We start from the raw sequence: 56,021 nt of genomic DNA on the forward strand, positions 1-56,021 counted from the left end.
GCAGAACCCCAGGAAATCTGCTTTGGCTGGAAGTACCTGGTAATCGTTGTCGGAATCGCGCTCGCTGCAGGATTAAATGAGAACAGGGTTCCTGGTCAGCGCCACGCTGACAATGTAGGCGTAGGTCAGCAGGGCCAAGCCGAAATAGCGCTGGCGCATCGCCAGGGTCCGGCCGCGTTTCAGGGCCATCATGCCGAGCAGGATGTAGGCGAGCAGGCCAAACAGCTTGGCGGTCAGCCAGCCATTGACGAACGGATACTGGCCGCTCAGCCAGGCCATGGTCAGCGCGCTGCCCAACAACAGCGTATCGACGATGTGCGGCATGACCCGGGTCATGCGATGCTGGCGCATCGGCGATTCGGTCAGCATCCACCAGCCGCGCAGGCAGAAACCCAGACCGCTGAGCACGACGCAGGTGATGTGGAGGTGCTTGAGGGCGAGATAGCTCACTTCTTGGCGGCCAGTTTTCGGGTGATATCGATTTCTGCCTGACGATAGCGACGGATCGCACTGATCAGATTCCACCACAGCCAGCCGTTGGCCAGGACAAAGGCAAGACCGGCGACCCGGGCCAGCCAGCCGGCGAACGGCACGGCCCCCAGCAACAAGATCAGGGTCGTCGCGTAGGCCAGCATCTGCCGGCGCGTATCGATATCGGGCAGCAACTTGTTCATGGCCGGCGCCGGCACTTTGGCTTTTCCGCACGTCTGCAGATGCAGCCAGGCCAGGAAGGGCACGATCTTGTACAGCATGCCGATGATGAAAGGCAGGAAGCCGCCGGCCACCAGCAGCACACCAAAGAACAGCGTCCAGCCTTCGATCTCGGCCGCACTCGGCCACAAGGCGGCGCTTGCCAGCATCAGCAGGGCAACAATGCTGGCCGAAAGTCCAAGCTGCCAGTAGCGATAGGTGGCATCGGCCCGTGCCCGGCGCCGCTTGGCCTGCAGGCGCAGGGTCAGCCCGGCGAAGGCCATGCCGGCGACGGCGGCAACAAACTGGCTGACGCGAACCAGCCAGGGCCAGTCAGCCAGCACAGCCACGCTCCACAGCAGCAGCAGGCCGAGCATGGCCACCGGAAACCACCAGCTTGGCCGCGCCGGATAGCCCGGGGTCAGCTGGAACATCGGCACCACGACATAGGCCATCGCGGCGAGCAGTACACCGGCCCAGCCACCCAGCCCCCAACCGGCATGCAGATCGGCCAGCGCCGGCAAGGGCAGCGCCCAGCTATACGCCAGGGCCAGCGCCAGCAGCACGCCAAGACCGACCACACCAGCCAGACCGAACAGCGCCAGCTTGAGGCCACGTATGGTCGGGCTGGTCGATGGCACGCCGCTCAAGGCCAGCACGGTCACCGCCAGAAAGATCAGCACGGTCAGACCCAACACCAGCGCAGCGCCGCTCAGTAGCCCGGGAATACCGAAATAGAATCCGCCAGCCAGCATCAAGGCACCGGCCGAAAGGCCGACATGAACAACCCGGGCCACCGCCAGCGGCCGTTTCAGATTGGCGCCGGTCACCACCGGCAGAATCTGGATCAGCGCGCCGAACATGACCTGCAGCATGAAACCGACGGTAATCAGGTGGGTCGCCGCCAGCGCACCCGGCATCCAGCGCGAGGCGAAGAGATCGGGACCTTCGAAGGCGATCAGCAAGCCGGCCAGCACGGCAAACAGCGGCGCCGTCAGGAAGAAACGCAGCGGCGCCGCAAAAGGCGGTGCGTTTTCGAAAGCCATCACCGCTTGCATGATTGGAGCGGCTTTATCGTGAAATCAGGATTTCAAAGGTACCGTCGGCCACCTGCTCGACTTCGTAGTCGTGCCCGTTCTGGCGCAGCACCTTGTAGAGCGGATGCGGCTCACGGAAGAGCAGGAGCAGCATCTTTTCGCCTTCCTTCAGGGTGTCGAGCATATCCATGGTGGCAACGAAGGGTTCGGGCGGCTCCATGTAGCGCGCGTCGACCACATGCGGGGTTTTCGGGTGAGTCATTCTTCGTGCAGTTCCGTTTCCAGCCGTTCGAGAATGGCTGGCAGTTCGGCGGTCAGATGCTGGTCGCACATCGGATAGAGCATGTTCTCTTCTTTCATGTTGTGCTGTTGCATCATGATCAGCAGGGTATCGGCAAGCCCGAGGTAATCCTCGGTATTGCCTGCTTTGAGGGCATCGGCGGACTCTTCCATCAAGGCGCGCATTTGCACATGTTCCATGCGCATGACCTGGGTTGGCCCCATGGTCATGCCGGTCTTGGCTTCGAAAGTCGGGAACAGCGTTTTCTCTTCGGTATTGAAGTGAGCCAGCACCGCCGAGCGGAAGTGGCCGAAGGTTGCCTGGGCAAGATCGAGATTGCCCTTGCCGACGGCCTGCTCGGCTTCGGCGAACAGGTCATCGCAATGGCGATGGTCATCGGTCATGTAACTGCGAATGGTGGTCATGGTTTGCTCTGTTGCGGACGATGCCTCATTCTCGGGGCATGCCCAGCACACGCACCTTGACCGCCGTCAAATCCCGAAACAATCAGGCGCTGACGATGCCCACCTGCAATTCGTCGAACCAGTTGATGAAACGCTGCACATCGGCGCCCTGGTAAATCGCCCCGTGCTGCGGGCAGAGCATGTCGATGTCCATCTGGGCGACGCGTTCGCACCAGCGGCGTTTGGCTTCGTTGGAGCCCATCCAGCGTTTGTGGAAACCTTCGGCATGGCGAATGTGCGCATCGAAGTTCTCGACGAACAACCCATCCTCTCCCGGTGGCAACAAGGCGGCGCCGACGTCGCCGGAGAACAGCACCTTGGCCACCTTGTCGTACAGGTTGAAATTGCCGGAAGAATGCAGGTAATGCGCCGGCACGGCCCGCAGGATCAGGCCGGCCAGAGAAATATCGGTGCCTTCGTCGGGCATCGTGATGAAGGTATCGGCCGTACCGCCGAAATGGGGAATGAAACTGGCCCACAGCCAGCTCACGTAGCAGCGCATCTTGGGGTTGAATTCCAGCCACAAGGCCAGCGACGAGCAAATATCCGGATCCTGGTGCGACGCAAAGATGGCCGCCAGCGCCGATGGATCGAACTCCGACGAAAGGGCCGAGAAGACTGCCGGGAAAACCTCGGCACCGCCCGGATCAACCAGGATGCCCTGGCCGCCGTGGGTGACCAGATATTCGTTGGTATCGATCAGGTAATTCGGCTTTTCCGGATCGCGCACAATGGCGACCCACTTGTGATTGCCGTCCGAAAAAATTGTTTTTGTCGTTTTCACTGACTCGCTCCCCTACTCTCTATTTCCGGTAAAAAAGGCCGAACGGCGCAACGACTCCAGCGAGGTCCGGATTTCTTCGACGATGCCGTCAAATTCCCCGGAAACCTGGGACAGCGGCAGGGCAAAGGATTGACCGTAAGCCGCTTCGATTTTTGCCGATTTGGCCAGCACACCGCCCAACTCGACCATCTGGAAAGCATCTTCAAGCGCCCGCTTGAGCTGCTTGCGCAAACTGCTCAGGCGTTGCGTGTGCCGCTCATTTTCCAGTTCCCGCTCCGCCAGAACATCGACCATCCGGGTCAGCGGCGACAGTGCCACCGCCTCGCGCAGCAAACGGGTATGCCGGATATCCTGCAAAACAAGCGAAACCTCGGTGACACAGCCGTGAATCAGGCCGTTCAGCGAAGCCATGCAGTCACGCAGATCCTGCGAGAAGACGCGCAGTTCATTCGACAGCACACCAAAGCCCCGCGCCGCCGTCCCTGCCCGCTTGGCCAGGAAAATCGCGTTCAGGGCCATGATGTTGATCTTGAAGGCGACAGCGACGACCGACTTGATTTCCTCGTTGATGCGGACGATACGCAGCAGATCCACACCGGCCTGCGATGCTTTCGTGTTGGTTGTCGCCAGTGCAGTCGTCATATTCGCCCCATCGATGGTCTTCTTGTCAGCCGGCAATGTACCAATTCGTACTGAAAACGACTAGCCCATGACAATTCTGGCATTTATTTATTCTTCCAGCACATAGGTGCCCGGTGCATTGCACAAGGCCGGGAACTTGCGATTGGCGGCCGGATGGGCATCGACCAGATCGCCGGTGCGCTCGCCGAGCCAACTGGTCCAGTCTTCCCACCAGGTGCCCGGCTTCTTCTCGGCCCGGTCGAACCAGTGTTCCCAGTGCTCGTTGCGGACCGGCTCGCCGATCCAGTAGGCACGCTTGGGCGGATTGACCGGCGGATTGACGATGCCCAGGATGTGCCCCGAGGTCGACAGCACGAAGCGCACCGGTGCATTGACGTTGATCTGTTTGCGGATGCGGTAGCACTGCTTCCACGGTGCAATATGGTCATCTTCGGCGGTCACGGCATAGAGCGGTTGCTCGATGAGGTCGAGGTCGATCGCCTCACCGGCGATGTTCAGCTTGTCACGCTTGATCAGGTTGTTCTCAAGGTACAACTCACGCAGGTAATACGAATGCATGGCCTGCGGCATGCGCGTGGTGTCCATGTTCCAGAACAGCACGTCGAACGGCGGCAGCGGCTCGCCGCGCAGGTAACTGTGCTCCCAGTAATGCCAGATCAGCGGGTTAGAGCGCAGCATGCGGAAGGAGGAAGCCATTTCGCTGCCATCGAGATAGCCCTTCTTGGCCATCGACTCTTCCAGTGCACCGATGCAGGCCTCGTCGATGAAGACATCGATATCGCCGGGGTGCGCGAAATCGGTCAGGGTCGTGAACAGCGTCCAGTGCGCCACCGGCACCTTGTCCTGGCCGAAACGCTTGTTGGCCCAGGCCATGTAGGTACTGACCAGCGTGCCGCCGATGCAGTAGCCGACCAGATGCACCTTGGGCACCTTGCAGAACTCGCTGGCCACGCGCACCACCTCGTTGACGCCTTCGAGCAGGTAGTCGTCGAAACGGATGTCGGCGAGATCCTCGCCCGGATTCTTCCAGCTGGTGATGAAGACCGAGAAGCCCTGGTCGGTCAAATACTTGACCATGCTCTTCTTGGCCGTCAGGTCGAGAATGTAGAACTTGTTGATCCACGGCGTGATGATCACGATGGGCATGGCCCGCACCTTGGCGGTCGTCGGCGCATAGTGGATCAGCTCGACCAGGCGATTGCGGAAGACCACCTTGCCCGGCGTCGTCGCCAGATCCTCGCCGACCTTGAAGGCATCCGGTTCGACCATCAGGATATTCTTGGCCTTGGCGTCCCGCTGGAAGTTTTCCCAGCCCTGCCTCAGGCTTTCGCCGTTGGTTTCGACAAAGCGCCGCATGGCCACCGGGTTGAGCAGGAAGAAATTGGTCGGCGCCACCATGTTCAACCAGTTACGCAGCCAGAAGGCCGAGCGGCGACGCTCCTTGTCGGACAAGCCCGGCGTCTCGAAATACATGTCCTCCAGGCGGTGGGTGAAGGCGATATACCATTCCTTGACGATGTCCCAGGTCGCCGACTCGGTCCATACCGGATCGGCAAAACGGGCGTCGTCGGCATTTGGCCGGATGACATCAGTCGAGGGAATGCCCATTGCCCGGCGCATGACGTGCGATTGCAGCTCGAAAAGATCGCCGGACAGGTTGCTCATCGCCCGCGTCAGCTCCTGCGGGTGCATCAGCCAGGCCATCTGCGCGGCCAGCATCGAGGTCGTCACGCCATAGGGGTCAACGGCATTGCCAAGCGCCTTGCCGAGCGTTTCCGCCGGGCTCAGGCTATGGATATTCACACCGTTGTGCTTCTCAGTCGAATTACCGGACATCAGGTTCACCTTGGTTCTTTGGGACTTCATTGATCTTATAGCGTGAAAAATTCACCGGGCGACGGCAGATGCACATCGTTCCAGCCGAGTTGCTCGCCGATCGCCTGGGCGAAGTTGGCTGAAGCGCCGGCCTCGCCATGGACGACGAAGGTTCGCCCCGGCGGCTGATGGAAACCGCCCAGCCACTTGAGCAAGGCCGCCTGATCGGCATGGGCGGACAAACCGCCGACCGTGTAAATGCGCGCCCTGACCGGCACCGGCTGGCCGAAGATATGGACCAGCCGCGCCCCGTCAACCAGGCGCCGGCCCAGCGTCCCCGCCGCCTGGAAGCCGGCGATCAGGACGCTGCACTCGCTGCGCGGCAGGTTCTCGCGCAGGTGATACTTGATCCGGCCGGCCTCGCACATGCCGCTGGCCGACAGAATGACCGCACCGCTGCGAATCTCGTTCAAGGCCTTGGAGCGCTCGACATCGGCGACCGCCTCGACATACATCTTGTCCGGATGCGCCTGCTGCCAGGCAATCAATTCACGGGTTTCGGGGTCGATCAGCTTCGGATGGGCCAGGGTGATGCGCGTTGCCGAGTTGGCCATCGGCGAATCGACATAGACCTTGAGCGGCGAGAGGCGTTTGCGCCGGACGAGGCTGGCCAGCATGTAAAGGATTTCCTGCGTCCGCCCGACGGCAAACGACGGAATGATCAGATTACCCTTGGCTGCCTTGGTCCGCTCGAAGGCAGCGACGATTTCATCCTCGGTTTCGGCCAGCGAACGGTGCAGACGATCACCGTAGGTCGATTCGATCAGCACCACATCGGCATCGGCCGGGGGCGGTTCCGGGTCGTACAGCACCGGCCGCTCCGACATACCGAGATCGCCGGAGAAGACCAGCCGGCGCTGCTTTCCCTCACCAGTAACAGTGACCTCCAGCCAGGCCGAGCCGAGAATATGCCCGGCATCGTGGAAGCGCACGCTGACCGTCTCAACCGGCGCCAGGTTTTCGCCATAGTTGACCGGCTGCAACAGCTTGAGCGACGCCATGGCCTGTTCCACGGAATACAAGGGCGGCGTGATGCCATGCTCACCCTTGCCGCGCCGATGACGGTTGCGCAGCTGCCATTCGGATTCCTTTTCCTGGATGTGCGCGCTGTCCGGCAACAATATTTCGAGCAGGTCGATGGTGGCCGGCGTGGCATAGATCGGCCCGCGATAACCGAGCATCGAAAGACGGGGCAGCAGGCCGGAATGATCGATGTGGGCGTGGGTCAGCAAGACGAAGTCGATGGCGCGGACATCGAAGCCGAAATTGAGCGCCCGGTGATTCTTCGCCCGAGCCTCCGGACCGCCCTGAAACATGCCGCAATCGACCAGAAAACGGACATCTCCTGTTTCGACCAACGTACAGGAACCGGTCACTTCACCGGCCGCACCAAGAAATCCGAGACGCATGTTTAAATTCCTCCCGACTTGGCGTAGCATGAACCTCAATACGGCGGAATGCAACGCCAGCAGACCATCTCAGGAGGTTACGCATGTTCAAGCACATCTTCGTCCCGACCGACGGTTCCGAACTTTCCCGTGCCACGGCAGAGCGCGCCGTGTCGTTCGCCAAGGAAGCCGGGGCCCGCGTCACCGTATTTTTTGCCAAGCCGGAATACCCGATCGCCTATTTTGGCGAAGGCGCCCTGATCGACCCGACCACGCCGGAAAAATTCGCCGAACTGGCCGAGCAACAAGCCACCGAATATCTGGGTGAAGTGCAGAAGATGTGCGCCGAAGCCGGCGTCGAATGCAGCACGACTTCAGCCACCAGCGATGTGCCCTACGAAGCGATTATCGAGGCCGCCGAAAAGTCCGGCTGCGACCTGATCTTCATGGCCTCGCACGGCCGCCGCGGCATCAGCGGTTTCCTGCTCGGCAGCGAAACCAACAAGGTACTGACCCACTCCAAGGTGCCGGTACTGGTTTATCGCTAAGTAGCTGCCGATTTATTCGGAAAGCTCATTCCCGCGCCCCGCAGGAAGTACCCTTGGGGTGCGTGGGCGGGAATCCGACAAGCTGGCGGTGCTCACAAGACACCGCCGGGTGCCTGCCTGAAAGGCGCTCAGGCCCCAATTCTGTTCAGTTAAGAGGAAAACCCTTCGAATTAGTCGTTCCCGCGCAGGCGGGAACCCAGGGATTTCAAAGTACTGGATTCCCGCCTGCGCGGGAATGACAATTAACTGAACGGCATTCGCGCTCAGGCCCGGTCTTTTCGGCCGGTACGCCGAAGGGCGAGGAGCAGCCCGCCGGCGAGCAGCGACCAGGCCATGCTCGGCTCCGGCACGGAGGAGACCAGGGTGAGGTTGCCACCACCGCTCACCACGATTTGACCACCGCCGTTCGCCACAATCAGATCGATATCGCCTCGCTGCGCAATAACGCCATTTCCTTGGCTCAGCGTAATCCGGCCCGGCTGTCCTAGCGAAATATCACCGCCAGCGTTGATTGTTACTTCACCCCTTTCCAGGCGTGCCAGGCCCGGTTGCGCAAAAGTCAAACGGGGAGATGCACTGAGATCGAAGTTGGCCCAGTCGCGCGCATAGATCGATGTGCCACTGGCAATGGTGATTGCGCCGCTAAGCGTTTTCAGCCCGACGCTGGGTGCGCTGAGTCTCAGGTCATCAAGAAACAAGGAGCCGCCTGCGCTGATCGTGATTCCGGTATCCGAATCGATGCTGCCGCCGATCAGCGAGAAATCGCCATCACAGGACAACAGGGCGCCGTTGATCAGGTCGAATGACCGGCTGCCGGAGCAACTGATGGTGGTGATGTTGGCGTTTGAGGCGGCCTGGGCGAAGGCGGAAAAAAGCAGGGCAGATACGAGCAGCGAAAGGTGGCGCATTGTCGCCTCCGGCAGAATGGCAATCGCGCTAGTTTGAGCTGTCGGTATGACGCAAGAATGACAGGCGACGCATGAGCCGGACTATGCGCCGCCTGTGCCTTTACTTGGCGATGTCGAGCAACTCGACCTCGAAAACCAGCGTCGAATTGGGCGGAATACCCGGCAGGCTGCGGCTGCCGTACGCCAGGTTGGGCGGGCAAACCAGTTTGGCCTTGCCACCGACCTTGATCTTCTGCACGCCTTCGGTCCAGCACGGAATCACGCGGTTGAGCGGGAAGGCGGCCGGTTCATTGCGACGGTAGGAGCTGTCGAATTCCTGACCCGTGGTCAGCGTGCCACGGTAGTGCACCTTGACCGTGTCGCTGGCCTTCGGACTGGTGCCGCTGCCTTCCTTGAGCATCGTGATGCCGATGCCGGAGGCGGTCATTTCTTCCTTCGGCTCGGAGGCAGCCGCCTGGAAAGAGAGGGCGAGGAGGAGCGCGGCGCTGGCGATGAAGCGTTTCTGCATGTTGAGAGCCTTCGTTGCGGTTGAAAAAAGATGGAGGGCGCACGTTAACGGGAAGTGATAACGATGGCAATCGGGGGGCATCGGCCTTGGCCTGACAAATGGACGCCCCCTTCAGGCACAGCCCACGCCAGGCTAGCGTGCTGGTTTACAACCAAGCGACAATTCTCAAGGCGTCGACCGCAGCCGGCGCCTTGGCCGGAGTCAACGAGCCGAGCAGCGCCCCTGCCCCGGCTGGATGCGGCAAAGCACTTCGCCGCTGGTCGTATCGACAAAGTCGATTTCCTGCAGCTTGCCGACGAGGTAACGTTTTTTCAGCGTGAAATCGGTCGGTTTGCCATAGGTGGCTTTCCAGAACGTCGTGCTTTCGCTGATCACCGGCTCGACCAGAACAGCCTTGGCCCGCAGGCCGACATGCCCGGTAACGGCAGCCGGCAGGCTGGCCGAGAATCCTGCATCGTCATCGACCTGGCGCGGGTAGAAATCGTAGAGATTCTCGAAGGCCAGGAAATAGTCGTAGCGCCAGCTCACCTTCATTTGCTGCGGCGTGCCGATCTTGTCCTCGTGCTGATATTCGCCGCGCTCTTCCGTCACCGACTGCAGCGGCAGGAACTTGAAGCGGTAATAGTCATCGACGGCGGGGTCGGCCAGCGGCTGCCAGCTCCAGCCTTCGGCCAGCTGGTTGAAGGACATGCGGTAGAGGACATCCAGCCGTTCGCCAGATTCGTTGATTTCAAGGCTGCCGGGTACCGACAAATCGACATCGACTTCGACGACCTGCCCGACCCTGGTTTTGATGCTGTCAGCCGGCAGTTTGGCGATGGCGACATACTGCCGCTCGGCGGTATCAGCGGCCTGGGCAGCACCAAAAAAGGCGGCGACCGAAGCCGCCGTTAAGATATATCTGAGGAAAAACATGTCGACTTGGAACGCTTTCCATGAAACTTCAAGTCGTTCAAATGATCCGCTCCGGCGAGCACTTCGCCCATGATTTGTATCAACAATTCCTGATACAGCTCAGAGCTGCGTCTGGGTCACCGCCTTGCGGAAGCGGATCAGCGCAATGAAGAAAAAGGCTGCGCCGACACCGGTCATCATCAGCAAATCGGACCAGACCTCGACCAGCCCGGCACCGCGATAAAGGATGCCCTGGGCCAGGCGGACGAAATAGGTGGTCGGCGTTGCCGCCATGATGTGACGGATCGTCTCCGGCATGCTCTCCTGGGGCGTCACGCCGCCGGACAGCAGTTGCAGCGGCACGATGGTGGTGATGATCAGGAGGCCAAGCTGCGGCATCGAGCGGGCAATGGTGCCGAGGAAGATGCCGATGGAGGCCGCCGAGAACAGGTAACAGGCCGCCGCCGCGAGGAAGAGCGGCACCGATCCGGCAATCGGCACCTGTAGCACCCGTTGCACCATGACCAGCAAGGCAAAGGCGACGCCGAGCAGGACGGCCAGACCATTGGCCCAGATTTTGGCCATCATGATCTCCAACGGCGTCAGCGGCATGACCAGCAAGTGCTCGATGGTGCCGTGCTCGCGCTCGCGGATGAAGGCGGCGCCGACCAGGATGATGGTCAGCATGGTGACGTTATTGATCGCTTCCATGACCCCGCCGAACCACAGGCCGGTCAGGTTGGGGTTGAAACGGGCCCGGGTGGTCAGGCGAATGGGCGACGACGCCGAATCGCGCCGCCCGGTCAGGAATTCGCTGACCTCGCCGCTGACGATCTGGCTGATGTAGCTGGCGCCGATGAAGGCCTGGCTGACCAGCGTGGCATCGATGTTGAGCTGGATTTCCGGCTGCCGGCCGGCGGCCAGGTCGCGCTGGAAGTTTTGTGGAATGACCAGCACGAAGGCGTATTTGTTGCTGTTCATCGCCGCATCCACCTGATCGAGGCGAATCAATTCCGGTGGTTTGAAATATGGCGGATAGAGCGCCCCGGCGATGCGCACAGAGAGCGGCGAAGCATCTTCGTTGACGATGGCCACCGGCGCGTTGTGCAATTCCTGCGAAACGCCGGTCGCCGCTTCGTAGATGGCGCCCGAGAAGGCCCAGACGATCAGGCCGAGCAGCACCTTGTCGGCGGCCAGGCTGCGCAGTTCCTTGAGGCCGAGGCGGAAGATGTTGGTCCAGGAGAAGCGTTCCACCTTATTTCTCCTGCTTCTTCAACAAGCTGACACTGGCCAGCGTCAGCACCGGGATGAAGGCCGCCAGCGCCAGCAGCGAGGGCCACAGTTCGGCGAAGCCCAGGCCCTTGGTGAAGGCGCCGCGGCAGATCAGGATGAAATAGGTCGCCGGGTAGAACTGGCCGACCCAGTAGCCCGCCCCCTGCAGCGACTCGACCGGCGTGGTCAGGCCAGAGAATTGCACGGTCGGCAGCATGGTGACGATGGCGGTGCCGAACAGCGCGGCAATCTGCGTTTTGGTGAAGATGGACATCAGCAGGCCGAGGCCGGTCGTCGCCGTCACATAGAGCAAGGCCCCCAGCGTCATGGCCAGGAAGCTGCCCTTGACCGGCACGCCGAAGAGCAGCACGGCTTCCAGCATCATCAGCAGGTAGCTCGCCATGCAGACGGCGATGTAGGGCAGCTGCTTGCCGATCAGGAATTCGAGGCGGGTGACCGGCGTCACATACAGGTTGGTGATCGAGCCGAGCTCTTTCTCGCGCACAACGCCAAGCGCCATCAGGATGGCAGGAATGAGTAGCATGAGCAGCGGGATGACCGCCGGCACCATGGCGTAGACGCTCTTGAAATCCTGGTTGTAGCGATAGCGCGACTCGATGCTGAAGGGCTGCGCCGCCGCCTGCCCGGCCTGCTCGCGCAACAGGCGCTGCACATAGTCGCGATGCATGCCCTCGATGTAGCCGCGCATCGTTTCGCCGCGGTAGGGCATGGCACCGTCGACCAGCACGCCGATTTCGGGCGCCCGGCCGCGTCGCAGATCGCGCCCGTAGTCGGCGGGAATCTCGATGGCCAGCGACACCTCGCCGCTCTTCATGCGCCGGTCGAGGTCGGCTTCGTCGAGCAGATTCGGCCGTTGCACGAAGTAGCGCGAACCGGCCACGTTGGCAATGTAGTCGCGGCTCTCCGGGCTCTGGTCGCGGTCGAGCACGGCGAAGCGCAGATTTTCGACATCGAAGGACATGCCGTAGCCGAGCACGAACATCATGATCACCGAACCAAGCAGCGCGAAACCGAGGCGGATCATGTCGCGGCGCAGTTCGAGCGCTTCGCGGTAGGCGTAGCCGAGCAGGCGGCGCAGGCTGAAGCCGGCCCTCTCCCTCCCCTTCAAGGGGAGGGCTGGGGAGGGGATGGGTTGAGTCTGAGCAGATGCCTCCGACCCATCCCCCTCCGTGCCTCCCCCTTGCCCCAAGGGATACCGTTCCTGCGGAACATAAAGAGGTAGGAGTTGGGCGGTTTCACCTTTTGTCACCCCGCTCGCCTCTTCCAAATAGGCGATAAAGGCCGCTTCCAGTGTCTTTTCACCGCGCGCCGCACACAAGGCTGCCGGCGTATCGCTGGCCAGCACCTTGCCGGCATGCATCAGCGAAATCCGGTCGCAGCGCTCGGCCTCGTTCATGAAATGGGTCGAGATGAAGATGGTGACGCCGTGCTGGCGCGACAGTTCGACCAGCAGCGCCCAGAACTCGTCGCGCGCCACCGGATCGACGCCGGAAGTCGGCTCGTCGAGGATCAGCAGCTTGGGCTCATGGACCACCGCCACGGCCAGCGACAGGCGCTGGCGGATGCCGAGCGGCAGTTCGGCCGCCGCCTTATCGGCGTATTCGTCCAGCCCGAAACGCTGCATCAGCTCGGCAATGCGCGGGCCGCGCCGGGCGGCGGGCAGGTGGAACAGCCGGGCGTGCAGATCGAGGTTGGCCGCCACCGTCAGTTCGCCGTAGAGCGAGAAGGATTGCGACATGTAGCCGACCTGCTTGCGCGTTTCGAGATCCTTGGCGTCGACCAGCTTGCCGAACAGTTTGGCCTCACCGGAAGTCGGCGGCAGCAGGCCGGTCAGCATCTTCATGGTCGTCGTCTTGCCGCAGCCGTTCGAGCCGAGGAAACCGAAGATTTCGCCCTCATCGATCTGGAAACTGACGCCGTCGACGGCGACGAAATCGCCAAAGCGCTGGGTCAGCCCCTCGGCCTCGATGGCATAGCCCGGACTGCGATCAACCCAGGGCGGGATGACCAGCGTCTGGTGGGCGCGCCGCTTGTCTTCCGGCAGCAACTGGATGAAGGCGCCATCCAGCGTCGACTGCCCGGTCTGTGCGCGCAATTCGGCCGGTGTGCCGGTGCCGATCACCTTGCCGTCGTCCATCGCCACCAGCCAGTCGAAGCGCTCGGCCTCCTCCATGTAGGCGGTGGCAACCAGCACGCTCATGCCCGGCCGGCGGGCGCGGATGCTGTCAATCAGTTCCCAGAACTGGCGGCGTGACAGCGGATCGACGCCGGTCGTCGGCTCGTCGAGAATCAGCAGGTCGGGATCGTGGATCAGCGCGCAACACAGGCCGAGTTTCTGCTTCATGCCGCCGGACAGCTTGGCCGCCGGACGGTCGGCAAAAGGTGAAAGTCCGGTCGCGGCGAGCAGTTCGCCAATACGCGCCGCGCGCTCCGCCTTGCCTTGGCCGAACAGTCGGCCGAAGAATTCGACATTCTCGAAAACCGACAGCGTCGGATAAAGATTCTTGCCCAGCCCCTGCGGCATGTAGGCGATGCGCGGCTGTACCGAAGCACGAAAATGGCGGTCGCCAATGTCGCCGCCCAGCACCTCTACCTTGCCGGTCTGAATTTGCCGCGCGCCTGAAATCAGCGCCAGCAACGACGACTTGCCGACGCCATCCGGCCCGATCAGGCCGACCATGCCGCCGGCCGGCAGCGCAAGATCGGCGCCCGCCAGCGCCACCACCGCGCCGTAGCGATGGCTGACTGCGGACAATCTGGCGACCGGCACGCGGTCCATGGCGAATTATTTCCCGTTGATCTGCAGGTTGGCCGGCCAGGCCGCATCGGCATCGAGCCGGACATAAGCCACGCCCGGCATGCCGCCCTTGGCCAGATCGCGATGCGCCGTCAGCCAGGCAGGGTCTGCCTTGACCTTGAGGCGGAACATCAGCTTTTCGCGCTCGGTGCGAGTCTCCACCTCGCGCGGCGTGAATTGCGCTTTCGGGGCGACAAAACTCACCGTCGCTGGAATCGCCTGTCCAGGCAAACCGTCGAGCACAATGCGCGCCTCACTACCGATCGCCACCTGCCCGGCCTTCTCGGTCGGCAAGTAGATGGTCATGTACATGTCGGATAAATCGAGCAGCGTCAGCGCCTTGCCGCCCGCCGCCAGCACCTCGCCCGGCTCGGCCAGCCGGTAAAGCACGCGGCCGGCAATCGGGGCCTTCAAGGCGGTATCGTCCAGGCTTGCCTGCAGGCTTTCCACCCGGGCCTGCGCCGCCGCCACCGCCGCATTGGCCTCGGCCACCCGGCTCTGCGCCTGCGCCATGCCGGCCATCGCGCCTTCCATGCCAGTCTGGTCGGTATCGAGCTTGTTGCGCGAAATGAACCCCTTACCGACCAGTTCCTCAGAACGCTTCAAAGTCTTGCCGGCCAGCGTGACGTCGGACTTCGACTTGCGCACCCCAGCCCACGTTTCATCGACCGCCTTCTGCGCCTGCCGCACCTGAGCCTCGGCAGCCCGCAACTGAGCCCGCAGGTCGTCGGCATCAAGCCGGGCCACCACCGCCCCCATCTCGACCCAATCCCCCTCACGCGGCCCGAGCTCGCTCAATCGGCCAGCGACCTTGGTCGCAACATCAACCTCCGTCGCCTCCAGCCGGCCGTTGCCGGAAGCAAGGCCGGCCGGCAAACCCGCAGGACGATTCTGATAGAGGTAAAACCCGACAGCTGCTGCCGCTGACAAAAACAGGGCAACGACCAAAAACTTGCCAACTCTGGAACGGTTCATGAGACACCCAACTGGTTACTGACCACATGGTCATTAGCTGTTTGGATTATAGACCTCGCCGAAAAATCCACCCACCCATGAGCTCAGGAATCACGGTGTTTTTCTCAGCCCATTCTCGCAACAAGCATCACGAAATCTCAAGAAAATTTACTGTCGATTCGCTTGGTATTTGGATGAATGTCAGATTTTGCCGATCAAGCTATTCATTTGTAACAGGCAGTTGCCGGCCACCTCCGGACAGTCACTCTCGCGCGGAGGTAAGGCTGCAATTGGCATCATAGCGGTCGTTCATGTGCTTACCGTTCTCGCTGCCTGGCATCGGTACATTTAAGAATTTTGCCGACTTAAAAGAATGTTGACAACCGGTTGCCGTTGGTGGAAACTGGTTGTCAGTTAATCCTTTGAGAGGCACTTTCGATGCAAACAGAAATTTCCCGTCTCATGTCAGAGACCGTTGTCGCGCTCTTCCAGGCAAACGGCAAGATGCTGGAATGGGGTGACGCATTCACCACACCCTACGGCCTGACCAGCGCACGCTGGCAAATCCTTGGTGCAATTGCTTGGGCTGGCCAAAAACAGACTGCCCCACAAATTGCTGACCAAATGGGTGTTTCGCGGCAAGGCGCTCAGAAGCAGCTCAATCTTCTTGCCGAAGATGGCTTGATTGAGAAGTTGCCCAACCCTTCCCATCAACGCTCACCGCATTACCGCCTGACCGATAAAGGCAGCGTGCTTTTCGAGCGTGTTAACCAAGCGTGGCAATCTCACGCAGCCAAGACAGGGGAAGCATTCTCCACCCAAGACCTCGAAATCACGCTTCGTACCTTGAGCCTTATTTCTCAACTTCACGGGGTATCGGTACAAGGAGAGCATGATGAAACGTAATGTCCATGCCGTTGCGGGCGTATTTGCCTTCCTCTTCATCGCGATGTTCTGGACATCGACCGTGGTTGCCGAACTTTTCCTCGACCATAGCGCGGCAACCAGCGTAAAGGTTGCGATTACCTATGCATTTATCGCATTCGTTCCCTGCATGGCCATTACCGGTGCGACCGGATTTGCCATGGGCGGCAAGAGCACTTTCCCCATCTTAGTCGCCAAACGTCGCCGTATGCCCATCATCGGTGCCAATGGCCTGTTGGTACTAATTCCGGCGGCTATCTTTCTCAGCATCAAGGCACAGGCAGGGGAGTTCGACAGCATGTTCTACACCGTGCAGGTTCTGGAGTTGCTGGCTGGCGCAATCAATCTCACGCTGATGGGGCTGAATATTCGTGATGGCCGTCAGATGAGCCGGCGGCATCAAAAACCGTAGCCAACCAATCTCGAGGCTCATAGCTCAGCGCCAGCCTCCCTAATCCCCTTCTATAGAGATTTCATAAGCGAAGTGCCTTCGGCATCTTCGATAGGCAACTTGCGCCCGAAATTCTCGGCAGCCCCCACTTATTCAAGCGAGGCAATCATGACCACCAAAAAGTTAATCGCCCTGATAGTCAGCGGTTTAATCATCTCAACGGCAGGCGCCAGCGACGTCATCTCTGAGCGAGAGAGCGGTTTCAAAGGTAGCAAGCGGGCAGTTGCAACCATCAAGGATGCGCTTGCCGAAGGCAACATGGCGACCGTCGCCACCTCTGCCAAGTCGGTGGCTGATTTTGCTGAGCGTATTCCGAGCCTCTTTCCTGCAGGAAGTAAAGGCGGAATCTTTTCTGCCGCCAAGGAGGACATCTGGCGCAGCTTCCCGGACTTTGTCCAGAAGTCGAAGAGTTTTCAAGTAAACGCGCAGGCACTTGCAGCACTGGCTGTTGCTCCGTCTCCTGACAAGGCAGCGGTGAACGAAGCCTTCGCCAAAGTGACGGCTGACTGCAAGAGTTGCCATCAGCCTTACAAGAAAGGCTGGTAAGCACAATGAGTCAGGCCAAGCACCTCATTCAGATTTGGGATTTGCCGACAAGGCTTTTTCATTGGAGCCTTTCGCTTCTTGTTGGCGTCTTGTTTTTGAGTGCATCAATTGGAGCGCTCGACATCCATGAGCTTGCAGGAGAGGGAGTTTTGGCCTTGGTGCTCTTTCGTCTGGTCTGGGGCGTTCTCGGCAGTCAAACGGCGCGATTCAGTGAATTTCTAGGTGGCTTCGCCGCCATACAGAAATACCTTGTTCATCGGGATTCAAAGTCGGTTGGTCATAATCCCTTGGGTGGCTGGATGGTGGTTGCCATGCTGGTAGTGCTCCTGGTTCAGGCCGGCACCGGACTAATGGCAAATGATGGCATCTTGTTCCAAGGGCCATTGGCACATCGTGTCATCGGGATGACTTCAGATGCAGCCAGTGCCGTTCACCACCGGCTGGCAAACCTACTGGTTGTCCTGATTGTCATCCATATCACGGCAATTCTGCTTTATTGGCTCGTCGGCAAAGATAACTTGCTGATGCCGATGCTTAGCGGCAAGAAGTTGGTGACAACTTCGGTGAAGACCATTCAGTTTGGAAGTTCGATTTTGGCAGCAGCAACTTTGTGCTTCGCTATTTTGGCAATCGTAATACTGCTAACAGTGTTGTAACACCGGAGCGCCACCTCCATCTCCTAGGTGCATGGTTTTTAGAGAGCAGCTTTGGTCAGGTAAGCTGCCTAATTAAACCTACAAAGCGAAGGTCCGCATTGGGCACATTGCAGCCTTTCATGGTTAGTAACTTTTGGGTTCACCAAACCACTGACACCCCACGTTCCATACCGATCCCACAAAAGACATTCGGGCCAGCAGAACTCCGGCTTCCTTCGAAGCCGAATTCGCTGGCCCTTTGCTTGCCCTGGCCTAATGCCGCCCGCCGGAGTAGCGCCCCGGGGCGATGACGTTATTCGGATCGAGCGCTGCTTTCAGGCGTTGGTGAAACTCAGATTGCTCCGAGCCCTCCCCGGCACCGATCAGGTCCATGTAGTCCACGCCCAGACGATAAGGAGGCCAGCCGCGGCGCAGGCCGGAGCTGACCAGATCGCGGTAGCAGGCTTTGGCGCGTGTCACATCTTCTTGATTGGCTGGGTCGAAGAGCAGCGGGATGGTGGCCGACAGGACGCGTGGCGAGCGCGAGGTAACGGCGAGCAGGGGGTCGAAACCGTGGCGGGCGAGCACTTCGCCCATGATTTCCCGATAGCAGCGCACGGCTTGCGGCGTGAATGGCAGTAGCGGCGCGTACCAAAGGATGCCCTGGCCATCCCGGGCCGGGTGGGCCGATATATCGAGCGGCCGGGCATTTTTCTCCAGCGCATAGGCGATGCGCAAAAAAGCCGTGATCGGCACGCCTTCGACCGTCCCCAGGGCATTGACCAGCGAACCGAGATGGCGGCGCAGGCTGGGGAAGAGTCGATTCGGCAGGGCTTTGAACAGGCTTTGCAGCAGGCGGATTTCGCGGGTGCTGAAGCTCCAGATCCGGCAGTCTTTGACGCGGCGCCGGATGTCGCGCACGGCGCCTTGCACAGCGTGCCTTGAGCCATACAGCGTGCCCAGCGCCGTCCAGCTCGATATCTTGCGCCGGCCAGCCTCGCCCTTCAGGTAGTCGGCCCGCTCGCTGCCGCGGCGCGAGGTGGCGAGCGGCGCATCGGGCTGGGTAGCGAGAATGCGGAAGTCGTTCATCATGATGATGCCGCCGATGCCGGGAATGTCTTCGGCAATGCGGTTGAGCGCCGTCTGGCTGGCCTCGAATTTTTCGTCGGAGGCCCATTCGAAAATCAGGATGCGGCAGTCCTCGGGTACCCGCGCCAGTTGCACCGTCGCCCGAGTGACCAGGCCAAAACTGCCCTGACGCAGCAAGCCGCCCCAATACGGGCCGGTGCCGACCCGCCAGCGCTCGGCCAGATCGCCGCAGTGCAGATCCTTGTAGGCATGGCGAAAGGCCTGGCCACTGCCCCAGAAACCTTCGAGTTCGGAAACGGCCTCGAAGTGATCGACAATCGGCGTCAGACCATAGCCGCCATCCAGTGCATTGCCGAGAATATTCCCATTCGGGCCGACGCCGGTGGTCGGCACGAGCAAGCGGGCGCCGGCGCGCTGGATGGCCTGTTCCAGATCGTGCTGGCAAACGCCGGGCTGGATGCGCGCCACGGCCGCTTCGGTATCGATCTCGATTTGCTTGAGCGGCGACAGGTCGACGACGACACTCCCCGGCTTGACCGCCTGCGCCGTGCCATAGCCAAAGTTGCGCCCGCCGCTGATCGGCCACAAGGGCACCCGGTGGGCATTGGCCGCCGCAAGGATCCTCGGCACGGCGGCAACCTCGGTGACGAGCAGCACTGCGGCCGGATAACGGGTGGCGCCACCCGTATCTGGGCGATAAGGCTCGATTTCCGACGCGCCGTTGAGTACGGCGACACCAGGAACGTTGACCAGCGATTCGTAGAAAGCATTAAGCATTGCAGACTCCTGTTGATGAAAAAAGGAGTCGCCATGAAATACGAATACAGCGAACTTTCAAATGTCATTTCAAAATATTCATTTGAAATCTTGAATGCACGGTCTGCGTGAAAAACCCCTGCCGCCCCCATTGGAAGCCGCCGGGGTGCAAGCTGGCCGGCAGGAAATGCCAAATTCAGGCGTCGACTGAAGACAAGTCCAGCTCCCACGCGGCAAGCGAGGGATTGCGGCAGAGTTGCGCCAGCAGCGCCATGGCAGCCTCAAGGTGTTTCGAGGCCGCGGCGCTGAGCGGCTCTCCCAGCTCGAACTGCTCACCACGCACGCAAAGCACAAAAGCCGGCGGCGGTTCGGCATTTTCGGTCTGCACAAAAACCTGCAGCACCGCTTCCGGCGGCAATTCGTGCGTCGTATAGGCGGCGCCGGTAGCCGGGACGATGCGCTGGAAGGTAAACGGACCCGGGGTGTTGGCGCCGGCGTCGATGAACAGGGCAAGCTGCCGACCCTGCAAATCAAGCGCATGTTCGATCTGGAGCTGGAAATCTTCGATCAGTTCGAACTGTCCGCTCAAGCCTTCATCCTCCAACCACCCTTCCAGTCGGCCGCAGAGTTCCGGGCCGATCGCGTCATCGCCGCGGCTGGGGTTGCCGACGGCGAAGACGACAACCGGTGCAGTCATGAGCGGCTCAGCGAATGAACGACCTGCCCTTCGACATCGACCAGCTCGACTTCGAGCGGCATCTTTCCCAGCGCGTGGGTGGCGCAGGAGAGGCAGGGATCGAAGGCGCGGATGGCGACTTCGATGTGGTTGAGCAGGCCTTCGGTCACTTCGCGGCCATGCAGGTAGCGGCGGGCGACGTGGCGGATGGCTTCGTTCATGGCCTGGTTGTTGTTGGTCGTCGAGACGATCAGGTTGGCCATGGTGATCAGGTCATTCTCATCGACGCGGTAGTGATGGAACAGCGTGCCGCGTGGTGCCTCGATGACACCGACACCGTCCATCTGGCGTTCGCCCTGGACCATCAGGTTGTCGGACAGCAGGTCGTCGTCGTGCAGCAGCTCCTTGATCACTTCGGCGGCGTGCAGCATTTCGATCATCCGCGTCCAGTGGTAGGCCAGCGGGGCGTGCATCGGCGTACCACCGGCGTAATCGACGAACTCCTTGCGCTCGTGTTCGGCGAAAGGCGTCGAAATCTGGTCGCAGTTCTGCACGCGGGCCAGCGGGCCGACCTTGTACCAGCCATGCTCCTTGCCGATCGATTTGAAGAACGGGAACTTCATGTAGCTCCACGGCCGGACTTCTTCTTCGATGTACTGGTCGTACTGCTGGTAATCGACATGGTCGAAGAGGATCTTGCCGTTGTCGTCGCGGGCGCGCAGGGTGCCGTGATAGAAATCGAGGTCACCGCCATGGCCGACGATGGACATGAAATTGGAGCGGAAGATGCCGAAGCTGTTGTACAGCCCCGGGTCTTGCGTATGTACCTTCTGGATCAGGTGCACCGCATCGCGCGACCACTGGACGATGTGGTAGATGTCCTTCAGCAACTCGTCGCGCTCGGCAATGGTCAGCGACTTGTTGACGCCACCCGGCACCGCCCCCGTGCCATGCACCCGCTTGCCGGCGGTGACGCGGATCACTTCCTGCCCGAACTTGCGCAGCAGCACGCCGCGCTTGGCGGTTTCCGGATGCGCCATGGCGACGCCGACGATGTTGCGCTTGGTCACATCACTGTCGAATCCGAACAGCAGATCCGGCGAACAGAGGTGGAAGAAGTGCAGTGCATGCGACTGCAGCATCTGGCCGTAATGCATCAGCCGGCGCAGCTTTTCGGCGGCAGGCGTCAGCTTCTTGGCGCCGACGATGATATCGAGCGCCTTGGAAGCCGCCAGATGGTGCGACACCGGGCAGATGCCGCACAGGCGCTGGACCATGACCGGCACTTCCCAGTACGGCCGCCCCTGGATGAATTTCTCGAAGCCACGAAATTCGACGATGTGCAGGCGCACCTGATGGACCTTGTTCTGGTCGTCGAGCAGGATGGTGACCTTGCCATGGCCTTCGACGCGGGATACCGGGTCGATCGCCACACGGCGCAGGGTTTCGGGGTGGGCAGCGGTTTCAAGTTGGTAGGTCATTCAAATCTCCCTATCCGAATCGTCATTCCCGCGCAGGCGGGAATCCAGCTGGGTTCCCGCCTGCGCGGGAATGACAAAATCAACTCAGTCATAGTGCATCAGCCCATGTCCCAGTTCGGGTTCTTTACCCGCCAGCAGGTCAGTCAGCACCTTCCAGATCGCGTCCGCCGACGGCGGGCAACCAGGCATGAAGTAATCAACCTTGACCACCTCATGGATCGGATGGACCTGGTTCAGCGGCAGCGGCAGTTCCGGATCGTTAGGAATCATGCCGTTGGCCAGCCCGGGGCTGGTGTGATAGACCTCTTCAAGGATGGTCGTCAGCGGCAGGTGGTTGCGTTGCGCCGGCAGGCCACCGTTGATGGCGCAGGCGCCCATGGCGATCAGGATCTTGCAGTTCTTGCGGAACTCGCGCAGCACATGGACGTTCTCCGCGTTGCACAGGCCGCCTTCGATGATGCCGATGTCGCAATCCGGGCTGCAGGTCTTGATATCAGTCAGCGGCGAGCGGTCGAACTCGATGTGTTCGAGCAGCGTGAACAGCCGTTCGTCGATGTCGAGAAAAGACATGTGGCAGCCGAAACAACCGGCCAGCGAGGTCGTGGCAACCTTGAGTTTCTTCTTCGCAGTCATCTCACCGCCCCCCTGTGGTTTCGGCAGTTTCAGAAATCGGTGCCTTGTCAAACTTGCGCTCGCCGATCGGCACGGCGAAGCCTTGGCGTTTTTTCAGGATGACGCCGACCGGGCAGACCTGCGCCGCCTTGTCGGACAGCGTGAAGTCGGTATCGCCCAGCTCGCCGGATTTGGCATTGACGATCAGGTGCGTCTTGATGCCGCGCCCGGAGAGGGCGAAAACGTTCTTGCCATCGACATCCCGACTGGCCCGCACACAGAGCGAACAAAGGATGCAGCGATTGAAGTCGAGCAGGACTTCGGGATGCGAGGCATCGACCGCCCGATTCGGGAAGAAGTGGTCGTAATGCGGCGACATCATGCCGAGATGGTAGGCCGTCGCCTGCAATTGGCAGTTGCCGCTTTTTTCGCATGACGGGCAGAAGTGGTTGCCCTCGACGAACAGCATCTGCGTCAAGGCGCGACGTTCGGCGTTGATTTCCTCGGTTTCGCTCTCGACGACCATGCCGGGCGAGGCGCGCATGGTGCAGGAAGCCGTGTGGCGACCATTAACCTTGACCGTGCACAACTTGCACGAGCCATGCGGCTTGAATTCCGGGTGGTAGCACAGGTGCGGAATGAAAACACCGGCCGCACCGGCCGCCTGGATGATGGTTTGGCCATCAACAAAAGGAATGGTCTTGCCATCGAGCGTAAAAGTATGGCTCATGCTGCACCTCCGTTTTCGCTGACCAGATGGGCGCCGGCATCGTCACGGCCGGTCATCTGCCGGGCCGACGACAGCGCGCGGTCGAGATCGAAAGCGGGTGTGAAGTCCTGCTGGATCATCCGCTGATCGTAGTACGGCCGGAATTTGGCAATCGTGTCGAGCACCGGGTTACAGGCCGTGTGGCCAAGACCGCAGTGACTCATCGATTGCAGCAACTGGTTCAGCTTTTCGATTTCCGTAAAGTCGTAAGGAGAACCGCAGCCGTTGTGCAACTTGTCCATCAGGTTCTTGAGCAACGAGGTACCGACCCGGCACGGCGTGCAGAAACCGCAGCTTTCGTGCTGGAAGAAATGCACGTAGTTGCGCGCGACTTCGAACATGTCGCGTGTGTTGTCGAACACGGTGAAAGCGCCAGCAGTAGGGATATCCTCGAAGCCGATGATGCGGTCGAACTCGGCCTCAGCGACGCAGATGCCGGACGGCCCGCTGACCTGCGCGGCCTGGGTGTCGGTCGCGCCGCAATCCTCAAGCACCTGGCGGATGCTGACGCCGAACGGGTATTCGTAGATGCCCGGCCGCTCGCAATCGCCGGATACGGAAAGCAGCTTGGTGCCGGCCGAATGTTTGGTGCCGATCGCGGCATACCAGTCGCCGCCGTTCAAAGCGATCAGCGCCGCGGCGGCAAAGGTTTCAACGTTATTGACGATGGTCGGCTGGTCCAGATAGCCGTTGGTCACCGGGAAGGGCGGCCGGTTGCGCGGGGTGCCGCGCTTGCCTTCGAGCGATTCGATCAATGCCGACTCTTCGCCGCAGATATAGGCGCCGGCCCCGACATGAATCTCGATATCGAAATCTGCCCCCGGCAGGCCGAGGATGTCCTTGCCCAGAAGGTTCTGGCGCCGGCGATGGGCCAGCACGGCATTGAGGTGGTCGAGCATGTAGCGGTATTCGCCGCGCAGATAGACGAAGCCGCGCGTCGCACCGACCGCATAGGCCGCCACCGTCATGCCCTCGAAGACCAGATCGGGGTTCCGCGACAGCAGGACGCGATCCTTGAACGTTCCGGGTTCGCCTTCATCGGCGTTGCAGACAACGATGCGCTGCGCCCCGGCCTTGAGCGGTGCGTTGCGGCAGGCCTCCCATTTCAGGCCGGTGGTGAAGCCGGCGCCGCCGCGCCCACGCAAATTGGCGCGCTTGATTTCGTCGAGCGTGGCGCCCGGGCCGCCGATGCCGCTGGGCAAGCCTTCGCGCCAGGAACGCATGTTCGATGAATTCAGGCCATCGCTCGGCGCCCGCGCTCGGGCGGCCAGCAGCGCCTCACCGGGTTTGAAATCGGCATTGAGCAGGATATCGGCCCGGCGGATGTTGTCTTCGGTCTTGAAATAGGCCGGCGGCCATTCGGCCAGCGGCACCTTGCCGCGGATCAGTTCGGCGATTTCGTCGATGCGTTCCGCCGTCAATCCGGCAATGGCGTAGTTATTGATCAGCAGCGCCGGCCCCTGATCGCACATGCCGGTGCAGGCCGTCTGGGCGACGCTGACCAGGCCGTCTTCCGACACCTTGCCGCGCTCGACCCACAGGCTGTTGCACAGGCGATCCATCATCGCCTTGCTGCCCAGCATGCGGTCGGTAATGTTGTCCGAAAACAGCACCCGGTATTTGCCGCGCGGCTCGGTGTAGAAAAAGGCGTAAAAGCCGGCGACCCCCTCGATCTTGGTCCGCGGAACGCCCAGCGTCACCTGCATCCGGTCGATGGCTTCGGGCGAGATCCAGTCACAAGCCTCCTGAACCTCGCGCAGTATCTGCACCATGCAGGTGGGATCCCGGTGATAACGGGCAACAACGCGGTCGACCACTCCGGCCACGGCCTCGGCATGCATATCGTTCAGCGCCACGACAACCCCCTGAGGAATACTTATGACGAGGGAAAGCGTAGCACCATCGTGTTTCATTTTGTTGTCTCAGGTCAAAGAGCAGCGATGAAGCGAATCCCGTTCAGTTAAGCGTCGTTCCCGCGCAGGCGGGAACCCAGTGATTTCAAGGTACTGGATTCCCGCCTGCGCGGGAACGACGAATTCGAAGTGTTTTCCTTTTGACTGAACGGAATTGCAGCAATGAAGCGATTTTCTAAAAAGCAACACCGGCGCTCCTGCCTGCCCAGAATTGCCGCCCCGGGATTTTTTAGATGTGCAACAATAATGCTGCACCACAGCATTATTTAATAATTGCTCTAAAAACGGTAACAATGCCGCAGCATCATGGCGGCTTGAAGACCGCATAAATAAAGGAAGAACAGCATGAACGACACCGTCCAAAACCACCTCCCGCTGGCTGGCAAAAAAGGCCTGGTTACCGGCATTGCCAACGACAAGTCGATCGCCTTTGCCGTCGCCAAGGCCATCGTCGCACTCGGTGGCGAAGTCGCCCTGACCTACCAGAACGACAAGACCGCCAAATACACGCAGCCGCTGGCCGAGTCCATTGGTGCCAAGCTTTTCGAAAAGCTTGATGTTTCCGAAGAGGGCAGCCTGGAAGCCGTCATCGCCAAGTGCGGCGAAGTGTTTGGTGAGCTCGACTTTGCCATTCACTCGATGGCCTTCTGCAATGCCGACGACCTGCATGGCCGCGTCATCGACACGACCGAAGAAGGTTTCGACTCGGCGATGAACGTTTCCTGCCATAGCTTCCTGCGCATGGCCAAGCTGCTGGAGCCGCTGATGGCCCACGGCGGCTCGCTGATCACCATGTCCTACCTCGGTGCCGAGCGCGTCGTCCGCAACTATGGCGTGATGGGCATCATCAAGGCAGCACTTGAGTCCGCCGTCCGCTACATGGCCTACGACCTCGGCCCCAAGGGCATCCGCGTCTTCGCCGTGTCACCCGGCCCGATCATGACCCGCGCCGCTTCCGGCATCGCCAACTTCAACACCCTGCTTGAAGCCGATGCCCAGAAGGCGCCGCTCGGCCGTACCGTGACCATCGAGGAAGTCGGCGCCCTGACCGCCTTCCTGTGCACCTCCGGCTCGTCCGGCATGACCGGCCAGACGATCTACGTCGATGCCGGTTCGCACATCGTCGCCTAAGACCGACCCGGCCGCCTCGTTGCGGCCAAGCGGCAAAACGGGCTAAATCCATGTTGGCGGGACTCCTCCCGCCAACATGTAGCCATTTCGGAGACCACCATGGCCGAAGCTGACGGACTACTCCCCGATCCCGTACCGGATCACCCCTTGCTCAACGGCCGCAAGGAAATCGGCCGCGGCGAAAGCACCATCGTGCTCGAGGCCGACACTGTCGATGGCCAGGAACGCGTCTACAAGGTGCTTTCGTCGCCCACCGACTACGCCTACTACACGGCCGAAGACCGCCCGACCGGCAACCACTTCCCGGTGGTATTCGCCGACCACGGTACGGCCGGCCGCTCCAGTCGCGGCTTCCCCTTTCACATCGTCGAGGTCGAGCGACTCTATCCGCTCCCCGGCAGCGGCGAGGCCGTCGAGGTCGCGACCAAGCTGTCCACGTCCTATTTCGACGCCTGCATGATGTGGCGCAATCTGGCCCAGGACATGGGGCGCATCGCCCTGCATCACCTGACGGTGACACCGATGGGCTGGAGCGATGCGGTTCAGGAGTCGCTCAAGGCGCTGGAAGTCTTTTCCGGCGAATACGGCGCCCTGCCGGACCTGATCAAGGCCGACAACCTGATGATGCGCAAGGACGGCACCCTGGTCTTCTCCGACCCGGTTTTCATGGAATGACACGATGACCATCAGCCAGGTCCAATACACTTCACGCAAACTGGCCGAACAGTTGCGTGGCTCGCCCTACATGGCCGTGATTTCGATCACCGACCCGACGACCCCTGAAGCCAGACTTGACCCGCTATTCCGCCACGTCTTGCGTCTGTCCTTCTTCGATGCAGTGCCGGCCGACGAATTCATGCCGGCCTGCCCCGGCCTGTTCGATTACCACATGGCGGCGCAGATCAGCGCCTTCATCGAGGAACTGCATGCCGCCCCTTTCGAGATGTCGCTGATGGTGCATTGCGAATATGGCGTCAGCCGCTCGGCGGCCGTCGCGCTGTTTGCCGAGGCGCTGACCGGCGCGCCGCTGGAAGCCCGGGAATTCACCTACGAAGCCAACCAGTGGGTGCTCGACCAGTTGCTGCAGCGCCACCCCGGCCTGGACCTCGACATGCCGACGCCGCTGATCAGTCGTGAGCGCCGCGTAGCGAGCCGAAAGTGATTTTTCTCACATCGGGCTCACCGCCGGCCACCGCCCAATATTGGCTGCTGCACCGCAGCAATCTATACTAGCCCTTCGCGTGACTCACTGGAGCAGGGATTCATGAACCAACCCGAACAACGCTATCTGGTTAACAAGACCTTCGACGAAATCCGCGTCGGCGACTCAGCCAGCCTCAAGCGGACGCTGATGCCCGAAGACGTCAAACTGTTCGCCATCCTGACCGGCGACGTCAATCCGGCCGTTGTCGACCCACAATTCTCCGAAAGCGGCATGTTCCGCGAAGTGATCGCTCACGGCATGTGGAGCGGTTCGCTGATTTCAACGGTGCTGGGCACCCAGTTTCCCGGTCCCGGCACCATCCTGGTCGATCAGACGCTGCATTTCGCCCGCCCGGTCACCATTGGCGACAGCATCACGATCACCGTCACCGCCAAGCAGAAATTCGACCACAACAAGCACGTCATTTTCGACTGCGTGTGCACCAACCAGGAAAACCTGCAGGTGGTACGCGGCACCGCCGAAGTGCTGGCCCCGACCGAAAAGGTCTCCCGCCTGCAGGAAGTGCACATGCCGGAGATCCGCATCGACGACAAGCACGAGCGTTACATCCACCTGCTCGAGCGCGTCAAAGGCCTGGAGCCGATCCCCACCGCCGTCGCCCACCCGTGCGACCAGGAGTCGCTGAAAGGCCCGGTCATGGCCTTCCAGGCCGGCATCATCGAGCCCATCCTGGTTGGCCCGGAGAACAAGATTCGCGCTGTGGCCGAGGAATTCGGCATCGACCTGCACGGCATCCGCATCGTCCATGCGGCGCACAGCCATGACTCGGCGGCGCTGGCCGTGTCGCTGGTCCGTACCGGCGATGCCGAGGCGCTGATGAAGGGCAGCCTGCATACTGACGAGCTGATGGGCGAAGTCGTCGCCCGCGCCAACGGCCTGCGCACCAACCGCCGGATCAGCCACGTCTTCGTCATGGACGTGCCGACCTACCACCGGCCGCTGCTGATCACCGACGCGGCGATCAACATTGCACCGACACTGGAAGACAAGGTCGACATCATCCAGAACGCCATCGACCTGGCCCACATCATCGGCATTCCCGAACCCAAGGTCGCCATCCTGTCGGCCGTTGAAACGGTCAATCCGAAGATCCAGTCCACCCTCGATGCCGCCGCCCTGTGCAAGATGGCCGACCGCGGCCAGATCAAGGGCGGCATCCTCGACGGCCCGCTCGCCTTCGACAACGCCGTGTCCATCGTCGCCGCCAAGACCAAGGGCATCAAGTCGGCCGTCGCCGGCCATGCTGAAATCCTCGTCGTGCCCGATCTCGAATCCGGCAACATGGTGGCCAAGCAGCTCGAATACCTGGCCAACGCCCTGACTGCCGGCATCGTGCTCGGCACCAAGGTACCCATTGTGCTGACCAGCCGCGCCGACAGCGCCGAAACCCGAACCGCATCGTGCGTCATCGCCGCACTGATCGCCCACCACAACCGCAAGAACGGAACCACCTGACAATGAAGCAAGGAATCCTGACGATCAATGCTGGATCGTCCTCCATCAAGTTCGCCCTCTTCTCCCTCGACCACCCGATTTCCCCGGAAGCCGAAGTCTCCGGCCAGATCGACGGCATCGGCGCCGAAACGACCAGGATGGTCGCCAAGAACAAGGCCGGCGAGCGCATCGCCGACCAACTGCTCGAAGGTGGCAAGGTCAGCCACGCCCAGGCCTTCGACGCCCTGCTCAAGTGGTTCACCGCCAGCCATGCCAACTGGCAGATCGTCGCTGTCGGCCACCGCGTCGTGCATGGCGGCGAGCGTTACTCGCAGCCGACCGTGATTGACGACACCGTGCTCGGCCACCTGCAGAGCTTCATCCCGCTCGCCCCGCTGCACGAGCCGCACAACGTCGCCGGCATCATCGCCCTGCAGGCCCTGCTGCCCAGCGTGCCGCAGATCGCCTGCTTCGACACCGCCTTCCACCGCAGCCAGCCGGAAGTCGCCCAGACCTTCGGCCTGCCGCGCAACATCACGGCCGAGGGCATCAAGCGCTACGGCTTCCACGGCCTGTCCTACGAGTACATCGCCCGCGCCCTGCCGCAGCATTCCGGCCGCGCCACTGGCCGCGTCGTCGTCGCCCACCTCGGCAACGGCGCCAGCATGGCGGCCATGGTCGACCGCAAGTGCGTCGCCACGACGCTCGGTTTTTCGACCATCGACGGCCTGGTCATGGGCACCCGCTGCGGCAACCTCGACCCCGGCGTCATCCTGCACCTGATGGAAACCAAGAATCTGTCGGTCAAGGACATGACCAAGATGCTCTACAAGGAATCCGGCCTGCTCGGCGTTTCCGGTCTCAGCCAGGACATGCGCACCCTGCTCGCCAGCGACAAGCCGGAAGCGGGGGAAGCGGTCAACCTGTTCTGCTACCGCATCGCCCGCGAACTCGGTTCTCTGGCCGCCGCGGCTGGCGGTCTGGATGCGCTGGTGTTCACCGGCGGCATCGGCGAACACGCCGCCGAAGTGCGCCGCCGCGTCTGCCTGCTGTCCGAATGGCTGGGCATTCGCCTGAATCCGGAAGCCAACGCCCGCCACGAACTGCGCATCTCGGCCGGCAACAGCAGCGTCGATGTGCTGGTCATCCCGACTAACGAGGAATGGATGATGGCGCACCACGCACAGACCCTGCTCGCCCTCTAAAACAAAAATATTTTTTTGTCCGGCCCCGGCCACCGAGAGGTGCCGGGGCTTTGTTTTTTCTGGCTTTTTTTACCCCGACAGCATCCCTCGGAGCAAACACACAAAACACCGCATATAGTCAAGATATTGCCTTGGCCCACTATATCTAGTAGCTTTGCAACATTCCAAGATTAATAACCCAGACAATCTGAATTTTGTAGAGGAGCCCTTGATGAGCAAAATCGCCGAACAGCTTTCGCTAACAGATATCCCCGCAGCACCGGAATTTTCCCCGCTGCCGGAGCAGGAAATTTCTAGCGAAGTGCTGATCGAAAAATACGCCAAGGGCAAGGAAACCAATGTTCACGACGTGCGTCGTCGCGTCGCCTATGCGCTGGCCCAGGTTGAGCAGGAAGCCGACCGCGCCCACTGGGAAAACAAGTTCCTGTGGGCCCAGGAAAACGGCTTCATTCCGGCCGGCCGCATCAACTCTGCCGCCGGTACCGATCTGCAAGCGACGCTGATCAACTGCTTCGTGCAGCCGGTCGGCGACTCCATCGTCGAGAATACCGATGGCAAGCCGGGCATCTACACTGCCTTGGCCCAAGCCGCAGAAACCATGCGTCGCGGAGGCGGTGTCGGTTACGACTTCTCGTCCATCCGTCCGCAAGGCGCCCGCGTCAAGGGCACGCAGTCGCGTGCTTCCGGCCCCGTTTCCTACATGCGTGTTTTCGACCGCTCGTGCGAAACCGTCGAATCTGCCGGCGCCCGCCGCGGTGCGCAAATGGGCGTGCTGCGCTGCGACCATCCGGACATCGAGGAATTCATCCACGCCAAGGACAAGGGCGACCTGACCAACTTCAACATTTCCATCGGCGTCACCGACCCGTTCATGGAAGCCGTCGATGCCGACGGTGATGTCGAGTTGCTGCATCGTGCCGAGCCGAATGCCGACATGCGCGCCGCCGGTGCCTACCAGCGCGACGATGGCATCTGGGTTTACCGCAAGGTACGGGCTCGCGACCTGTGGGATCAGGTGATGAAATCCACCTACGACCACGCCGAACCGGGCATCCTGTTCCTCGACCGGATGAACAAGGACAACAACCTCAATTACTGCGAAGTGATCGAGGCGACCAACCCCTGCGCTGAACAGCCGCTGCCGCCTTACGGCTGCTGCTGCCTGGGTTCGATCAACCTGACGCTGTACGTCAAGGACGCTTTCTCCGAGCAGGCCGAGTTCGATTTCGACGCCTTCGCCGAAGTCATCCGCATCTCGACCCGCATGCTCGACAACGTGCTCGACGCCACCCATTGGCCGCTTGAGCGCCAACAGCAGGAAGCCGCCAACAAGCGTCGCGTTGGCCTCGGCTACACCGGCCTGGGCGATGCGCTGGCCATGCTCCGCCTGCGCTACGACAAGCCGGAAGCCCGTGCCATGGCCGCCCGGATCAGCGAATTCATGCGCGACACGGCCTACCTGTACTCGGTCGAAATGGCCAAGGAACGTGGCGCCTTCCCGCTCTTCAACGCCGAACTGTATCTCTCCGGCGGCAACTTTGCTTCCCGCCTGCCCGGCGACGTCAAGGCGGAAATCCGCAAGCACGGCCTGCGCAACTCGCACCTGCTGTCCATCGCGCCGACCGGCACCATCTCGCTGGCCTTCGCCGACAATGCCTCGAACGGCATCGAGCCGCCATTCTCCTGGACCTACAACCGCAAGAAGCGCATGCAGGACGGCACGATCAAGGAATACTCGGTCGAGGACTACGCCTGGCGCCTCTACAAGCACCGTGGTGGCGACGTTTCCAAGCTGCCGGACTTCTTTGTCACGGCGCTGGAAATTTCCGCCCAGGCGCACAGCGACATGGTGGCAGCCGTCGCTCCGTTCATCGACACCTCGATCTCGAAAACGGTCAATGTGCCGGCCGACTACCCCTACGCTGACTTCCAGGACCTCTACATGAGCGCCTGGAAATCCGGCCTCAAGGGTCTGGCCACTTATCGCCCGAACAGCGTGCTCGGTTCCGTGCTTTCCGTCAGCCCTGCCGAGCCGGCCAAGACCGACGCCGCCGCCGACGCCAAGGCACCGCAGGACTTCATCTCCGACGCCAACCGCCGTCTCGAAATCAAGCACCTGCCGGCCCCGGTGCTGGCCAGCCTGCGCTGGCCGGGCCGCCCGAACCTGCCGGAAGGCAACCTGTGCTGGACCTATATGGTCGACTCGCCGATCGGCAAGTTCGCCCTGTTCGTCGGCCACGTCGAGCAGGACGGCCACGCCTGGCCGTTCGAAGTCTGGGCCAACGGCCCGGCCGAACCGCGCGGCCTGGGCGCCGTCGCCAAGACCCTGTCGATGGACATGCGCGCCAAGGACCACGGCTGGCTGCAGATGAAGCTGGAAGCGCTGGCCAAGATGCCGGGCGACGCCTTCGACATGGCCATGCCCCCGCATGGCGAGCGCAAGCGCATGCCGTCCGTCGTTGCCGCCATGGCACAGGTCATCCTTTGGCGCGTCGAACAACTGGGCGCTGTCGGCCACGACGGCCCGACGCCGGTCAAGGATGCGCTGTTCAGCACCAAGGAGCCGAAGACCGGCACCGACGGCACGCTGTCCTGGACCGTCGACGTCAGCAACTCCTCGACCAACGAGGACTTCGTCCTCGGCCTCAAGGAAATCACCCTGCCCGACGGCTCTTCCCGCCCGTACTCGATGTGGCTCTCCGGCAATTACCCGCGCGCCCTCGACGGCCTGTGCAAGCTGCTATCGCTCGACATGCGCGTGCTCGACCCGGCCTGGATCGGCATGAAGCTGCGCAAGTTGGTCGACTACTCCGAGCCCTTCGGCGACTTCATGGCCTTCGTCCCGGGTTCGCGCAAGCAGCAGACCTATCCGTCGACGGTGGCCTACATCGCCCAGCTGATCATCCACCGCTACGCCATGCTCGGCATCCTCGACGAATCCGGCTTCCCGTTGCAGCAGATGGGTATCCTGGAAGCGCCGGAAGACACCACCAGCAACAAGGTGCTGCCGACCCAGGGCAAGCTGTGCAGCGAGTGCGGCAACCACACGATGATCCGCAAGGATGGTTGTGATTTCTGTACCGCTTGCGGCGCTGTCGGCACCTGCGGCTGATCATCTGTACCACCAACAAAACGCCCCGGTGCTGCCGGGGTGTTTTTGTTTGCAGGAACAGGTTTGGCGCGCTGTTATATGATGCGCCCAGTGCACAAGCTGATACCGGCGGATTGTTGATGCGCCGGACCTGACCACTGACAAAGGCACCATGAAAGACTATTACGGATTACTGGGCGTATCGCCAGATGCGACCACGGAAATCATCAAGAGCGCCTATCGAAAGAAGGCGGCCCAGTTTCACCCCGACCGAAATCCCGAGCCCGATGCAGCGGCCAAATTCCGGGCTGCGCAAGAAGCTTATGAAGTGCTGGCTGACGCTGATCGCCGCAAGGCATATGACGAGACCCGGCGCACCAGCCTGATCGATGACCCGCAAGTTGTCGCCCGCGAAATCTGGTCCAGCTATTTGGAAAAAATCCAACAATGAACAAGTCATTCTATTTTTCCGAACTGGCATCGTCCTACGATGCCGAGATTCAGGACCTGCTGAACGATTCGGAGGGGAAATCGGCGCTGAAAGCCAGACTCAAGGAAAAACGCCAGGAACTGAAGTCCATCCTGCCGATGATTGAGTTCAGCCCGGAAATGGTCGTACCTGTCTTCTACGACAGCTTTTCCTTTGCCAACCCCAAGGCACTGGCAGCCGCCGTGCGCTGCGAGCCGGATGACGAGGAATTTCCCTGTTGGGACCAACTGTCTTCCCTGGTAACGCTTGAAGCCTGGGCCAGCCCATATCTCGACGCCGTCCTCGCCGAACGGGCCGGTGAAGAATTCATGGTGACGGCAGCCTGCCTGGAGTTCATCCGAAAACACGATACCGCTGCAGCCCAGCCGGCCAGTGAGGATGATGAAGACGGGGATGAGCGGGATAACGGTGACGAGGACGATGAAGACGATCGCGATCTGGCCGAAGCTGGTGATGACTGGCTGGGTGAGCAAGGTTTTGATTCGTTGAAGTCGTGATCCGATTGCTCACTGATTACCCGCAGCGAAAAAACAGAATTCGATTTATTCAATAAGGCATGACATGACACATCCCGTCGTACTCAAGACATCCCAGCTCATTCTCGCCGGCGACCTCAAAGGCGCGGAAACTGCCCTGGCCAATATCGCCGATACCGAGGGTGACGATGCACTAGTAACGGTCTTGAACGATGTCCCGCCAAAAGACTTGCTGGCCGTGATGCGTGGATTTGACGGTTCGAAGCAATCGGTAGTCAACATGGTCGTGACGCCTGATCAGTTTGCCCGCGCCGTCGTTCTCGAAGCCCGTTATCGCGACGAAACCCATGCGGCCCTGCACGGCATGATGAATGCAGTGCTTTATCGCGATGACGATCTGACGGCCGAATACCTTGAAGCGATAGGCGAGATGGAAGGCGGCTACGAGGTGCTGGCCAATTATTTCGGTGAACGCGATGACGAACTGCTGGCTTTTGCAATATCCGGTGTATTTTCCGAGGATTTCAACGCCGAACATGGCCATGAATCGAAATCGATCTCCTGGCTGAACGAGAAAATCGAAGAAATTGACGAAGCACTCCATGAAGGCAATTCCATTACCGGATCGCGCCCCAAGGTTTCACGGTCGGAAATTTCCGACCGCGACTGGATGGAGACAGCCTGGGTGCTGCGTTACGAGCTGTCGGACATTTTCGAGCAGGTCGTGATTACCTTGCGCGACCGCCTGCAGCACCGTATCGAGGTGCTTGAAGAACCGCCAGTGATGGAGAGCAAACCCGCGGCGAGTTCGGCTTCCTCGTTCGATGACGAGGAATCGGCGCTCTAAGGATGGCTCCAGTGAAAAACTCCATTGCCATTGTCGATGATCGTCCATTTTTCGAAAAAGCCATTCGCTATGGACTGGAACACGGCATTCTCTCGCGCGAAAACATCAGCAAAATCGAAGCCGATGGCCCGAAAGGGATAGTCCAGATCGCCGACCACTTTGGCACCGCCTATTTGCGGACCGATCTGGAAACCGCAACGGCCCGGATGACAAATCTGATCAGCCTCTATCTGGAAGATTTTTCCAACGGCGACTTGCACACTGCGGCAGTCTCATTGCGCGACAACAGCCTGCTTTCGCATTCCCGTGGTGGTTCGGAAATGTTGAAACGTTTGCATGCCATGCCCGTTGATACCGGCTTGTACGGCAGAAAAACCGATCCGCTGGCACAGAAGATATTCGTCAACGAACGCTCCTTTGCCTTCCCGCTAAGCTGTGCCAACTATCGGGCGCAGGTCAGGCAATGCCAGGCCAATCAGATGCGGATCGACTTCGCCCGTTGGCTGGCGCGACGCTTGAACGTGAAACAGGAGGAATGCGAAGACTTCAGCGCTGACGAACTCATTCGTTCTGCAATGTTGCTGCTGTACGTCGGTGCCAAAACGCTGGAAATGCCCTCGAAGACCGAGTTCATCAAACTTGTCGAAACCCTCCGCAAGAAATCCTTCAAAGCCAAGCCCTCTTCGCTTGATGCATTTCTTAAGGACGCACCGGAGGCGTTTGTCGAGATGACCAGGCAGTCGATGCAGGAATTTATCGAAAGCGCGCTACCAAAACTCAAGTCCGCGGAGAAATCCCCGGATGAGATTCTGCATGCGGAAGCGCAGGGCTCTTTCTTTGTGCGTGACAAGCCAGAAGAAGACGTTGTTGCCTACGACAAGCTGGTCGCCAAAGAATGGGTAAGGATCACCAAAGGTAACGCTGACGACCCAGCGGTACTGGCGACCATTTTCCTCTGCGTGGCGACGGACCATCCGGCAAAAGCCAGCGCACTGCTCAAGGAAGCAAAAAGCATCATCACTGCGTTTCGCACCAACGGCTTTGATTCAAAGGCCGTGCTGGCGTTTATCGATGAACATGCGCCATTCGAGCAGCGCGAAGATCTCAAGGCGATGTGGTTGGAGGACTTGCAACCTGATGCCGAAATCCATCTGGCAGACAACGATCCCCAGATGCCGGACTCCCATATGGACCGTGCCCTGAAGTACTTTAGGCAGAATTGCGTCGGAAACTGGAAGAGCAGCAGCCGCTAGTTGCTCGCAAAGAAGTCCTGCACAATCGGCACATCTTCTGGCTTTGGCTCGCTAGCCTGTGATGAGGCTTTCAGCCCTTCCCCATCAGCCACGACGCTCATCCAGAGCGTTTAGGGTTTGTCCAGCCAGAATAGCGAAGTAATGGTCTTGGCATCGGTAATGCGGCCATCCCAAACCGCTTGCTTCGCCTCGCCCGGCGATAGTTCGACTACCTCGAGAAATTCGTTGTGATCGAGCTCTTTTTCACCCGCCAGATGCAGGCCACGAGCAGCAAATATCTCTATACGCTCATCCGAGTAACCAATGCACGGATGCATCACACCGAGATATTCCCATTCGCTGGCGATGTAGCCCGTCTCTTCCTTCAATTCGCGGCGGGCGGTATCGATGATCGCTTCGCCATGGTCTATTTTCCCGGCAGGAAGCTCAAGAAAGACGCGGCGTAGCGGATAGCGGTACTGGCGCTCAAAGAGCAGATTGCCATTCTCCAGAAAAGCCAGGATGACGACAGCACCTGGATGCACGATGTATTCCCGAATGGACTCCTTGCCATTGGGCAGCAGGACGCAATCCTTGCGCACGTTAAGCAACGCGCCCTTGAAAATCGTCTCGGTCGAAACTTCCGATTCGATCAAGTGTGCATCATGCGACATAAGAAACTCCCCAAAGTAAAACGCCCCGACTGGCGGGGCGTTCTTTAAACCTGCTTTCAGCCCTGCGTCAGAGCGAACGCAACAGCGCGTAGGCACAGAGGGACATAATGACCTGCGGGAAAATACCCAGGAAGGCCACAGCCAGACCATTCGCTGAAATAAGGATGCGCATGTCCATCGGTGCGGTAAGCGGCGTGTCATCAACCGGTGCATCGAAGTACATCAATTTGACCACACGCAGGTAGTAGAAAGCGCCGATCAGCGAGAAGAGGACCGCGACAATGGCCAGCCAGAGATAGCCCGGTCCGGCAGCAACGACAGCCTGCAGTACGGAGAATTTGGCAAAGAAGCCGATGAAGAAAGGCACGCCAGCCATCGAGAACATCAACATCAGCATAATGCCGGCGAACCAGGGGCTGCGTTTGTTCAAGCCCTTATAATCCTCCAGCTCTTCCGCTTCGAAGCCAGCCCGCGACATCATCAGAATCATGCCGAAGGTACCGGCGCTCATCAGAACGTACGAAATGACATAGAACATCGAAGAGCTATAGGCATTCAGTGCATAGCGTGCATCGCCACCAACCACGCCGGTCACGATACCGAGCAGCATGAAGCCCATGTGCGAAATGGCGGAATAGGCCAGCATGCGCTTCAGGTTGGTCTGGGCGATAGCGGCCAGATTACCGATGGCCATCGACAGTACCGACAAGATAACCAACATGGCCTGCCAATCGGCCGCCAGGGTGATCAAGCCATTGACCAGCAGGCGCATGACAATCGCAAATGCGGCAAGCTTGGGCGCGGAACCGATGAACAAGGTAACCGAGGTCGGGGCACCTTGATAAACGTCCGGAATCCACATGTGGAACGGTACAACGCCGAGCTTGAAAGCAAGACCAGCCACCAGGAAGACCAGACCAAAGACCAAGACGCTCTTGTTAACACCGCCGCCATACAGACGCTCGGCGATGCCGGTAATTTCCAGCGTGCCGGTGGCACCGTAGATCATCGACATGCCATAGAGCAGCAGACCCGAAGCCAGCGCACCGAGAACAAAGTATTTCATGGCCGCTTCAGTGGAAACCACGGAATCGCGGTTCATCGCGACCATCGCGTAGAGCGATAGGGAGAGCAGTTCAAGACCGATATAGATGGTCAGGAAGTGATTGGCGGAAATCATTACCATCATGCCAAGCGTCGCAAACAGCGCCAGCACGTAGTATTCGCCCTTGTTCATCGATTCACGGTCGATAACGTAGCCACGCGAGTAGAACATTACGATGACGACTGTCATGTACAGGAACAGCTTCAGCAGATCAGACATCAGATCGTCAACAAACATATTGCTGAAGGTGTAAGTGATTTCACCTGTACTCGTCGCAAACTGGATCGCTGCACAACCGATCAATGTCAGTTGGGTCAGTACGAAGGTCACAGTGCGCCGGCTATCCTTGACCAGAAGATCGATCATCAGGATGGCCAAGGCCATCGTCGCCAGAAAGATTTCCGGTGCAGCGGGCAGAAGATTGGGGACAACGAAATTGTCGAACATGTCGGCTACCGTTTATTGAATCTTGCTGATGGCAACGTGATGCAGCAGGTCGTTGACCGAGGCGTGCATGACTTCGGTGAAGGGCTGCGGATAGACACCCATCCACAGCGTGGCAACAGCCAGCACTGCCAGAATGGCGAATTCACGCTTGTTGATATCGGTCAGTTCTTCGACGTGGTGATTGGCCACATCACCGAAAATGACGCGCTTGTACATCCACAGCGAATAGGCGGCACCCACGATCATCGAACTTGCCGCAGCGAAAGCCACCCAGAAGTTGAACTTGACGGCGCCCAGAATGACCATGAACTCACCCACGAAACCCGAAGTGGCCGGCAGACCGCAATTAGCCATGGTAAATAGCATGAACAGCGCAGCGAATTTTGGCATCTTATTCACAACGCCACCGTAATCGGCGATCTGTCGGCTATGCACGCGGTCGTACATGACGCCGATGCAGAAGAACATGGCGCCAGAGACGAAGCCGTGGGAAACCATCTGAACCAGAGCACCTTCAATGCCCATGGAACTGAACATGAAGAAACCCAGCGTCACGAAACCCATGTGTGCAATCGAGGAATAAGCCACCAGCTTCTTCATGTCTTCCTGAACCAGGGCAACAAAACCGATGTAAACAACTGCAATCAGCGACAGGGCAACCACCAGGCCGGAAAGCTCATGCGAAGCATCCGGCGCAATCGGCAGCGAGAACCGCAGGAATCCGTAGGCACCAAGCTTCAGTGCAATAGCAGCCAGGACGATGGAGCCGCCCGTCGGCGCTTCGACGTGGGCATCCGGCAACCAGGTATGCACCGGCCACATCGGCACCTTGACAGCAAAAGCGATCAGGAAGGCCAGGAACAACCAAATCTGCGGACCTAAGGCGATTGGGAGCTTGTGCCATTCGAGAATGGAGAAGCTACCACCTGACTGGATAAAGAGATACATCAGCGCCAGCAGGAACAACAGGGAACCGAACAGCGTGTAAAGGAAGAACTTGAAGGCCGCATAAACCCGGTTCGGGCCACCCCACACGCCGATGATCAGGTAGAGCGGGATCAGTGATGCTTCAAAGAAGACATAGAACAGCACGCCATCGAGCGAAGTGAAGATGCCGTTCATCAGACCGGACATGATCAGGAAGGCTGCGTTGTACTGAGCAACCTTGTTCTGAATCACTTCCCAACCTGCCGCTACCACGATGATGGTGATAAATGCGTTCAGCACGACGAACAACATGGAAATACCATCGACACCCAGATGGTAGTTGATGTTGAAACGTGGAATCCACGTCTTCAGTTCAACGAACTGCATGCCACCATTGGCGACATCAAAACTAGTCCATAGTGGAATAGTGATCAAGAAAGCGGCAACTGCACCAACCAGGGACAGCATCCGTGCCAGCGGTGCGTTCCGGTCACCACCGGTGGTGAGTACCACCAAGCCGGCGAAGATCGGAATCCAGATTGCGAGAGATAGCAACGGGTAAGTCGACATGTTATTCCTTGCTTTTCTGCGAACTATTCACGACTAGGCGCGGTTGATCCACAGGGTCATCAGCACAAAGACGCCGATGATCATGGTGAAAGCGTAGTGATAAACGTAACCTGTCTGGAACAGGCGGGTTACGGATGAAATCCATCCAACGAGCTTGGCCGAACCATTAACGATAAAACCGTCAATCACGGCAACATCGCCGCCCCGCCAGAACGCCTTGCCCAGCATGCGTGCGCCACCAGCAAAGACTGCCTCATTGAACTTGTCGAAGTAGTACTTGTTCTCGAAGAGGGTATGAATTGCCGAGAAGCGGCGCTGAATAGCGGCAGGGATATCCGGACGCTTCATGTAGAAGAACCAGGAAAGGACGACGCCAGCCAGAGCCAGGAGGAAAGGCAGACTGGTAAAGGAATGCAGCCCCATGGCAACAGCGCCATGGAAGTGCTCAGCCAGATGCTCCATCGCCGGGTGGGCATGGTGATCAACAAAGATCACACCCTTGAAGTAATCACCGAAGACCATTGGTCCGATCGCGATGAAACCAATGACCACCGAAGGGATAGCCAGCAGCACCAAAGGCAACCAGACAACCCAAGGCGTCTCGTGCGGCTTTTGACCCGGCGCCAGACCATGGTGGTGGTCGTGCGAAGTTTCCTCGTCGTCGTGATCACCATGGTGCTCGTGATGGTGTGCATCGTCAGCCTTGCCGAAACGCTCCTCACCATGGAAGACCAGGAAGTACATACGGAACGAGTAGAAGGCAGTTACGAAGACACCAGCCAGTACGGCGAAGTAGGCAAAGCCGGCACCAGGGATATGCGAGAGCGCCACCGCTTCGATAATCGAATCCTTGGAATAGAAGCCGGAGAGGAATGGCGTACCAATCAGCGCCAACGAACCAATCAGGGAAGTAATCCAGGTAATCGGCATGTATTTGCGCAGGCCACCCATGTTACGGATGTCTTGATCGTGGTGCATACCAATGATCACCGAACCGGCGGCAAGGAAGAGCAGTGCCTTAAAGAAGGCGTGCGTCATCAGGTGGAAGATCGCCACGGAATAGGCAGAGGCCCCCAGCGCGACGGTCATATAACCAAGCTGGGACAGTGTCGAATAGGCCACGACGCGCTTGATATCGTTCTGGATAATGCCGAGGAAGCCCATGAACAAAGCTGTAATGGCACCAATCACGATGACGAACGAGAGCGCAGTGGTGGACAACTCAAATAGCGGCGACATCCGGGAGACCATGAAAATGCCGGCAGTAACCATCGTTGCGGCGTGAATCAGCGCGGAAATCGGAGTCGGGCCTTCCATGGAGTCAGGCAGCCAGACATGTAGTGGAACCTGAGCCGATTTGCCCATGGCGCCGATGAACAGGCAGATGCAGGTGGCGGTCATCAGCGACACGGTGGCCCATTCGCGACCGGCGAACAGGTTGATCGTCGTATCGACGAGGCCGGGCGCCTTCTCGAAGACCGTCGCGTAATCGAGCGAGCCGGTATGGGCCAGGACCAGGCCAATGCCCAGGATGAAGCCAAAGTCGCCAACACGGTTAACCAGGAAAGCCTTCATGTTGGCGAAGATCGCCGTTGGGCGGGTGTACCAGAAACCGATCAGCAGATAGGAGACCAGACCCACAGCTTCCCAGCCGAAAAAGAGCTGCATGAAGTTGTTGCTCATCACCAGCATCAGCATGGAGAAGGTGAACAACGAGATGTAGCTGAAGAAGCGGTTGTAACCTGGATCTTCCTGCATGTAACCGATGGTGTAGATATGCACCATCAGCGACACAAAGGTGACCACCAGCATCATTGTGGTGGTAAGCGTATCAATAAGGAAACCAACTTCAAATTTATATTCGCCGCTGGTCAGCCAAGTGTAAACCGCACCGTTGTAGGTATGGCCGGCTTGGACATCCTTGAAGATGATGAGCGAAGCGATAAAGGCGATGGCAACGCCGGCGATGGTTGCCGTATGTGCCACCCAACGCGGAATGATCCGACAAAATAGACCGGCGATCATGGCACCGATCAACGGAGCCAAAGGTACCAGCAGATAGAGTTTTTGCATTTCCATGTTTAACCCTTCAGGCTGCCTAGGTCATCCACATGGATGCTCTTGAGGTTGCGGAATAGCACGATCAGGATGGCCAGACCAATGGCCGATTCAGCAGCGGCGACAGTCAGGATGAAGAAGACGAAAATCTGGCCGGAGAGGTCCTGAAGATAGTGGGAAAAGGCCACGAAATTCATATTGACCGCTAGCAGCATCAATTCGATAGCCATCAGCAACACCAGCAGGTTCTTCCGGTTCAGGAAGATGCCGACGACGCTGATTGCGAACAGAATCGCGCCCAGAATCAAGAAATGCGAGAGTGACAGAGTGAGCATAGTCTTCCCTGGGTTCAGTCTTTTTCAACCGGCATCTGCAGGACGCGGACGCGATCCTTCGCCTTGACGAAGACCTGCTGATTCGGGTTGGTGTACTTGGACTTCTTCGGACCGCGGTAAGTCAGCACGATCGCAGCGATCATACCGACCAACAGGATGAGTGAAGCCAATTCAAACGGATAGACATAGTCGCTAAACATCAGCGCGCCAATGGCCTTGGTATTGGAGATCCCGGCCGGCAAGACGACTTCAGTTGCCGGAACCTGGAAGTACTTGCTACCGAGCACCAGTCCCATTTCCATGACCATCAACAGACCAAGCAAAGCGCCGAGTGGTAGATAGTTCCAGAAGCCTTGGCGAATCCGGTCGAGATTGATGTCGAGCATCATCACGACAAACAGGAAGAGCACCATGACCGCACCAACATAGACAAGGATGATGGCGATTGCCAGAAACTCCGCCTGTAGCAGCGCCCAAATGCCGCCGCATGTGAAGAAGGCGAGAATCAGATGCAACGCGGCGTGCACCGGATTGCGGGCAGTGATCACGCGAAGGCTCGCGAAGACCAGTATTGCCGACAGGAAATAGAAAACCGCAGTTTGAAAATCCATCGCTAGCACCTGTTATCGGTAAGAAGCATCAAGCTCGCGATCTTTTGCGATTTGATCTTCGTAGCGGTCGCCGTTAGCCAGCAACATCTGCTTGGTGTAGTACAAATCACCACGCTTCTCGCCGTGATATTCGAAAATCCGCGTTTCGACGACCGCATCAACCGGGCATGCTTCTTCGCAGAAACCGCAGAAGATGCACTTAGTCAGATCGATGTCGTAGCGTGTCGTGCGACGGGAACCATCATCACGCGGCTCAGCCTCGATAGTAATGGCCAGCGCCGGGCAGATCGCTTCACACAGCTTGCAAGCGATGCAACGCTCTTCACCATTCGGATAGCGACGCAGAGCGTGCAAACCACGAAAACGGAAGCTCTGTGGCGTTTTTTCTTCCGGATACTGGACGGTGATCTTGCGGGCAAAGAAATACTTGCCCGTCACCGACATCCCCTTCAACAATTCCTTGAGGAAGAGGCTGTTGAAGATTTCCTTCATCGAACCCATGAGTCTCTCCTCACTTCCAGATATTCAGTGGCGACATCATCCAGACGCCGACGACAACCAGCCAGATCAGACAGATCGGCAAGAAAACTTTCCAGCCCAAGCGCATCAACTGGTCATAGCGGTAGCGCGGGAAAGTCGCCCGGAACCACAGGAACAGGAAGAGGATGGCCGACATTTTGACGAAGAGCCAGAGAATGCCATCGGGCAGGAAGCTGACCGGCGACAACCAGCCGCCTAGGAACATGATGGCAGTCAATGCGGAGACCAGGATCATGTTGGCGTATTCAGCCAGGAAGAAGACCGCGAAGGCCATCCCGGAATATTCGACGTGGAAACCGGCAACGATTTCGGATTCGCCTTCGGCGACGTCGAACGGGGCCCGGTTGGTTTCAGCGACGCCAGAAATCAGATAGACCAGGAACATCGGGAACAGCGGCAACCAGTTCCAGGACAGGAAGCTCAGCCCCCAGTCAGCGAAGCGGCCTTGGTTCTGGACATTGACGATCTCGACCAGATTCAAGCTGTTGGACACCATCAGCACGCAGATCAGCGAGAAGCCCATCGAGATTTCGTAGGAAACCATCTGGGCTGCAGAGCGCATGGCACCGAGAAACGCATACTTGGAATTCGATGCCCAACCGGACAGGATGATCCCGTACACACCCATCGAGGTAATGGCCATGATGTACAGCAGGCTGGCATCGATATTCGCCAGAACCAGTGAGTCGGTGAAGGGCACTACCGCCCAGGCGGCCAGCGCCGGTGCAATGGCCAGCATCGGGGCAATGATGAAAATGCCCTTGTTGGCGCCGCTGGGAACGATGATCTCCTTCATCAGCAGCTTCAGGCCGTCGGCGATCGGCTGGATCAGGCCCCACGGACCAACCCGGTTAGGACCGATACGCACCTGCATGTAGCCAATGACCTTGCGCTCAAAGTAGGTCAGATAAGCCACGCCGAGCATCATCGGGGCAACGATCAGGACGATCTTGATCAGGGTCCAAACCGCCGGCCAGGCGCCACCAAAAATCCCGGTGCCAAAGTTCATCAGTGCGTCCATTTATGCACGCTCCACAGAAATCGAGCCAAACATGTCGCCCAGCATCACAGTACTCGCATGCGCCGCCGAAACACGAACGCAACCGGCCGGTACATTGTTGTCGACCTTGGCGACCAACACTGCCTCGCCGGCCCCCTGTCTGACGCGAACCAGGGCATTCTCGGCAATACCGATCTGAGCCAGGGTCTGCTCGCTGATGCGGGCGGTCGGCGCGACTGCATCTGCCGTCTGCTGCAATGCAGGAGCGCGGCGGGCCATCGGGTCGGCAAAGTTGATCGGCACATCGGCAATCCGCTGCAGACCGTTTGCGACAACTGACGGAAGGGTGATCGCAACGCCGTTCAGTTCGTTATTTAGACCAGTTACGAATTCGCATCCCTTACCGAGTACTTCGTCGCGAATTTCTTCGCTGGAGGTATAACCAAAGCCGTCGAGATTCAGCACATTGCCGAGAACACGGAGCAGTTTCCAAGCCGGGCGGGCATCGCCTCGTGCCTTGACCACCCCATTGAAACTCTGGACACGACCTTCGGTATTAATGAATGTGCCCGAGGTTTCGGTGTAGGGAGCAATCGGCAGCATCACATCGGCAAATTTCAGAGCAGGCGCGTGCTTGAAGGCGGACATGTAGACCACCAGGCTAGCCTGCTTCAGGGCGCCCATAACCAATTGGGGGTTGGCGCAATCCAACTCCGGTTCAACCCCCATCAGGACGTAAGCCTTGCGGGGCTGCTCGAACATCTGACGGGCGTTGGCGACAGAGGGCAGTGCCGAGGCAACGTAACCACCGATTGTATTCGCGCCTTCGCCGAGGAAACCGACGACCGCTCCGGTAAGCTTGCCAAGCGCAAGCGCCAAAGCATGCAATTGCGTAGCGTCAGTAGATTGAGTTGCCACATTACCGAGGAAGACGGCACGTTTTTCGCCATCGACCAGGCTCTGAGCAATTTTTTTGCTGGTCTCGCAAATCACAGCCGATTCGACACCAAGCGGTATTGTGACGCCCTTGATTTCAGCTGCGGCCTTGACGACAGCAGCTAGCGCACCAGCCAGCTGGGACGGTGCCACAATCAGGCGGGCGTGGAAGTTGATAAGTTGATCGTCACCGGTCACTGACAGCAGGCTGACCTTGGTGAATTTCTTGGCTGCCTGACGTAGGCGCTGAGCGATCAGCGGATGATCCTTGCGCAGGAAAGAGCCAACGACCAAAGCACCGTCAAGATCCTTGATCTCCGCAAGGCGCATGCCCAGCCAAGGCGTGCCGGCGCGCTTGAAATCGGAAGAGAAATCACTCTGGCGGGGGCGGAAATCCATATTGCCACTGCCCAGCCCCTTCATGACCTTGCCAAGCAGGAAGAGTTCTTCGAGCGTCGAACTTTGGGCAGCCAGTGCGGCCAGCGCATCGCCACCTTGTTCGCGGGCAACGTCCTTCAGGCCGTGAGCAACGTAGTCAAGTGCGACGTTCCAGTCGACTTCCTTCCACTCGCCGCCCTGCTTGACCATTGGTTTGGTCAGGCGTTCGTCGGAGTTCAGGGCCTGATAGGAGAAACGCTCCTTGTCGGAGATCCAGCACTCGTTTACTTCTTCGTTTTCGCGCGGCAGGACGCGCATCACGTTGTCGTGCTTAACCTGGACAACCAAGTTGGCTCCGACGGAATCGTGCGGGCTAACCGACTTGCGGCGCTGCAGTTCCCAGGAACGGGCGGTGTAACGGAAAGGCTTGGAGGTCAGCGCGCCAACCGGGCAGAGGTCAATCATATTGCCCGACAATTCCGAGTCGACCGTACGACCGACAAAGGTCATGATCTCGGAATGCATGTTGCGGTTGGCCATGCCAAGTTCCATGATGCCGCCGATTTCCTGACCGAAGCGAACGCAACGGGTGCAGTGAATGCAGCGGCTCATCTCTTCCATGGAGATCAGCGGGCCGACACTCTTGTGGAAAACGACGTGCTTTTCTTCGGTGTAGCGGCTCTTCATCGGGCCGTAGCCGACCGACATGTCCTGCAACTGGCACTCGCCGCCCTGATCGCAGATCGGACAATCCAGCGGGTGGTTGATGAGCAGGAATTCCATCACCCCCTTCTGCGCCTTGACGGCCAGTTCGGAGTGGGTAAATACCTTCATGCCATTGGTCACCGGCGTTGCGCAGGCCGGCAACGGCTTCGGTGCCTTCTCTACCTGCACGAGACACATGCGGCAGTTGGCGGCAATCGAAAGTTTCTTGTGGTAGCAGAAATGCGGAATGTAAACGCCCACCTGCTGCGCGGCATCCATCACCGTGCTGCCATCGGGCACTTGCGCCTTTTTGCCGTCGATCTCGATTTCTAGCATGTCGCTACCTTGTAGCCTGACTTTTCGTCGTTAATATCGTTACAACCCGTAGCCATCAGGCCGGAATCTTGTGGAAGCCACTGCCTGCCCATTGCACATCCTTGGGAACCAGACAGGTCTTGTTTTCAATGTGGTACTCGAATTCCTTGCCGAAGTGCTTGATGAAGCTCTGCACCGGGAAGGCTGCCGCATCGCCGAGCGCACAGATGGTGCGACCGGCAATATTGCCGAGCACACTGTTCAGCAGATCGAGGTCTTCGGGCTTGCCGAGACCGTTCTCGATGCGATGCACGACCTTGTACATCCAGGCCGTACCTTCGCGGCAGGGGGTACATTGGCCACAGGACTCTTCGTAATAGAAGAAGGACAGACGCTCAAGCGCCTTGACCATGCAGACCGTTTCATCCATCACGATGACCGCACCGGAACCGAGCATCGAACCGCCCTTGCTGATCGAGTCGTAGTCCATGGTGCAATCCATGATCACTTCGCCCGGCATGACCGGGGCTGACGAACCGCCAGGAATGACCGCCTTCAACTTGCGCCCGCCACGCATCCCGCCGCACATTTCGAGCAGGGTCGAAAAGGGGGTACCGAGCGGAATTTCGTAGTTGCCTGGGCGATTGACGTGGCCGGAAACCGAGAACAGCTTGGTACCGCCATTGTTCGGCTTGCCCAGATTCAGGAACTCTTCGCCACCCATCTTCAGAATGAAGGGAATGGCAGCAAAGGTTTCGGTATTATTGATCGTTGTCGGCTTGCCGTACAGACCGAAGGATGCCGGGAACGGCGGCTTGAAGCGCGGCTGGCCCTTTTTGCCTTCGATGGACTCAAGCAACGCGGTTTCTTCGCCACAGATATAGGCACCGTAGCCATGGTGCGCGAAGAGTTCGAAATCAAATCCCGAACCGAGAATGTTCTGGCCGATGAATCCAGCAGCACGTGCCTCATCCAGCGCCTCTTCAAAACGCTTGTATTCTTGCCAGACTTCGCCGTGCACATAGTTATAGCCGCGATTGGCGCCCATCGCGTAGGCGGCGATCGCCATGCCTTCGATGACGGAATGCGGGTTGAAGCGCATGATGTCGCGGTCCTTGAAGGTCCCCGGTTCACCTTCGTCGGTATTGCAGACTACGTACTTGTCACCTGGGAAGGAGCGTGGCATGAAGGACCACTTCAGGCCAGTCGGAAAGCCGGCGCCGCCACGACCTCGCAATACCGATTTTTTGACTTCGCTGATGACGTCTTCCTGGGTCATCTTGCTTTCCAGGATGCGCTTCAACTGCGCATAGCCACCACGCGCCACGTAATCCTTGAGGTGCCAGGTATTGTCGCCATCCAGGCCTTCCATCAGGACACCGTTGATCGAACCAAGCATGGCCATTATTTGCACTCCTCAAGCAGCTTGTCGATCTGTTCCGGGTGCATGTGGCTGCACATCGAGCGGTTGTTGACGATGAAGACCGGCGCATCACCGCAGGCCCCCATGCATTCGCCTTCCTTCAATGTGAATTTGCCGTCCGGTGTCGTTTCACCGTAGCCAACACCCAGCTTCTGCTGTAGATATTCGCCGGCATGGTAGCCGCCCGACAGCGCGCAAGGCAGGTTGGTACAGACCGTGATCTTGTACTTGCCGACCGGCTTCAGGTCATACATGTTGTAGAAAGAGGCCACTTCGTAAGCCGCCATCGGCGGCATACCAAGATAGTTGGCAACGGCCTCGATGGACTCGGGGGCCAGCCAGCCTTTTTCTTCTTGGGCGTGAGCGAGACAGGCCATCGACGCCGATTGTTTTTGATCGGCGGGGTACTTGGCGACCTCGCGGGCAAACTTCTGGAGGGTTTCAGCGGAAAACATCAGCGGTCAATCTCGCCAAAAACAATATCTTGGGAACCGATAATCGTAACGACGTCGGCAATCATGTGGCCTCTGGACATTTCATCCAGACCGGCCAGGTGGACAAAGCCCGGCGCACGAATCTTCATGCGGTAAGGCTTGTTGGCACCATCGGAAACAAAGTAGATGCCGAACTCGCCCTTGGGATGTTCGACTGCCGCATAAGCCTCGCCTGCCGGGACATGGATACCTTCGGTGAAGAGCTTGAAGTGGTGAATCAACTCCTCCATGTTGGTCTTCATGTTTTCGCGCGGCGGCGGCGCCACCTTGTTGTTGTCTGTAATCACCGGGCCAGGATTCTTGCGTAGCCAGGCGATACATTGCTTGATGATGTTGTTCGACTGGATCATTTCTTCCATACGAACCAAGTAGCGGTCATAGCTATCGCCATTGACGCCCACCGGCACATCGAAATTGATCTTGTCGTAGGCAGCGTAGGGCTGCTTCTTGCGCAAATCCCAGGCGATGCCGGAACCGCGCAGCATAGCGCCGGTGAAGCCCATCTGCAGGGCCCGCTCCGGCGTCACGACGCCAACATTGACCAGACGCTGCTTCCAGATCCGGTTGTCAGTCAGCAGGGTGTGGTATTCGGAATGGTAAGTCGGGAAGCGATTGGTGAAATCCTCGAGGAAGTCGAGCACTGAACCGCTTCGGTTTTCGTTCTTCTCGGCCGCCTTCTTGGCATTGGTCCAGGTCGATTCCTGATACTGCGGCATGCGGTCCGGAAGATCGCGATAGACGCCACCCGGACGATAGTAGGCAGCGTGCATCCGGGCACCGGAAACAGCCTCGTAGACGTCCATCAGGTCTTCGCGTTCGCGGAAGGTGTAGAGCGCCATGGTCATCGCACCGACGTCCAGCGCATGACAGCCGATCCACAGCAGATGGTTGAGAATACGCGTCACTTCATCGAACATAACCCGGATGTACTTGCCGCGCTCCGGCACTTCGATGCCAAGCAGCTTTTCAGTGGCTAGACAGTAGGCATGCTCGTTACACATCATCGAGACGTAGTCGAGACGATCCATATAGGGCACAGACTGAACCCAGGTCCGGGTTTCGGCAAGCTTCTCGGTCGCCCGGTGTAGCAGGCCGATATGCGGGTCGGCGCGTTGGACGACTTCGCCATCCAGTTCAAGCACCAAACGCAGCACACCGTGTGCTGCTGGGTGCTGCGGACCAAAGTTGAGTGTGAAATTGCGGATGTCAGCCATGAGCGGTATCCCCGAAAGTGTCTTCGCGCACAATGCGCGGGGTGTTTTCGCGCGGCTCGATGGTGACCGGTTGATAGATCACACGAGCCTGATCGGGGTCGTAACGCATCTCGACGTGACCGGAAATCGGGAAGTCCTTGCGGAACGGGTGCCCAATGAAACCGTAGTCGGTCAGGATACGGCGCAGGTCGTCATGACCAACAAAGGCAATACCGTAGAGATCAAAGGCCTCGCGCTCGAACCAGTTGGCACTGGTCCACACGCCGGTAATTGAAGCAACCGACGGAAAGCTCTCATCTTCAGCAAAGACGCGAACACGCAGACGCCAGTTATGCGCTATGGACAGGAGATGGACAACAACGGCGAAACGCTCGCCCTGCCACGCCCCATCACCATAAGTCGAATAATCGACGCCGCAAAGATCGATCATCTCTTCGAAACCGAAAGCCGTCTCGTTGCGCAATGCAGCCATCACGCCAAGGTAGTCGGCCGCGGCGACTTCGATGGTTACTTCACCCAGCGCGAGCTTCAGAGACTTGAGCTTGTCGCCGAAATGCTCCTGCAGGTTTTGACTAAGCGTTTCCAGCTTGGCAGACATATCGAATCAGCCTTGGCAATTAACGAGCAATGGTATTGGTACGACGAATCTTGTTCTGCAACTGAATGATCCCGTAGATCAACGCCTCAGCAGTCGGGGGGCAGCCCGGAACATAGATATCAACTGGAACGATGCGGTCACAGCCGCGCACAACAGAGTACGAGTAGTGGTAATAGCCGCCGCCGTTAGCACAGGACCCCATGGAAATCACCCAGCGCGGCTCGGCCATTTGGTCGTAAACCTTGCGCAGAGCCGGCGCCATCTTGTTGGTCAGCGTACCAGCGACGATCATTACATCGGACTGGCGCGGACTCGGGCGGAAAACAACACCAAAACGATCCAGATCATAGCGGGAAACACCAGCATGAATCATTTCGACCGCACAACACGCCAAACCAAAGGTCATGGGCCACAAAGACCCGGTTCGCATGTAATTAATCAGCTTGTCTGCCGAAGTGGTGACAAAACCTTCCTGGAGAACGCCTTCAATAGCCATTTGCGAGCCTCATTCCCATTCCAGCGCGCCCTTGGCCCAGGCATAGACATAACCAATGACCAGAATGGCAACGAATACCAGCATTTCAACAAAACCGAACATCTTGATCGATTCAGTAGCGACGATATCTTTAAAAATCGACGCCCAAGGAAACAGGAAGGCAATTTCCAAATCGAACAAAATGAAAAGAATTGCAATCAAATAGAAGCGCACATCAAATTTCATGCGCGCATCTTCGAATGCCTCAAAGCCACACTCATAGGGTGATAGCTTTTCCGGGTCCGGACGGCTGGGGGCCAGAATAAAGCCCATAGCAACCGGCAAAACGCCAATTGCAACCCCCACCAGAACGAACATCAGAATTGGAAAGTAGTTTTCCATCATCCGCCGCCAATATTCAGTTTCTTGTTCGAAACAGCGCACCTTACGGCCACTGCCCCAGTTTTTGGTGCCGACGGCGAGACTCGAACTCGCACAGCTTGCGCCACTACCCCCTCAAGATAGCGTGTCTACCAATTTCACCACGTCGGCACGTTCTTTTGATTCACCCGCCGAGGACTTATGCCGGGCAAACCACCTTGCGTTACCTCGGAACATCTTTCGCCTTGGACCCCGCTTCAACAGGAGCAGAAGGCGATTCAGCGCCGGCCGGAGCAGGCTGCGAAACAGGCTGCGATTGTACCGGTTCCTGCATCAGACTGCCAGACGTTTTTGGCTTATTGGACCCGATATAGGCCAATGTCAGACTTGTTACAAAAAAGACGGCAGCCAGAATACCCGTCGTACGACTAAGAAAATTAGCCGAACCGGTTGCGCCAAAAAGACTACCAGAGGCGCCGCTACCAAACGCAGCCCCCATATCCGCCCCCTTGCCATGCTGCATCAATACGAGAACAATAATCACGATCGCCACCAAAATGTGGGCCGTCAGGACAAGAGAAAAAAGCCAGTTCATTTATCAGCCTATCAATTTGCCGCAAGGCAAATCGCCAGAAAATCATCCGCAACCAAGGCAGCACCACCGATCAAACCACCATCGATATCAAGCTGCCCAAACAACTCCACCGCATTCTGTGGCTTGACACTACCACCATACAAAATACGCAAACCATTCGCCACCTGACGATCCTGCGCCGCAATCTGAGCACGGATCGCTGCATGCACCTCTTGAGCTTGCACCGGAGAGGCCGTCACCCCCGTCCCGATTGCCCAAACCGGTTCATAAGCAACCACCGCCGAAGCCATGGCCGCAACACCAGAACAATCCAAGACGGCCGATAACTGACGGGCAATAACAGCACCCGTCAACCCAGCCTCGCGCTCAGCCAGCGTCTCTCCTACACACAAGACAGGCACCAGACCAGCCGTTCGAGCCGCATCGAATTTTGCTGCAACAACCGCATCGGTTTCGCCATACAGCGCACGACGCTCAGAGTGCCCCACCAAGACATAGCGACAACCAAACTCGAGCAACATGGAAGCCGCCACTTCGCCGGTAAACGCACCTGAAGGGTGCTCGCTTACGGACTGCGCCCCCCAAACCAGCGACGACCCTGAGAAAAGCGATTGCACCTGCCCAAGATAAGGATAAGGAGGACACACAGCAACTTCACAAGCCACCCCGGAGACGCCAGCTTTGATACGCTCAAGCAACTCCGCATTCTGCTGAAGGCCGCCATGCATCTTCCAGTTACCTGCAACGAGCTTTCTACGCATGCGCTAGACGATTCTGTTGGCGAAAAACCTTCGGATTATAGCGACCCGAGGATTTTTCGGTCAATACGAATAGCAAAATCAGCAATTCGACTGCGCCGATTCGCGAACCACAGCAGCCAGTTTTTCGGCCGCGCACGCGACCTCTGCGGCATCCTCACCCTCGACCATGACTCTTAGCAGAGGCTCTGTTCCCGAAGCACGCAGCAGCACCCTGCCCCGCCCCTGAAGGCCAGCCTCAGCTTCAGCAAGTGCAGCCACAATCGCTGGATGCTCCTTCCAAGAAAACCCGCGTGACACTGGCACATTGATTAGCCTCTGAGGGTACAAAACCAGGCCACTCAAGACTTGTTTCAGGCTACCTCCCGCCTCACGCAAGGCAGCCAGGACCTGCAATGCCGCGACAATACCGTCCCCCGTCGTGTGGCGATCCAGGGTCAGGATATGACCCGAATTTTCGCCACCGAAGAGCCAACCTTTTTCGTTGAGCATTTCTACGACATAGCGGTCACCAACCGCAGTTCGGGCAAAGGGAATATTCAGCTTGCCGAGTCCATGCTCCAAGGCAAGATTGCTCATCAGCGTGCCGACAACGCCTTTTACAGGAGCACTACGGGCACGACTACGGACGATGGCGTACAGCAACTGGTCGCCGTCGTAGAGATTGCCTTCCGCATCCACCATTTGCAGACGGTCCGCATCGCCATCCAGCGCAATACCGAGGTCAGCGCGATTGGCGAGAACTGCCTCACATAATGCCTTGGGTGCCGTTGCCCCGACCGCATCGTTGATATTCAGGCCATTGGGCTGAACACCGATGCTTACCACCTCAGCACCCAGCTCGTGAAAGACACTTGGCGCAATGTGATAAGCAGCACCATGAGCACAATCGACGACGATTTTCAGCCCGCGCAGATCCATGTCGTTGGGAAAAGTGCTTTTGCAGAATTCGATGTAGCGGCCACGCGCATCCTCAATCCGCCGAACCCTTCCCAAATCCGCCGGTGGCGCACAAACCATCGGCTGATCAATCCCTTCTTCAATGGCACGCTCGACTTCATCCGGCAACTTTGTACCCTGCGCCGAGAAGAATTTAATGCCGTTATCGTAATAGGGATTGTGCGACGCCGAAATGACGATGCCTGCCTGGAGACGCAAGGCACGGGTCAAGTAGGCCACAGCGGGGGTTGGCAAGGGACCAACCAGGCAAACCTCAACGCCAGCCGCAGAAAAACCGGCCTCAAGGGCCGATTCAAGCATGTACCCCGAAAGACGGGTATCCTTGCCGATCAGCACCGACGGGCGGTCTCCAGTCGGCATATCGCTTCGACCAAGCAATGCCTTGCCTGCCGAATAGCCAAGACGCATCACGAAATCGGGCGTTATCGGCGATTGACCAACCCGCCCCCGGACACCATCGGTACCAAAATATTTTCTAGTCACTGCGAAATCCCCTTTTCGATTGCCGACCAGACAGCCAAGGCATCCTTGGTTGCTGCCACATCATGCACACGTAGTATTTTCGCATTTTTTTGTGCCGCAATGAGGGCAGCTGCAACACTGGCAGACAATCGCTCACCGACGGGACGCCCGGTAATTGCGCCTAGCATCGACTTCCTGGAGACGCCAACCAGAATCGGCAGATCACCAACAAGCCCTTCATCCAACCCCCGAAAAAGAGTCAGATTGTGATCCTGAGTTTTACCAAAGCCGAAACCAGGATCGACAATCAGCCGATCTTCGGCGATACCGAAGTACCGACAACGCTGAACAGCGGCCCTCAGGAAGCTTTTAACTTCGCTGACGACATCTTCGTAGGCGGGTGCCTGCTGCATCGTTCCTGGCTCGCCCTGCATGTGCATGAGACATACCGCACAGTCACTGGCTGCCACTACAGCCAGGGCTTCTGGATGAGCCATACCGGTGATGTCGTTAATCATGGTCGCACCAGCCTCAAGCGCCGCATGCATTACAGCAGGTTTGTAGGTATCAACCGATACCGGAACCCCCCACGCTGAAATCTCTCGGAGAACCGGAATCAAACGCCTCAATTCTTCATTCTCGGGCGTCGGGATGGCGCCCGGCCGAGACGACTCGGCACCGATATCGAGAATATCAGCCCCCGCCTCAAATTGATGGTGAGCATGCCTGATAGCCCGATCGACATCACCCACCAAACCATCTCCGGAGAATGAATCGGGTGTCAAATTAACAATCCCCATCAACAGAGGGCGATCAAGGGTAAGCAGAAAATGGCCGCAGCGAATTTTTTTCATGGCTGAAAAACAAAAGGCCGGGAGAGGGCTCCCGGCCAGTTCAAAGATTGAAAATATCAGGCTGGCGCCGTAGCACTTGGCTCGGCTCCCGGTGTATCCGTTGGCGTCGTCGCGCGCGATGCCCCCTGAGACGGCTTTGGCGGACGCGGAGGTTTGCTGGCCATGATGTCATCGATCTGGTCTGCGTCGATGGTTTCCCACTCGAGCAAGGCCTTGGTCATCGCTTCAACCTTGTCGCGATTTTCTTCCAGCAGTTGGCGTGCCAAAGCGTACTGCTGATCGATAATTCGACGAATTTCAGAGTCGACCTTCTGCATGGTCGCTTCGGAAACATTCTTGTGCTGAGTCACCGAGCGCCCGAGGAAAACCTCACCCTCGTTTTCACCGTAGACCATTACACCCAGGTCGGACATGCCATAGCGGGTCACCATGTCACGAGCCATTGCAGTTGCCCGTTCGAAGTCATTCGAAGCGCCAGTGGTCATCTGGTTCATGAACAGCTCCTCTGCAATCCGTCCGCCGAACAGCACGGCAATACGGCTCATCAGGTATTCCCGGTCATAGGCGTAGCGATCCTGTTCCGGCAGCTGCATGGTCAGCCCCAGGGCGCGGCCGCGCGGGATGATCGTCACTTTATGCACCGGATCAGACTTGGGCACCAGCTTGGCAACTACGGCGTGACCGGATTCGTGGTAGGCCGTATTCATCTTCTCGTCTTCAGTCATCACCATGCTGCGGCGCTCGGCGCCCATCATGATCTTGTCCTTAGCCATCTCGAAGTCATCCATATCGACCAGCCGCTTGTTTCGGCGGGCGGCGAACAGGGCGGCTTCATTGACCAGATTGGCCAAGTCGGCACCAGAGAAGCCAGGCGTACCGCGAGCGATGACGTCAGCCTTGACGTCGCCGGCGATGGGCACCTTGCGCATATGAACCTTGAGGATTTCCTCACGGCCGCGGATGTCAGGCAGCGGCACGACGACCTGGCGGTCGAAGCGGCCCGGACGCAGCAGAGCCGGATCGAGAATATCCGGACGGTTGGTCGCAGCAATGACGATGATGCCGGTATGGCCTTCGAAACCATCCATCTCAACCAGCAACTGGTTCAAGGTCTGCTCACGCTCGTCGTTGCCACCACCCAGACCAGCACCACGATGACGA

The 56,021-nt window shown here is 58.9% G+C and carries 58 protein-coding genes and 1 tRNA gene (2 of these 59 cut by a window edge); 16 read left to right on the forward strand and 43 right to left on the reverse strand.

Translation table 11 applies throughout. The features are described 5' to 3' along the window. Window positions 1-43, forward strand: the 3' portion of a protein-coding gene (locus tag KI617_RS14215) for a GSU2403 family nucleotidyltransferase fold protein (RefSeq protein WP_226447326.1). The gene continues 968 nt to the left of window position 1, outside the view; only the last 43 of its 1,011 coding nucleotides appear in the window; the start codon falls outside the window, past its left edge; it ends in the stop codon at window positions 41-43. A 29-nt stretch (window positions 44-72) separates the two neighbouring features. Here the strand turns inward: KI617_RS14215 and KI617_RS14220 are convergent, their stop codons facing one another. The 8 genes from KI617_RS14220 to KI617_RS14255 all read right to left on the reverse strand — a co-directional run bounded on the left by KI617_RS14220 (window position 73) and on the right by KI617_RS14255 (window position 7,181). Beyond that, on the reverse strand, window positions 73-450 hold the full coding sequence (locus tag KI617_RS14220) for a SirB2 family protein (protein WP_226447328.1): 378 nt from the start codon (window positions 448-450) through the stop codon (window positions 73-75). After that, window positions 447-1,736: a hypothetical protein gene (locus KI617_RS14225; RefSeq protein ID WP_226447330.1), complete on the reverse strand. Its 1,290-nt coding sequence runs from the start codon at window positions 1,734-1,736 to the stop codon at window positions 447-449. Before KI617_RS14225 ends, KI617_RS14220 begins: the two co-directional genes overlap by 4 nt. A 25-nt stretch (window positions 1,737-1,761) precedes the next feature. Continuing rightward, entirely contained in the window at window positions 1,762-1,989 is a 228-nt protein-coding gene (locus KI617_RS14230; RefSeq protein ID WP_226447332.1) for a DUF2249 domain-containing protein, read from the reverse strand. Beyond that, window positions 1,986-2,432 carry a hemerythrin domain-containing protein gene (locus KI617_RS14235; RefSeq protein ID WP_226447334.1) on the reverse strand — a complete coding sequence of 149 codons (447 nt, stop codon included), beginning with the start codon at window positions 2,430-2,432 and terminating at the stop codon, window positions 1,986-1,988. The genes KI617_RS14230 and KI617_RS14235 overlap by 4 nt, the downstream gene beginning before the upstream one ends. A gap of 82 nt (window positions 2,433-2,514) precedes the next feature. Continuing rightward, window positions 2,515-3,255, reverse strand: a complete 741-nt coding sequence (locus tag KI617_RS14240) for an oxygen-binding di-iron domain-containing protein (RefSeq protein WP_226447336.1) — start codon at window positions 3,253-3,255, stop codon at window positions 2,515-2,517. Window positions 3,256-3,267: 12 nt separating this feature from the next. Beyond that, the gene (locus KI617_RS14245; RefSeq protein ID WP_226447338.1) at window positions 3,268-3,897 is read right to left on the reverse strand and encodes a methyl-accepting chemotaxis protein; all 630 of its coding nucleotides are present in this window, start codon (window positions 3,895-3,897) and stop codon (window positions 3,268-3,270) included. Window positions 3,898-3,984: 87 nt separating this feature from the next. Continuing rightward, on the reverse strand, window positions 3,985-5,763 hold the full coding sequence (locus KI617_RS14250; RefSeq protein ID WP_226447339.1) for a PHA/PHB synthase family protein: 1,779 nt from the start codon (window positions 5,761-5,763) through the stop codon (window positions 3,985-3,987). 5 nt (window positions 5,764-5,768) lie between these two features. Then, complete coding sequence (locus KI617_RS14255; protein WP_226447341.1) at window positions 5,769-7,181, reverse strand: MBL fold metallo-hydrolase RNA specificity domain-containing protein; 1,413 nt, start codon at window positions 7,179-7,181, stop codon at window positions 5,769-5,771. 83 nt (window positions 7,182-7,264) lie between these two features. On the opposite strand from KI617_RS14255, the gene KI617_RS14260 reads away from it, so the two are divergent. Beyond that, on the forward strand, window positions 7,265-7,708 hold the full coding sequence (locus KI617_RS14260) for a universal stress protein (protein ID WP_226447343.1): 444 nt from the start codon (window positions 7,265-7,267) through the stop codon (window positions 7,706-7,708). Between the two features lie 263 nt (window positions 7,709-7,971). On the opposite strand, the gene KI617_RS14265 is transcribed toward KI617_RS14260, so the two are convergent. The 6 genes from KI617_RS14265 to KI617_RS14290 all read right to left on the reverse strand — a co-directional run bounded on the left by KI617_RS14265 (window position 7,972) and on the right by KI617_RS14290 (window position 15,083). After that, window positions 7,972-8,616 (reverse strand): PEP-CTERM sorting domain-containing protein, encoded by a 645-nt coding sequence (locus KI617_RS14265; protein WP_226447345.1) that lies wholly within the window; start codon window positions 8,614-8,616, stop codon window positions 7,972-7,974. A 100-nt stretch (window positions 8,617-8,716) separates the two neighbouring features. Next, window positions 8,717-9,124, reverse strand: a complete 408-nt coding sequence (locus KI617_RS14270) for an FKBP-type peptidyl-prolyl cis-trans isomerase (protein WP_226447347.1) — start codon at window positions 9,122-9,124, stop codon at window positions 8,717-8,719. 201 nt (window positions 9,125-9,325) lie between these two features. Beyond that, window positions 9,326-10,039 (reverse strand): hypothetical protein, encoded by a 714-nt coding sequence (locus KI617_RS14275; protein ID WP_226447349.1) that lies wholly within the window; start codon window positions 10,037-10,039, stop codon window positions 9,326-9,328. A gap of 99 nt (window positions 10,040-10,138) precedes the next feature. Continuing rightward, window positions 10,139-11,272 carry an ABC transporter permease gene (locus KI617_RS14280; protein ID WP_226447350.1) on the reverse strand — a complete coding sequence of 378 codons (1,134 nt, stop codon included), beginning with the start codon at window positions 11,270-11,272 and terminating at the stop codon, window positions 10,139-10,141. 1 nt (window position 11,273) lies between these two features. After that, window positions 11,274-14,090, reverse strand: a complete 2,817-nt coding sequence (gene rbbA, locus KI617_RS14285) for a ribosome-associated ATPase/putative transporter RbbA (protein ID WP_226447352.1) — start codon at window positions 14,088-14,090, stop codon at window positions 11,274-11,276. Window positions 14,091-14,096: 6 nt separating this feature from the next. Further along, window positions 14,097-15,083: an HlyD family secretion protein gene (locus tag KI617_RS14290; protein ID WP_226447354.1), complete on the reverse strand. Its 987-nt coding sequence runs from the start codon at window positions 15,081-15,083 to the stop codon at window positions 14,097-14,099. 417 nt (window positions 15,084-15,500) lie between these two features. Here KI617_RS14290 and KI617_RS14295 point away from each other — a divergent pair, with 417 nt between their 5' ends. The 4 genes from KI617_RS14295 (at window position 15,501) to KI617_RS14310 (ending at window position 17,639) form a co-directional block, all read left to right on the forward strand. Next, on the forward strand, window positions 15,501-15,968 hold the full coding sequence (locus tag KI617_RS14295; protein WP_226447355.1) for a MarR family winged helix-turn-helix transcriptional regulator: 468 nt from the start codon (window positions 15,501-15,503) through the stop codon (window positions 15,966-15,968). Continuing rightward, window positions 15,955-16,398, forward strand: coding sequence for a hypothetical protein (locus KI617_RS14300; protein WP_226447357.1), 444 nt, complete (start codon window positions 15,955-15,957; stop codon window positions 16,396-16,398). Before KI617_RS14295 ends, KI617_RS14300 begins: the two co-directional genes overlap by 14 nt. Before the next feature lie 147 nt (window positions 16,399-16,545). After that, window positions 16,546-16,983 (forward strand): c-type cytochrome, encoded by a 438-nt coding sequence (locus KI617_RS14305; RefSeq protein ID WP_226447359.1) that lies wholly within the window; start codon window positions 16,546-16,548, stop codon window positions 16,981-16,983. 5 nt (window positions 16,984-16,988) lie between these two features. Further along, window positions 16,989-17,639 (forward strand): cytochrome b/b6 domain-containing protein, encoded by a 651-nt coding sequence (locus tag KI617_RS14310; RefSeq protein ID WP_226447361.1) that lies wholly within the window; start codon window positions 16,989-16,991, stop codon window positions 17,637-17,639. A 252-nt stretch (window positions 17,640-17,891) separates the two neighbouring features. Here the strand turns inward: KI617_RS14310 and KI617_RS14315 are convergent, their stop codons facing one another. From KI617_RS14315 to KI617_RS14345, 7 genes are all read right to left on the reverse strand, one after another. After that, window positions 17,892-19,484, reverse strand: coding sequence for an FAD-binding oxidoreductase (locus KI617_RS14315; protein WP_226447363.1), 1,593 nt, complete (start codon window positions 19,482-19,484; stop codon window positions 17,892-17,894). 175 nt (window positions 19,485-19,659) lie between these two features. Continuing rightward, window positions 19,660-20,160 (reverse strand): hydrogenase maturation protease, encoded by a 501-nt coding sequence (locus KI617_RS14320; RefSeq protein WP_226447365.1) that lies wholly within the window; start codon window positions 20,158-20,160, stop codon window positions 19,660-19,662. Then, on the reverse strand, window positions 20,157-21,620 hold the full coding sequence (locus KI617_RS14325; RefSeq protein ID WP_226447367.1) for a Ni/Fe hydrogenase subunit alpha: 1,464 nt from the start codon (window positions 21,618-21,620) through the stop codon (window positions 20,157-20,159). Before KI617_RS14325 ends, KI617_RS14320 begins: the two co-directional genes overlap by 4 nt. Window positions 21,621-21,704: 84 nt before the next feature. Beyond that, window positions 21,705-22,253: an NADH-quinone oxidoreductase subunit B family protein gene (locus KI617_RS14330; protein WP_011286746.1), complete on the reverse strand. Its 549-nt coding sequence runs from the start codon at window positions 22,251-22,253 to the stop codon at window positions 21,705-21,707. A gap of 1 nt (window position 22,254) precedes the next feature. Then, the gene (locus tag KI617_RS14335) at window positions 22,255-22,962 is read right to left on the reverse strand and encodes a 2Fe-2S iron-sulfur cluster-binding protein (RefSeq protein ID WP_226447368.1); all 708 of its coding nucleotides are present in this window, start codon (window positions 22,960-22,962) and stop codon (window positions 22,255-22,257) included. Next, window positions 22,959-24,857, reverse strand: a complete 1,899-nt coding sequence (locus KI617_RS14340) for an NAD(P)H-dependent oxidoreductase subunit E (RefSeq protein ID WP_404826722.1) — start codon at window positions 24,855-24,857, stop codon at window positions 22,959-22,961. Before KI617_RS14340 ends, KI617_RS14335 begins: the two co-directional genes overlap by 4 nt. A gap of 66 nt (window positions 24,858-24,923) precedes the next feature. Further along, entirely contained in the window at window positions 24,924-25,277 is a 354-nt protein-coding gene (locus KI617_RS14345; protein WP_226447370.1) for a hypothetical protein, read from the reverse strand. Between KI617_RS14345 and fabI the strand changes: the two genes are divergently transcribed. The 9 genes from fabI (at window position 25,260) to KI617_RS14390 (ending at window position 34,813) form a co-directional block, all read left to right on the forward strand. Beyond that, entirely contained in the window at window positions 25,260-26,045 is a 786-nt protein-coding gene (fabI, locus tag KI617_RS14350; protein ID WP_226447372.1) for an enoyl-ACP reductase FabI, read from the forward strand. The two genes, KI617_RS14345 and fabI, sit on opposite strands and share 18 nt — an antisense overlap. A gap of 99 nt (window positions 26,046-26,144) precedes the next feature. Then, window positions 26,145-26,720 carry a hypothetical protein gene (locus KI617_RS14355; protein ID WP_226447374.1) on the forward strand — a complete coding sequence of 192 codons (576 nt, stop codon included), beginning with the start codon at window positions 26,145-26,147 and terminating at the stop codon, window positions 26,718-26,720. Between the two features lie 4 nt (window positions 26,721-26,724). Further along, window positions 26,725-27,207 carry a hypothetical protein gene (locus KI617_RS14360; RefSeq protein ID WP_226447376.1) on the forward strand — a complete coding sequence of 161 codons (483 nt, stop codon included), beginning with the start codon at window positions 26,725-26,727 and terminating at the stop codon, window positions 27,205-27,207. Between the two features lie 102 nt (window positions 27,208-27,309). Then, the gene (locus KI617_RS14365; RefSeq protein WP_226447378.1) at window positions 27,310-28,725 is read left to right on the forward strand and encodes a bifunctional enoyl-CoA hydratase/phosphate acetyltransferase; all 1,416 of its coding nucleotides are present in this window, start codon (window positions 27,310-27,312) and stop codon (window positions 28,723-28,725) included. Between the two features lie 2 nt (window positions 28,726-28,727). Further along, the gene (locus KI617_RS14370; protein WP_226447380.1) at window positions 28,728-29,909 is read left to right on the forward strand and encodes an acetate/propionate family kinase; all 1,182 of its coding nucleotides are present in this window, start codon (window positions 28,728-28,730) and stop codon (window positions 29,907-29,909) included. 211 nt (window positions 29,910-30,120) lie between these two features. Next, window positions 30,121-33,021 carry an adenosylcobalamin-dependent ribonucleoside-diphosphate reductase gene (locus KI617_RS14375; RefSeq protein WP_226447382.1) on the forward strand — a complete coding sequence of 967 codons (2,901 nt, stop codon included), beginning with the start codon at window positions 30,121-30,123 and terminating at the stop codon, window positions 33,019-33,021. A gap of 151 nt (window positions 33,022-33,172) precedes the next feature. Then, window positions 33,173-33,451 (forward strand): DnaJ domain-containing protein, encoded by a 279-nt coding sequence (locus KI617_RS14380; RefSeq protein ID WP_226447384.1) that lies wholly within the window; start codon window positions 33,173-33,175, stop codon window positions 33,449-33,451. Next, window positions 33,448-33,987, forward strand: coding sequence for a hypothetical protein (locus KI617_RS14385; protein ID WP_226447386.1), 540 nt, complete (start codon window positions 33,448-33,450; stop codon window positions 33,985-33,987). Before KI617_RS14380 ends, KI617_RS14385 begins: the two co-directional genes overlap by 4 nt. 64 nt (window positions 33,988-34,051) lie before the next feature. Next, window positions 34,052-34,813: a hypothetical protein gene (locus KI617_RS14390; protein ID WP_226447388.1), complete on the forward strand. Its 762-nt coding sequence runs from the start codon at window positions 34,052-34,054 to the stop codon at window positions 34,811-34,813. On the opposite strand, the gene KI617_RS14395 is transcribed toward KI617_RS14390, so the two are convergent. Beyond that, window positions 34,810-35,073 carry a hypothetical protein gene (locus KI617_RS14395; RefSeq protein ID WP_226447389.1) on the reverse strand — a complete coding sequence of 88 codons (264 nt, stop codon included), beginning with the start codon at window positions 35,071-35,073 and terminating at the stop codon, window positions 34,810-34,812. The two genes, KI617_RS14390 and KI617_RS14395, sit on opposite strands and share 4 nt — an antisense overlap. A 15-nt stretch (window positions 35,074-35,088) precedes the next feature. On the opposite strand from KI617_RS14395, the gene KI617_RS14400 reads away from it, so the two are divergent. Then, the gene (locus KI617_RS14400; protein ID WP_226447391.1) at window positions 35,089-36,066 is read left to right on the forward strand and encodes a hypothetical protein; all 978 of its coding nucleotides are present in this window, start codon (window positions 35,089-35,091) and stop codon (window positions 36,064-36,066) included. A 110-nt stretch (window positions 36,067-36,176) separates the two neighbouring features. On the opposite strand, the gene KI617_RS14405 is transcribed toward KI617_RS14400, so the two are convergent. The 21 genes from KI617_RS14405 to ftsH all read right to left on the reverse strand — a co-directional run. Next, a complete protein-coding gene (locus KI617_RS14405) occupies window positions 36,177-36,719 on the reverse strand; it encodes an NUDIX domain-containing protein (RefSeq protein WP_226447393.1) in 543 nt (180 codons plus the stop codon). Window positions 36,720-36,786: 67 nt separating this feature from the next. Next, entirely contained in the window at window positions 36,787-38,271 is a 1,485-nt protein-coding gene (gene nuoN, locus KI617_RS14410) for an NADH-quinone oxidoreductase subunit NuoN (RefSeq protein WP_226447395.1), read from the reverse strand. Window positions 38,272-38,283: 12 nt separating this feature from the next. After that, window positions 38,284-39,768: an NADH-quinone oxidoreductase subunit M gene (locus KI617_RS14415; protein WP_226447397.1), complete on the reverse strand. Its 1,485-nt coding sequence runs from the start codon at window positions 39,766-39,768 to the stop codon at window positions 38,284-38,286. 33 nt (window positions 39,769-39,801) lie between these two features. Then, the gene (nuoL, locus tag KI617_RS14420) at window positions 39,802-41,847 is read right to left on the reverse strand and encodes an NADH-quinone oxidoreductase subunit L (RefSeq protein ID WP_226447399.1); all 2,046 of its coding nucleotides are present in this window, start codon (window positions 41,845-41,847) and stop codon (window positions 39,802-39,804) included. 2 nt (window positions 41,848-41,849) lie between these two features. Beyond that, the gene (gene nuoK / locus KI617_RS14425; RefSeq protein ID WP_011286724.1) at window positions 41,850-42,161 is read right to left on the reverse strand and encodes an NADH-quinone oxidoreductase subunit NuoK; all 312 of its coding nucleotides are present in this window, start codon (window positions 42,159-42,161) and stop codon (window positions 41,850-41,852) included. 14 nt (window positions 42,162-42,175) lie between these two features. Further along, a complete protein-coding gene (locus KI617_RS14430; RefSeq protein ID WP_226447401.1) occupies window positions 42,176-42,772 on the reverse strand; it encodes an NADH-quinone oxidoreductase subunit J in 597 nt (198 codons plus the stop codon). A 12-nt stretch (window positions 42,773-42,784) separates the two neighbouring features. Next, window positions 42,785-43,273, reverse strand: coding sequence for an NADH-quinone oxidoreductase subunit NuoI (nuoI, locus tag KI617_RS14435; protein ID WP_011286722.1), 489 nt, complete (start codon window positions 43,271-43,273; stop codon window positions 42,785-42,787). Window positions 43,274-43,283: 10 nt separating this feature from the next. Next, window positions 43,284-44,333 carry an NADH-quinone oxidoreductase subunit NuoH gene (nuoH, locus tag KI617_RS14440; protein ID WP_226447403.1) on the reverse strand — a complete coding sequence of 350 codons (1,050 nt, stop codon included), beginning with the start codon at window positions 44,331-44,333 and terminating at the stop codon, window positions 43,284-43,286. After that, the gene (nuoG, locus tag KI617_RS14445; protein ID WP_226447405.1) at window positions 44,334-46,667 is read right to left on the reverse strand and encodes an NADH-quinone oxidoreductase subunit NuoG; all 2,334 of its coding nucleotides are present in this window, start codon (window positions 46,665-46,667) and stop codon (window positions 44,334-44,336) included. It lies immediately after the preceding gene. A 55-nt stretch (window positions 46,668-46,722) separates the two neighbouring features. Next, window positions 46,723-48,051 (reverse strand): NADH-quinone oxidoreductase subunit NuoF, encoded by a 1,329-nt coding sequence (gene nuoF, locus KI617_RS14450; RefSeq protein WP_226447407.1) that lies wholly within the window; start codon window positions 48,049-48,051, stop codon window positions 46,723-46,725. Then, complete coding sequence (nuoE, locus tag KI617_RS14455) at window positions 48,051-48,524, reverse strand: NADH-quinone oxidoreductase subunit NuoE (RefSeq protein WP_226447409.1); 474 nt, start codon at window positions 48,522-48,524, stop codon at window positions 48,051-48,053. The genes nuoF and nuoE overlap by 1 nt, the downstream gene beginning before the upstream one ends. Beyond that, window positions 48,524-49,777 (reverse strand): NADH-quinone oxidoreductase subunit D, encoded by a 1,254-nt coding sequence (locus KI617_RS14460; RefSeq protein WP_011286717.1) that lies wholly within the window; start codon window positions 49,775-49,777, stop codon window positions 48,524-48,526. Before KI617_RS14460 ends, nuoE begins: the two co-directional genes overlap by 1 nt. Continuing rightward, window positions 49,770-50,375, reverse strand: a complete 606-nt coding sequence (locus KI617_RS14465; protein WP_226447411.1) for an NADH-quinone oxidoreductase subunit C — start codon at window positions 50,373-50,375, stop codon at window positions 49,770-49,772. Before KI617_RS14465 ends, KI617_RS14460 begins: the two co-directional genes overlap by 8 nt. Before the next feature lie 19 nt (window positions 50,376-50,394). Then, window positions 50,395-50,871, reverse strand: a complete 477-nt coding sequence (locus KI617_RS14470; protein WP_226447413.1) for a NuoB/complex I 20 kDa subunit family protein — start codon at window positions 50,869-50,871, stop codon at window positions 50,395-50,397. 9 nt (window positions 50,872-50,880) lie between these two features. Continuing rightward, the gene (locus KI617_RS14475) at window positions 50,881-51,255 is read right to left on the reverse strand and encodes an NADH-quinone oxidoreductase subunit A (RefSeq protein WP_226451885.1); all 375 of its coding nucleotides are present in this window, start codon (window positions 51,253-51,255) and stop codon (window positions 50,881-50,883) included. Window positions 51,256-51,317: 62 nt separating this feature from the next. After that, window positions 51,318-51,402: transfer RNA gene (locus KI617_RS14480), tRNA-Leu, on the reverse strand. 52 nt (window positions 51,403-51,454) lie between these two features. After that, window positions 51,455-51,826, reverse strand: a complete 372-nt coding sequence (gene secG / locus KI617_RS14485) for a preprotein translocase subunit SecG (protein WP_226447415.1) — start codon at window positions 51,824-51,826, stop codon at window positions 51,455-51,457. Window positions 51,827-51,837: 11 nt separating this feature from the next. After that, window positions 51,838-52,587, reverse strand: a complete 750-nt coding sequence (tpiA, locus tag KI617_RS14490) for a triose-phosphate isomerase (protein ID WP_226447417.1) — start codon at window positions 52,585-52,587, stop codon at window positions 51,838-51,840. A gap of 78 nt (window positions 52,588-52,665) precedes the next feature. After that, window positions 52,666-54,027 (reverse strand): phosphoglucosamine mutase, encoded by a 1,362-nt coding sequence (gene glmM / locus KI617_RS14495; protein ID WP_226447419.1) that lies wholly within the window; start codon window positions 54,025-54,027, stop codon window positions 52,666-52,668. Then, window positions 54,024-54,860 carry a dihydropteroate synthase gene (gene folP, locus KI617_RS14500; RefSeq protein WP_226447421.1) on the reverse strand — a complete coding sequence of 279 codons (837 nt, stop codon included), beginning with the start codon at window positions 54,858-54,860 and terminating at the stop codon, window positions 54,024-54,026. Before folP ends, glmM begins: the two co-directional genes overlap by 4 nt. 56 nt (window positions 54,861-54,916) lie before the next feature. Then, a protein-coding gene (ftsH, locus tag KI617_RS14505; RefSeq protein ID WP_319004116.1) for an ATP-dependent zinc metalloprotease FtsH crosses the window boundary here: on the reverse strand, window positions 54,917-56,021 show its 3' portion. It continues 776 nt past the right edge of the window; the window shows 1,105 of its 1,881 coding nt (coding positions 777-1,881); its start codon lies off the right edge, out of view; the stop codon is at window positions 54,917-54,919.

The organism is Ferribacterium limneticum (assembly GCF_020510625.1).
GTDB classification, from domain to species: domain Bacteria; phylum Pseudomonadota; class Gammaproteobacteria; order Burkholderiales; family Rhodocyclaceae; genus Azonexus; species Azonexus limneticus_A.

What these genes read in the sequence shown, in the direction of transcription:
- KI617_RS14475 (WP_226451885.1), bottom strand. Translation starts at nt 51,255, where the DNA reads ATGATGGAAAACTACTTTCCAATTCTGATGTTCGTTCTGGTGGGGGTT.
- KI617_RS14305 (WP_226447359.1), top strand. Translation starts at nt 16,546, where the DNA reads ATGACCACCAAAAAGTTAATCGCCCTGATAGTCAGCGGTTTAATCATC.
- nuoL (WP_226447399.1), bottom strand. Translation starts at nt 41,847, where the DNA reads ATGGAAATGCAAAAACTCTATCTGCTGGTACCTTTGGCTCCGTTGATC.
- tpiA (WP_226447417.1), bottom strand. Translation starts at nt 52,587, where the DNA reads ATGCGTAGAAAGCTCGTTGCAGGTAACTGGAAGATGCATGGCGGCCTT.
- KI617_RS14270 (WP_226447347.1), bottom strand. Translation starts at nt 9,124, where the DNA reads ATGCAGAAACGCTTCATCGCCAGCGCCGCGCTCCTCCTCGCCCTCTCT.
- KI617_RS14290 (WP_226447354.1), bottom strand. Translation starts at nt 15,083, where the DNA reads ATGAACCGTTCCAGAGTTGGCAAGTTTTTGGTCGTTGCCCTGTTTTTG.
- KI617_RS14465 (WP_226447411.1), bottom strand. Translation starts at nt 50,375, where the DNA reads ATGTCTGCCAAGCTGGAAACGCTTAGTCAAAACCTGCAGGAGCATTTC.
- nuoG (WP_226447405.1), bottom strand. Translation starts at nt 46,667, where the DNA reads ATGCTAGAAATCGAGATCGACGGCAAAAAGGCGCAAGTGCCCGATGGC.
- folP (WP_226447421.1), bottom strand. Translation starts at nt 54,860, where the DNA reads ATGAAAAAAATTCGCTGCGGCCATTTTCTGCTTACCCTTGATCGCCCT.
- nuoE (WP_226447409.1), bottom strand. Translation starts at nt 48,524, where the DNA reads ATGTTTTCCGCTGAAACCCTCCAGAAGTTTGCCCGCGAGGTCGCCAAG.
- KI617_RS14245 (WP_226447338.1), bottom strand. Translation starts at nt 3,897, where the DNA reads ATGACGACTGCACTGGCGACAACCAACACGAAAGCATCGCAGGCCGGT.
- nuoH (WP_226447403.1), bottom strand. Translation starts at nt 44,333, where the DNA reads ATGGACGCACTGATGAACTTTGGCACCGGGATTTTTGGTGGCGCCTGG.
- KI617_RS14235 (WP_226447334.1), bottom strand. Translation starts at nt 2,432, where the DNA reads ATGACCACCATTCGCAGTTACATGACCGATGACCATCGCCATTGCGAT.
- KI617_RS14325 (WP_226447367.1), bottom strand. Translation starts at nt 21,620, where the DNA reads ATGACCTACCAACTTGAAACCGCTGCCCACCCCGAAACCCTGCGCCGT.
- KI617_RS14375 (WP_226447382.1), top strand. Translation starts at nt 30,121, where the DNA reads ATGAGCAAAATCGCCGAACAGCTTTCGCTAACAGATATCCCCGCAGCA.
- KI617_RS14370 (WP_226447380.1), top strand. Translation starts at nt 28,728, where the DNA reads ATGAAGCAAGGAATCCTGACGATCAATGCTGGATCGTCCTCCATCAAG.
- rbbA (WP_226447352.1), bottom strand. Translation starts at nt 14,090, where the DNA reads ATGGACCGCGTGCCGGTCGCCAGATTGTCCGCAGTCAGCCATCGCTAC.
- KI617_RS14335 (WP_226447368.1), bottom strand. Translation starts at nt 22,962, where the DNA reads ATGAGCCATACTTTTACGCTCGATGGCAAGACCATTCCTTTTGTTGAT.
- KI617_RS14460 (WP_011286717.1), bottom strand. Translation starts at nt 49,777, where the DNA reads ATGGCTGACATCCGCAATTTCACACTCAACTTTGGTCCGCAGCACCCA.
- KI617_RS14250 (WP_226447339.1), bottom strand. Translation starts at nt 5,763, where the DNA reads ATGAAGTCCCAAAGAACCAAGGTGAACCTGATGTCCGGTAATTCGACT.
- KI617_RS14260 (WP_226447343.1), top strand. Translation starts at nt 7,265, where the DNA reads ATGTTCAAGCACATCTTCGTCCCGACCGACGGTTCCGAACTTTCCCGT.
- fabI (WP_226447372.1), top strand. Translation starts at nt 25,260, where the DNA reads ATGAACGACACCGTCCAAAACCACCTCCCGCTGGCTGGCAAAAAAGGC.
- nuoF (WP_226447407.1), bottom strand. Translation starts at nt 48,051, where the DNA reads ATGGCCATGCTTGGTTCGATCAACGGTGTCCTGATGGAAGGCCTGGAT.
- nuoI (WP_011286722.1), bottom strand. Translation starts at nt 43,273, where the DNA reads ATGGGTTCGATGAAGGAAATCTTCAACAGCCTCTTCCTCAAGGAATTG.
- KI617_RS14390 (WP_226447388.1), top strand. Translation starts at nt 34,052, where the DNA reads ATGACACATCCCGTCGTACTCAAGACATCCCAGCTCATTCTCGCCGGC.
- KI617_RS14225 (WP_226447330.1), bottom strand. Translation starts at nt 1,736, where the DNA reads ATGGCTTTCGAAAACGCACCGCCTTTTGCGGCGCCGCTGCGTTTCTTC.
- KI617_RS14275 (WP_226447349.1), bottom strand. Translation starts at nt 10,039, where the DNA reads ATGTTTTTCCTCAGATATATCTTAACGGCGGCTTCGGTCGCCGCCTTT.
- KI617_RS14405 (WP_226447393.1), bottom strand. Translation starts at nt 36,719, where the DNA reads ATGTCGCATGATGCACACTTGATCGAATCGGAAGTTTCGACCGAGACG.
- KI617_RS14255 (WP_226447341.1), bottom strand. Translation starts at nt 7,181, where the DNA reads ATGCGTCTCGGATTTCTTGGTGCGGCCGGTGAAGTGACCGGTTCCTGT.
- KI617_RS14300 (WP_226447357.1), top strand. Translation starts at nt 15,955, where the DNA reads ATGATGAAACGTAATGTCCATGCCGTTGCGGGCGTATTTGCCTTCCTC.
- KI617_RS14355 (WP_226447374.1), top strand. Translation starts at nt 26,145, where the DNA reads ATGGCCGAAGCTGACGGACTACTCCCCGATCCCGTACCGGATCACCCC.
- KI617_RS14360 (WP_226447376.1), top strand. Translation starts at nt 26,725, where the DNA reads ATGACCATCAGCCAGGTCCAATACACTTCACGCAAACTGGCCGAACAG.
- KI617_RS14365 (WP_226447378.1), top strand. Translation starts at nt 27,310, where the DNA reads ATGAACCAACCCGAACAACGCTATCTGGTTAACAAGACCTTCGACGAA.
- secG (WP_226447415.1), bottom strand. Translation starts at nt 51,826, where the DNA reads ATGAACTGGCTTTTTTCTCTTGTCCTGACGGCCCACATTTTGGTGGCG.
- KI617_RS14295 (WP_226447355.1), top strand. Translation starts at nt 15,501, where the DNA reads ATGCAAACAGAAATTTCCCGTCTCATGTCAGAGACCGTTGTCGCGCTC.
- KI617_RS14265 (WP_226447345.1), bottom strand. Translation starts at nt 8,616, where the DNA reads ATGCGCCACCTTTCGCTGCTCGTATCTGCCCTGCTTTTTTCCGCCTTC.
- KI617_RS14430 (WP_226447401.1), bottom strand. Translation starts at nt 42,772, where the DNA reads ATGGATTTTCAAACTGCGGTTTTCTATTTCCTGTCGGCAATACTGGTC.
- KI617_RS14330 (WP_011286746.1), bottom strand. Translation starts at nt 22,253, where the DNA reads ATGACTGCGAAGAAGAAACTCAAGGTTGCCACGACCTCGCTGGCCGGT.
- KI617_RS14380 (WP_226447384.1), top strand. Translation starts at nt 33,173, where the DNA reads ATGAAAGACTATTACGGATTACTGGGCGTATCGCCAGATGCGACCACG.
- KI617_RS14315 (WP_226447363.1), bottom strand. Translation starts at nt 19,484, where the DNA reads ATGCTTAATGCTTTCTACGAATCGCTGGTCAACGTTCCTGGTGTCGCC.
- KI617_RS14470 (WP_226447413.1), bottom strand. Translation starts at nt 50,871, where the DNA reads ATGGCTATTGAAGGCGTTCTCCAGGAAGGTTTTGTCACCACTTCGGCA.
- KI617_RS14415 (WP_226447397.1), bottom strand. Translation starts at nt 39,768, where the DNA reads ATGTCGACTTACCCGTTGCTATCTCTCGCAATCTGGATTCCGATCTTC.
- KI617_RS14320 (WP_226447365.1), bottom strand. Translation starts at nt 20,160, where the DNA reads ATGACTGCACCGGTTGTCGTCTTCGCCGTCGGCAACCCCAGCCGCGGC.
- KI617_RS14310 (WP_226447361.1), top strand. Translation starts at nt 16,989, where the DNA reads ATGAGTCAGGCCAAGCACCTCATTCAGATTTGGGATTTGCCGACAAGG.
- KI617_RS14230 (WP_226447332.1), bottom strand. Translation starts at nt 1,989, where the DNA reads ATGACTCACCCGAAAACCCCGCATGTGGTCGACGCGCGCTACATGGAG.
- nuoN (WP_226447395.1), bottom strand. Translation starts at nt 38,271, where the DNA reads ATGTTCGACAATTTCGTTGTCCCCAATCTTCTGCCCGCTGCACCGGAA.
- KI617_RS14385 (WP_226447386.1), top strand. Translation starts at nt 33,448, where the DNA reads ATGAACAAGTCATTCTATTTTTCCGAACTGGCATCGTCCTACGATGCC.
- nuoK (WP_011286724.1), bottom strand. Translation starts at nt 42,161, where the DNA reads ATGCTCACTCTGTCACTCTCGCATTTCTTGATTCTGGGCGCGATTCTG.